Genomic DNA, 55,764 nt, shown 5'->3' on the forward strand with positions numbered 1-55,764 from the left:
GGTGTTGCCGCCCCTGAGCCGGTCCACCGGCACCAACGCGCCGTGTTCGTCGAGGTCGTGCTCGACGAAGCCGCCATCGGTCCCGGCGAGCAGGCGGACCAGTTCATACGGATACACGGTGTTGCGGCCACTCGCGCGCAGCACCTTCTGGCGGTAGTCGTCGACCGGCTCCACCGGCTCCACCGTGCGCTCGCCGACCGTGAGTTCGGTGCCGCCGGAGGCGTCGAAGGTGATCCGTACGACAATCTTGTTCAGTTCACCGGTCCTGCGGTCGCGCTGCCGCAGGATGAACAGGATCTCCTCCAGGCCGGCGCCCGCCGTGGTCGGCAGTACGCGTCCGGCGATCGTCTCCAGTTCCGCGCGGGTGATCTCGCTCGGCGGCCAGACGTAGATCACGATCCGGTTGGTGTTGGCGTGTTTCGTGGTCGACCGCCGCGACCGCGCGCGGCGGATCGAGTCGAGGCAGGTGGCGAAGACGTCCTCGGCCGTCGGCAGCGCGAGCAACCTGCCGTCGTGCCCGCGCAGTTCGGTCAGGTCTCGGACCTGGGCGCAGGCGACGAGCCGGTCGTCCGACGGGTTCTCCTTCGCCACGCACTGGTAGAGGTAGACCTCCTCGTCCGACGACGGCAGGCGGGTGAGGTCGAACCGGCTCAGCCGTTCCAACTGCATGCGCTGCGCGATGTAGGGATGCAGACCGCGAATCAGTCGCTCCTCCACCATCCCGGTGCCGGACGGGCGGAACGTGAAGTGGTGGTGCATCACCGCGCCCCGGCTGCCCGCGACGGTGACGGTGAGTCGACGGACCCGGTTCGGCAGCGCGTGCATGTCGAGGACCTCGTGCAGCGCCGCCGCCATCTCCTCGGAATCCGCCGGCTGCTTCTCCCAGGCGAGATAGATGTCGGCTTCGACGGCGTCCTCGCCCGCCAGTCTCGCCAACCCGCGCAGCGCACCGCCCAGCGCGTCGAACCGCACCGCCGCGGAGACCAGGTGTGAACTCGCGCGCTCGGCGACGACGAACTTGCAGCCCGCGACCTCGGTGGTGCGCACGCCGATCAGAGCCTTGTTGCCGTAGTACCGCCGAGTCAGCACTTCCAGCATGATCGTGTTGTCCCGGTCGTCGCGCACGAGCCGCCGGCCCAGCAGCCGCACCAGCGGCTCGGTGCTGCGCACCATCGCGGCGATGCGCTCGGCGCGGTCCGGTGTGTCCGGGTGCGCGTCCAGGTGACGCAGGTGCTTGCGGACGTCGGCGTACACGCGAGCGCGGTTGCGGCGCAGCAACGGCTGGGCGAACCAGGCGAACACCATGCCGCGCGCGAGATCGGCGACCGCCGGGAAGCGCACCTGCGTGGCGGCCACCAGCCGCTCCAGCACCAACCCGGCGGGCTCGCGCAGCGTCTCGTCCGGCGGCGGGTCGCGCAACCACGCGCGCAGCAACGTGGTCACGAGCGAAGCGTCGGCGGACGCGCGTTGTTGGGCGAGGAAGATCCGGAACACCGCGGCCTCGAGCGCGGCCGAGGGCTCGAACCCGGTGACGCCGTAGTGTCCCAGTGCCTTGGCGAGCTTGGCCCGGAACGCCTCGGGCAGTCCGGCTCGTTCGGCGTCGAGACTTTGCAGATAGGTATGGAAGTGTTCGCGGGCGCTGTGTACGTGGCCGTCGCCGGGGCCGTCCTCGCCGGCCGGGCGGTTGCGGCTGAGTTCGGCGAGGTCGGCGAACATGTCGACGAGTTCGAGTTCCGCGGCCAACGGTCGCCCGTGGCCCTCCTCGCCGGCCGCCCGGCGCGCGGCGAGGTAGTCGTCCAGGACCCGGCGTTCGTCGTGCGGATCGACGTCGAAGCCCAGAAGCAGGCCGCGCAGGTCCTCGCAGCCGCGGGTGACCCGCTCCTGCGTCGGGATCGTCGCGGGCGCGGCGGGCAGGTCCAGTTCGACGGATTCGGCGGACGAGGTGTCCTCGGCTCGGGCGCTGTCGTCGGCGAGCGGTTCCAGTCGCAGCAGCGGTGCTCCGGTGTCCACCTGGCTGCCCACGGACACGGCGCATTCCTTCAGCCGCGCCTTGAACGGCGCCCGCAGCACCGTCTCCATCTTCATGCTCTCCAGCACCAGGATCGGTGCACCCGACTCGACCTCGGCCCCGACCGCCAGCGGCGTGGCGACCACCAGTGCGGGCGCGGGCGAGCGGACCACGCCGCCCTCGTCGCGGCTGACCCGGTGGGTGACGCCGTCGACCTCGACCTGGTGGATCGGCCCGTGGGTGTCGGTGAGCAGGCGGTAGGAGGTGCCGTTGACGATGATCTGGCCGGTGTGCCGGTCGAAGCGGTCGAGCTCGAAGTCGGCGGTTCGGATGTCGTCGCCCGCTTGGATGGCGACGCGGAACCGGTGGGCGGCGACTCGAGCGACGCGTACCCGGTAGCCGACGCCGCGCAGCTTGAGGTCGAGCGGCCGGCCGCTCTCGTGCCGCACCTGCGGGCGTCCGCCGAACGCGGTCGACAACAGCCGTCGGCGCTCGACGCGTTCGTCCTCCTCGTACGCCTCGATCGCGGCGGCGGCCAGCGCGACGGCGGAGTGCCGGCGCGTGACGAGCCTGCCTTCGGCACGCACGCGGTCGATCCAGCCGGTGTCGGCGCTCGCGTCGATCACCTCGGGCTGGTCGAGCAGATCGAGTACGAAGCTCTTGTTGGTCGCGCCGCCCTCGATGATCACCGTGGTCTGCGCCATCGCCCGGCGCAGTCGGCCCAGGGCCTCGTCTCGGTCGCGGCCGTGGGCGATGATCTTGGCGATCATCGAGTCGAAGTCGGCCGGGATGGTGTCGCCCTCGCCGACGCCGGTGTCCACCCGGATGCCCGGTCCGGCGGGCAGGTCCAGTCGCGCGATGCGGCCCGGGGAGGGCGCGAAGTCGCGGTCGGGGTCCTCGGCGTTCAACCTGGCCTCGATGGCGTGCCCGCGCTCGGCGGGCGGCCCGCCGTCGAGCCTGGCCCCGGATGCCACCCGCAGTTGCGCCTTGACCAGGTCGAACCCGGTGGTGATCTCGGTGATCGGGTGCTCGACCTGGAGGCGGGTGTTGACCTCGAGGAAGGAAAAGCGTTTGTCGCCGGGGTGATACAGGAACTCGACGGTGGCCGCGCCGCGGTAGTCGACCGCGATGGCCAGTCGTTCGGCCGATGCCTTGAGTTCGGCCGTCTGTTCCGGGCCGAGGACCGGCGAGGCGGACTCCTCGATGACCTTCTGGTTGCGCCGTTGGATCGAGCAGTCGCGGACGCCGAGCGCCCACGCGGTGCCCTGCCCGTCGGCGATCACCTGGACCTCGACGTGCCGGGCCCCGGTGACCAGGCGCTCGAGGAAGACGATGCCACTGCCGAACGCGCGCGCGGCCTCGTGGCTGGTGCGCTCGTAGGCGTCGGTCAGCTCCGCCTCGCTCGTGACCACCCGGATGCCGCGCCCACCACCGCCCGCGGTGGCCTTGAGCATCAGCGGGTAGCCGATCTCGGCCGCCGCTGCCAGGGCGGCGTCCAGGGTCTCGACCGCGCCCCGACTCCACGGCGCGACCGGGACGCCGACCTCCTCGGCGATCAGCTTCGCGCCGATCTTGTCACCGAGCCGGCGCATCGCCTCCGCGCTCGGGCCGACGAAGGCGACGCCGATCCGCTCGCACAACTCGGCGAACGCCGGGTCCTCGGCCACGAAGCCCCAGCCGACCCAGGCGGCGTCCGCCCCGGTCTCCACCAGCGCCCGCTCCAGGACGGCATGGTCGAGGTACGGGCGGGCCGAGGCGGGGCCGAGATCGTAGGAGAGGTCGGCCTCGCGCACGAAGGTGGCCGCGTGGTCGACGTCGGTGTGCAGGGCGACGGTCTCGATCCGAGTCCCGGTTTCCGCGGCCAGTTCCCGGACGGCGTGGACAAGCCGCATCGCGGCCTCACCACGGTTGACGATGGCGACACGACTGAACACCCGAACGACCCTCCTGTGAACCGACGATGAGCGCGCCGCGACAGGGGGGCCCGGCGGTGACGACCTCCGTCCCGCGGCCGTGGCCATATCGCAGACGGGGCACGCTACAGGTGACGGGGTGTGCCGAACGACCACCGACCGTCACGCGCCGCGGCCCGACCGGGGCGGGCGTGAGGGTCCTCGTGGCAGGCTCCGCCGCACCCGAACCGCACCTCGTAGCGGGTCCTCGGCACCGCGCGCCCCGATCACCCACACGACGGGTGCCCTCGGATCCGGCTTGATGATTGCCTGATTGGCCGTCATCCGTTCGGAGCAGCGTCGCTCGTCCCGGTCTTCGGCCCCACCCTCGGCCCTCGCCTTCGGCCGAGCCGCGCAACCCCCGTACGAGTGGCCGCGTTGGGGGTCATGTGGCCCGTCGTCGACTCGTCGGTCCGGTCGGCCGCGGCCGTGGCGCGATGTCGCGCCGCGGCCGTGGCGCGATGTCGGGCACGTGGGCTCGGCGGCCCTCCCCCGCCGGGTCGCGCGCCGGCGCGGGCGGGTCGAGCGACGTTCCGCCGTGGTCTGGTCGCTTTCCGTGCTATCTTGATTCCAGTTGCAGTTGTGGTCCTCATGAACTTTATGTGCACCTGACGGGCGTGATCCGTGGGTGCACTTTTTGTTTGGCCGGTCATCTCCGGGTGGGCTCCTTGCGGCGAACACGGAATCGCACATCGCATTCCGGCACTGCCCCCGAAAGACGGAGAATGACATGGCGACCACCGGCACCGTGAAGTGGTTCAATGCGGAAAAGGGCTTCGGCTTCATCGAGCAGGACGGCGGCGGCCCGGACGTCTTCGCCCACTACTCGAACATCGCCGCCCAGGGTTTCCGCGAGCTCCAGGAAGGCCAGAAGGTCTCCTTCGACGTCACCCAGGGCCAGAAGGGCCCGCAGGCGGAGAACATCGTTCCCGCCTGACGCCCTTCGATATCCCTTGCGGGACCCGCGCCGTGAAGGCCGCGGGTCCCGCTTTCGCTTTCCCGCCCGAGCCGCCCGCGTGCCCGACCGCGGCGGCCACGACGACGGGGCAGCACATGCCACGTGTACGGGCGCGCGGTCACGCGAGGGTCGGGGTGCCCCCACCGGTGGCATACCTACCGAGATCTCCGTTCATCGGAGACGTTTCCGCAGGGAAACGGAGACCGCCGCCCGCTCGACTCGACGAGCAATCGCCGGACTCGGCCCGGGACTTCACGCCGGTCGGTCGGCGGTGTGGACACGCTCGTCGGCCGAGACCGACGTGTCGTTCCTCGGACCGGGCCGGGTGCGGGGCAGGAGCAACGCCGGCAGCAGACCCAGGGCGGCGAGTCCGGCCAGGGTCAGCAGAGCCGGACCCATCGTCGGGGCGGGCATCGCGCTCGCGGGCCCGACGCCGGACGACTTCGGCAGCATGACGCCGGCGGCGACCGCGATGCCCAGGGTCGGACCGACGTTCATCGCCGTCTGCTTGAGTCCGCCGACGACCCCGGCGTACCCGGGCGGCGCGTCGCCGACGACGGTCCCGGTGCCGGTGACCATCACGGCGGCGAACCCCGCGCCGAGCACGGCGAAGGCCGCCTCCGTGAGGATCCATGTGCTGCCGGGATCGATCCGGGACAACGCCGCGATGCCGAGGACGACCAGGCCGACGCCGGCGATCGCGGTGTGCCGCGCTCCGTATCGGCGCAGCGCGGCGGTGGCGACGGGTGCGCCCAGGACCATGAGCGCGGTCAGCGGAAGCACCCGCAGAGCGGTGTCGAGCGCGTCGAGCCCGAGCACGCCCTGAAAGAAGAACGTGCTCACGAACAGGGCCCCGAACATGCCGCCGCTGACGACCAGCAGCAGCACCATCGATGCCGTCACCGGTATGGAGCGGGCCACCGCCAAGGGCACGATGGGATGCGCGGCGCGACGCTCGTGCACGACGAACACCACCGCGACGCCCGCGGCCACCGCGAACCCGAGCCACGTCGGCGCGGCGGTCCATCCGCGCGTCGGAACCTCGGCCAGCGTGTGCACCAGGATCGCCGGCGCGCTCGCGAGCAGGGCCGCACCGACGAGGTCGAGCCGCTGCGACCCGGTACGCGCGGGTGTCGGCACTCGCAGGGCGAGGGTGAGCGCGGCGATCACGAGTGCGACGGGCACGTTGATCCAGAACACCGCGCGCCAGCCCAGTTGTTCGACGAGCACGCCGCCGAGCAGGGGCCCGGCCGCCGCGGCGATCCCGATCGCGCCGGTACGGATGGCGACCGGCGTACCCAGGCGATCCGGCGTGTATGTCAACCTCAGCAGGGCGAGGGTGGCGGGTTGCAGAAGTGCGCCGAACACCCCCTGGACCGCCCGCAGGACGATCACCCAGCCGACGTTCGGCGCGAGCGCGATGCCGGCCGAGGCGGCGCCGAAGCCGAGTACGCCGATGAACATCAGTCGGGGGTGTCCGTACCGGTCGCCCAGGCGTCCGGCGATGACGAGCAGTCCGGCCACCGCGAGCAGGTAGGCGGTACTGGTCCACTGGACCTGCGCCACACTCGCGCCGAGGCCGCGCTGGAGGCTGGGCTGCGCCACGAGCAGGACCGTGCCGTCCAGCGCGACGATCATCGCGCCGGCCACGCTGACGGCGAGCGCGAGGTGTCGCCTCGTGTTCTCGGTCATGCGGTCGCCGGGCCGAGGTGAGCGTCCAGGGCCGCCCTGACGAGCAGATCGAGAGGTCCGCGGTCGGGGCCGACTTCGGGGCCGACCGCGGATCCGCCCTCTGGTCCTCCTTCGGGTCCTCGTCCGGATCCGCCGCCCGCCGACGTGGTATCGAGCGCGAGTTGCAGGCTGTCCCAGGCCCACAACTGGGCGATGCCGTGCAGGTTCGACCAGAGCGCCGCGGCTGTCACCGCCGGCGACGGAACCGGCCCGGCGTTGCTCGGTGCGCCGCCGCGCCGCGCGTCCTTCTCCTGCTCCGTCCGGCACCGCGTGATGAGCCCGACGATGATCTCGAACAGCGGGAGGGTGGACTCCCGGAGCCGCGGTTGCTCCGATCCGTGCCGTTCGCTGTCCAACAGGTCGTGTCGGAACATCAGCTCGAACATGCCGCGTTGCTCCAGCGCGTACCCGACATACGCCCGCGCGAGCGCCGCCAACCGGTCGCGCGGCGACGCTCCGGCGGCGATCGCGGCCTCGAACCGGGTCCTCAGGTCCGCGAAGCCGCGCCGGGCGATCGCCGAGAGCAGCGCGTGATGTGTGGCGAAGTATCTGCGCGGGGCCCCGTGCGACACCCCTGCCCGGCGGGCGATCTCACGCAGACCCAGTGCGGAGATCCCATCGGTCGTCACGACCTCCACGCCGACGTCGATCAGCCGTTCCCGAAGCGATTCCTCGCGTGCCATGTCTGCCATAGACAGTGTCTACCACACCCGTAGACAGTGTCTACGAGTGCGGGTCCCCGAGGTGCGGGTCCCGGGTGCGGGTCCCCGGGCCTCATGCCTTCCGCAGGGCCATCGGCCCCGAGGCCGACGCGGCCGGTCGCAACTCGTCCAGGAGACCCTGGTCGCGCAGAGCGCCGACGTGGACTCGGCCTCGGGGGCGACCACGACCAGCCAGGCCTACGTGAAGTCGCTGACGGTGGCGGGGTGTTCGCGATCGACGCCGAGCACCGGGTGTTCCGCACACCGGGCCTCCCGCTCGCGGGGTGAGCGACCTTCGCGTCCGCGCGCGAGGGTGTCGGCTCGGCGTGGTGGAATCCCGGCCGAGACAATTGGTCCCTCCACCACGCACCCGGCGGGACGACGAATCGAGAAGCGGGAGTTCGCGGTGTCGATGCATGAGATCGAGGATCTGGTGACGGACTCGATCAGGGTCCTGGACGCCCACCACGGACCGGACGAGCCGCGCCTGCGCGATTGGTTCGCCGTGCTGTACGGCTTCCAGGAGGGGTTCGACTGCTCGTTCACCCATTTCCGGGTGATGGACATCCTGCTGCGCCGCCGGTTCAGCTACGCCTTTCCCCTCGATCGGCACCCGGACTACCCGCAACGGCAGGACTATTTCGACGCGCTGCGCGAGTTCACCGGGTTGCGCACCTACCCCGACGACGCGGAGGAGCACGACGACTTCGACGGCTACGCCTCCTGGCTCGAGGACGGCTACGTCGATCCGCCGTTGTTGTACTGCGACGCGGGCTCGCAGTTGTGGCGGCGCATGGTGGAGTCCGGCCTGCTGGACGGCCCGGACGCGGCGGCGCCGCGGCCCGTCCCGTTGATCGACGTGGTCCGCGAGGTCGCGGTCGCCGCCGAGAAGCACGGCGACCGGGAATTGATCGCCATGTGGTACTCGCTGGGCTGCCATATGCTCCTGGACGGCCCCGTCGGCTGCCCGTTCGACGTCGAGGAGTTGGCCGAGATGCCCGCTGTCCGCGAACTGCGCGCCATCGTACGCCGCACACACGCGCTCGCCGTCGACGTGCCGCCGGGGGACCGCCCACCGGCCGGGGTACTCGACGGCGACGAGCTGGAATCCTGGTGGTGGACCGGCGTGTCCGCACCGGGGATGCCATAGCGGCCCGCCGACACGTTCGCTGCCGATCGTCCGCACGACCTCGCCCGGCCGCGGCACGGGCGCCTCTCCCACGATCCGCCGGACGGGAATCGCCGTGGCGGGCCTGGTCGTGGTCGCGGCGACGGCCTGGTCGGTACCGCGTGCGCGACGTCGGCGTCGTGCGTGAAGCCGGTCACCCGATGACCGGGCTCGACGATCACGCTTGACCTCAACCCAACTTGAAGTTCCAGAATACCGATCGGGGGTCGCCACCCCACTCCACTCGAACAGCCGGTATCAGGAGCACTGACATGAGCACCGACCAGGGTTTCTACTCGATCATCGACTACACCGTCGACGGCCCCGCCACGCAGAGCGAACTCGTCGATGCCTTCGCCGAGATCCAGGAACAGTGGGTCAATTTCTACCCCGGCTACCGCTCGGCCCGCTTCCACGTGAGCACCGACGGGACGCGGGTGTACAACATCGTGCATTGGGCGAGCGAGGCCGACTACCGCCACTTCGTCGAGAACTCCGACACCGACGGCAGGATGGCCGCCATCGGGAAGGCGGTGGAAGCACTCGGCGGCCGGGCCGAACCGCGCATGACCGGGGCCCCCACCTACACCGTCGTGCGCGAAGTGGGCCCTCGGACCGGGGAATAGCCCGAAATCGGCCACCGTCCAGGAGAGAGGGCCGGCCATGAAGGTCGAGATCTACGGAGACGTCCTGTGCCCGTGGTGCTTCATCGGCAAGAGACGCGTCGAAGCGGCCGTGCGGGGCCTGCCGGAGGGCGGCCCGCTCGTCGGGATCATCTGGCGAAGCCGCGAACTCGCCCCCGATGCCGGCCGCGTGCCCGGCCCGACGGCGGCCGAGGCGATGGTGACGTGGTGGGGCGATCGAGCGGCCGAGCGGATCGAGCACATCCGCGCCGAAGGCAGGCTCGAAGGGTTGGAGTTGAACCTGCATCTCGCCCGGCCGGTGAGCACGTTCGACGCGCACCGCCTGGTGTACCTGGCCGCCGAGCACAACCTGGCCGACCCGGTCGTGGAAAGCCTGTTCCACGCCTACCACACCGAGGGTCGCAACATCGCCGACCCGGAGGTCCTGGCGTACCTGGGCACCACGGCCGGACTGCCCGGGTCCGATGTCCGCCGCCTGCTGCACGGTGACGCCTACACCCGGGAGGTACGAGCGGACGAGGCCCGTGCCACGGCTCTGGGCATCACCGGCGTCCCGTCGGTGGTCATCGACGGGCGATCCCCGACCTCGGGCATCCAACCTCCGGCTCGACTCCGTGCCCTGCTGGAGGAGGCCGTGCCGGCAGCACGCGTCGAGGCCGCCGACTGACGGGCCGGGCCGCCCGGGGGCCGACAGTGCGGCGGGGCGAGGCGTGCGGCAACCCTGTGCCGACACCCCTCGCCCCGCCGCGTCGGTTCGGCGCCAGACGCCCCCACGCCGCACGTACGCGCCGCCCGATCAGCGCTTCGGCAACCGTGGGGTGCCGGTGACGGCCGCGACCAGGGAGTACAGCGAGGTGTTGGCGGCCAGGAACATCCGATTGCGCTTGGGGCCGCCGAAGGTGATGTTGGCGACGGGCTCGGGGGTGCGGATACGGCCGATGAGGGTGCCGTCGGGGGCGTAGCAGTGCACGCCGTCGGCCATCGCGGCGACCCACAGACGGCCCTCGTCGTCGAAGCGAATGTTGTCGAACCGGCCGTCACCGGGGCGGCATTCGACGAAGACCTCGCCGTCCGAGAGCGTCCCGTCCGCACGAACGTCGAAGACGCGCACGTGGTTGGCCCGGGTGTCGGAGACGTACAGCCGCCGCTCGTCCTCGGACAGCACCAGCCCGTTGGGGCCGGCGAACCCGTCGGCGACCAGGCGTACTTCGGCGGTCAGCGGGTCGATCCGGTAGACGTTGGTCGCCCCGATCTCGCTCTCCGCACGATGGCCCTCGTAGTCGCTGGTGATGCCGAAGTCGGGGTCGGAGAAGTAGATCGAGCCGTCCGAGTGCACGACGGAGTCATTGGGGCTGTTCAGCCGCTTGCCCCCGAAGCGGTCGGCCAGCACGGTGATCGAGCCGTCGTGTTCGGTACGGGTGACGCGACGGTTGCCCTGTTCGCAGGTGACCAGTCGGCCCTCGCGGTCGAGGGTGTTGCCGTTGGGGTGTCCGGCCGGCGAACGGAAGACGCTGACGACGCCGCTGGTCTCGTCCCAGCGCAGCATGCGGTCGTTGGGGATGTCGCTCCAGATCAGGAAGCGCCCCGCGGGGAAGTACAGCGGGCCCTCCGACCAGCGGCCACCCGAATAGAGCGTCTCCAGCCGGTCGTCACCGTTCATGCATCGCCCGGTGCGGAAACGTTCGTCGATCATGTCGTAGATCGGGGTTTGTGCGTCGGACATCGTCTCGCAACTCCTCGCCGCCACTGAACATCATCCTATCGATCATCATGATTACAGAATATGCTTCAGTTGCGTCAAGACCTCGCCGAACCCGTTCCGCACCTGCGGGTTCGTACGGGCGAACCCGGGCACCCGGGCTCGGCGGCGTCCCGGTCGGCAACGATCGCGGCCGGCCACACGCGGTCACGGCGGCCCCGACACGGCTCGCTACCATCGAGCCCCCTCGATCGGCGCGACAACGGAGGAACCGCAATGGACGACATCGATCGGGGTCTGCTGGCGCTGCTTCAGGAGGACGCGACGCGCACGTACGCCGAACTCGGCAAGGAGGTCGGACTGTCCGCCGGCGCCGCACACGAGCGGGTACGCAAGCTGCGGGCGGCGGGCGTCATCCGCCGCACCACCGTCGACGTCGACCCGGTCGCGGTGGACCTGGACGTCCTGGCCTTCGTGACCGTCGACTCGGTCGCATGGATGGGCGACTCCGCACCGTCCTTCGCGGCCATCCCGGAGATCCAGGAGGCACACGTGATCGCCGGGACGGCCTCGATCCTCCTCAAGATCCGTACCGGCTCCACCGCGGCGATGCAGGACGTCCTGCGCCGCATCCACGCCATCACCGGCGTCAGCAGCACACAAGCCACGATGGTCCTCGAAACCTTCTTCGAACGCTCCATCCCCACGGGCGACACGAGCTCCTGAGCAGAAGGGAGATGCCATGAACGGAACGGCGCGAGGCGGCCCGGCCCTCGCCGACGGACCCATCTACCTGGACTACAACGCGACCACCCCGGTCGACCCGCGTGTCGTGCTCGCGATGGGGCCGTTCCTGACCCACTGGTTCGGCAATCCCTCCAGCGATCACCCCTACGCCGACGAACCCCGTGCGGCCCTGGCGGCGGCACGCGCCAGGGTCGCGGCCCTGCTCGGAGCGGATGGCGAGCGCATCGTGTTCATCGGTTCCGGCTCCGAGGCCGATCAACTCGCCGTCCGCGGCGCGGTCCTGGCCTCCGAGGCCGCGCGGCCGCACGTGATCACGCAGGTCACCGAGCACCCGGCGGTCCTGGAGACATGCCGCGCGCTCGAGCGTCTGCACGGCGTACGCGTGACGTATCTGCCGGTCGACGCAGCCGGACTGGTCGATCCCGGCCGACTGGCCGCGGCGCTGGACGCCGACACCGTCCTGGTGTCGGTGATGGCCGCCAACAACGAGACCGGAGCCCTCCAGCCCGTCTCCGAACTCGCCGCGGTGGCGCACGAATACGGCGCGCTGTTCCACTGCGATGCCGCCCGGGCGGCCGGCCGGATCCCCCTCGACGTGCGCGACCTCGACGTGGATCTGCTGACCGTGGTCGGGCACAAGATGTACGCGCCCAAGGGCACGGCCGCCCTGTACGTGCGCGCGGGGCTCGCCCTGGAACCGGTGGTCTACGGGGGCGGCCAGGAGCACGGCCTGCGCGCGGGCACCGAGAACGTCGCCCTGGCCGTCGCCCTGGGCACGGCCGCGGACATCGCGGCGACCGAACTCGCGGACGGCGCGGCGACCCGAATCGCGGCGCTGCGCGACGACCTGCACCGCAGCCTGGCCACCGCGCTGCCCGGTCGCGTACACCTCAACGGCCCCGCGAAGGAGCGCCTGCCGAACACGCTCAACATCAGCATCGACGGCACCCTGGGCCACGAACTCCTGGCCGCCGCCCCGGGCTTGGCCGCGTCCACCGGCTCGGCCTGCCACAGCGGCAGGCACACCCCCTCCCCGGTCCTGACCGCGATGGGCATCGCCCCGGAACGCGCACTGGGCGCGCTACGGCTGTCCCTCGGACGATGGACCACACCGGAGGACGTCAGCACCGCCGCGACCGCCCTGATCAACGCGGCGGGCACACCGTGATGTCGATCCGGCCGACCGTTGTCGGTGCTATGCCTGCCCCTGGGCGCGCCCGCTGTGCGCGAGGGCGCTGGGAGTGCGGCAGCCGACGATCGCCGGGGCCTCCCGGACGAGCGTGTCGTCGGTGAGCGCCTCCACCATGAACAGTGCGAAGTCCACCCGGCGGGTCAGGTCGCTGGCCAATACCGGGTCGCCCACGTGCCGGCTCCATACGGGCAGTCCCTGACTGTCGCCCTCCTTCAGGGTGCTGCCGCGCACCACGGTCCACCGGGTGTCGCTTTCGAACACCCGGCGGCACGCCTCCACTTGGTCGTCGATCTCGACGGCACGGACGAGCTTGCCCAACACGCCGGCGATCCGGACGCCCATCGTGAACATCCGCGAATACCGGTCCTTGCCGTCGCGGGTGATGTGCCAGCCGCAGGAGAACACCAGGCGAGCGCCCGGCCGCGCGTGATCGAGCACCGCCTGCGCCGTACCCGACGCGTACTGCTGCACGCCCCACGGCACCAGTACCGTCAGGACCCCATCGCAGCCGGCGACCGCCCGCCGGATCACCTCCGGGTCGTTCGTGGGCCCGGGGACGACGGTGATCCGGCCGTCGAACGCGGCCAGCTTCGGCACGCTGCGCTCGCGGCACACGCCGACCACCTCGTAGCCGCGGTCCAACGCCTGCCGGACCATGTACTGCCCGAGCTTCCCCGAGGCTCCGACGATGCAGACCTTCTTCATTCGATCCGTGCCCATGGCGCGGCCCCTTCGTCGAAATGACGACCTTATGTTGTAAGGTAAGTTAGCCTTATGTTGTAAGGTAGTCAACAGAAGCAAAAGGAGGAGCGGATGAGCGAGGAAGGCAAGCGCCGGCGCGGGGCCTCGGCGCGCACGCCGCTCAGTCGCGAGCGCGTGATCCGCACGGCGGTGGCGGTCGCGGACGCAAAGGGTTCGGCAGCGCTCACCATGCGCGCCATCGCGGAACCGCTGGGCGTCGAGGCAATGTCGCTCTACCACCACGTCGCGGGCCGGGACGACGTGCTCGACGGCATGGTGGACGCGGTGTTCGGAGAGATAGACCTGCCACCGCGCGACACGGACTGGAAGAGCGCCATGCGCCTGCGAGCGTCCTCCGCCCGTTCCGTACTCCGGCGCCATCCGTGGGCCGTCCCCCTGCTGGACTCTCGCACCCGACCCGGCCCCGCGACGCTGCGCCACCACGACGCCGTCATCGGGGCATTGCGCGCCGGAGGGTTCTCCGTCCGGATGACCGCGCACGCGGTGTCGCTGATCGACAGCTACGTGTACGGCTTCGTGATCCAGGAATCGAGCCTGCCGTTCGGCGACTCCGCGGAGTTCGACGAGGTCGCGGGCGCCATCCTGCGGGAGATGCCCGCCGACACCTACCCCCACCTCACCGAACTCGTCACCGAACAGGCCCTCGAACCCGGATACGACTACGCCGAGGAGTTCACCTTCGGCCTCACCCTCATCCTCGACGCCCTGCGCCCCGACGAAGTCATGGGCGAATAGCGCCTGTCCCCCGCAGCGCCGTGAAAAACCGGCTCAGCACCGCGCTTTCTGGTGCTCGGCGCGCCGGCTCGGAACGGGGACCGGGGAAGGCAATCGGCGGGGTGCGACGATGCCGTCGTGCCCACCGATGCCGGGTTGCCCCAAGCCCTCCACGACGCGGGTTCGCCCCGCGTCGTGGGCGGCGGCGGAATCTGGTTCTACGCCCCGAACACCGGCCACTGGGGCGACCTGTTGTCCGAGCGCGAGGAAGGCTCTGCGGGCAAGTACCCGTTGTGGGTAGGGGAATCATCCGCTCCCACGGTGACCGTCCGGGGTGTCTCGGAAACCCGGGGCGTCGGTCGGGCCGAACTCGCCCCGACCGCTCAGGGACTGCCCGGCGCCCTGCCGATGGGCGTCGAAGTGCCCGGGCCGGAATGTTGGTTGGTGACCGCGCACAGTGCCACGGGCACCGCGAGCATCACGGTGCGGGCGAAGACGTAGCCGAGCCCGGGTTCGGGTCGGTATCCGGGTTCGGGTCGTTCTCCGGATCCGAGTCCGGCTCGGGTGCGAGCGTCGCGCCGGCCGCCAGTAGTCGCTCCGCGAGCACGCGACAACGACTCGCCAGCTCCGCCGGGTCGAGTATCTCGAAGTCGTGCCCGAGCAGGAGTACGTGCATCAACACGACGTCGAGGTTGCCGGCGCCGCTGAGCACCTCGCAGCGCCGGCTTCCGCGTGGTCGCACCACAGCCGCCGACGCCGAGATCTGCGCGCGCACCGTGTCGGCCGAAGCGTGCACGAGAAAGCGGGCCCGGTGCGGGTAGACCCGACTCGCGACACCCTCCTGCACGTACGCCGCCGCGTCCGGCGCCGCGCGCGGCCGAAACCGCCAGGTGCGGGCGGACACGGCGGTCATGCGATCGACCCGGAAGCTGCGCCAGTCGTCGCGATCGAGGTCGTAGCCGAGGAGGTACCAGCGCCGGTCGGAGGCGACCAGGCGGTAGGGCTCGACCCGCCGCCGGCGCAGCCCACTCCCGGAGTTTCGAGAACTCCCCGTGTCCCCGGCACCCCCGGATCCCCCCGAACTCCCGGTCGGATAGTCGAAGCCGGCCTCGACCTCGTCACGGCAGGCCCTGGCCAGCGTCATGAGCACCTCGGGGTCGACCGATGCGCGGCCTGCGCCGAACGACTCCACCGAACCGGAAAGCGCACGCACCTCGTGCCGAAGCCGGGTGGGCAACACCCGGTCGAGCTTGGTCAGCGCCCGCAGCGCGGCCTCACCGGACCCGACGACCGCACCACCGGCACGACCCGCGCCGCCCGCACCCGCGATCAGCGAGACCACGGTGGCGATCGCCTCCTCGTCGTCGAGCAGCAGCGGTGGCAAGTCCTTGCCCGTGCCGAGTTGGTAACCGCCGCCGACCCCCTGGCCGGCATGTACGGGATAGCCGAGCGACCGCAGCCGCTCGACATCGCGCCGCACCGTACGCGCGGTGACCCCCAGGCGGTCGGCGAGCTCGGGACCGGACCAGGCCCGGCGCTGCTGAAGCAGCCCGAGCAGCGTGAGCACCCGCTCCGTCGTACCCCGCTCGTCACCGCGCGCCACGTCCATATCGAACACCCTGCCGGCCATGGCGGACAGATCCTGTCCGCCTATGGTGTCAGGGTGGGTCCATGGACGCAGACGAGATCGACTGGAACCGGACGCCGCGCGAGCAGTGGGAGGCCCACTGGAACCGCCGGCTCCGAACCCGGTTCGACGGCCTCGCCGAGGCGAATATGGCCGATCCGGTCCCGCACATGCACCGCGAGCCGATCCACCGCCCGTCCGAGGTCCGCCTGCCGCGCGACCTCCATTCGCACATCCGACCCGCCACGAACGGAGCAACCCGATGAGCCGCCACATCCAGGTGACCTTCGACGCCCACGACCCGGCGGCGCTGTCGTCCTTCTGGGGCGAGGCGCTGGGCTATGTCATCCCCCGCCCGCCCGGAGTCGACCTGCCCGAGGGGGCCGACCCGCTGGCCGCGTGGGACGAGTTCCTCGCGCGGATCGGCGTGCCCGAGGACCAGCGCAACACCCGGTCGGCGCTCGAGGACCCGGACGGAAACGGTCCGCGAGTGTTCTTCCAGCAGGTACCCGAGGGCAAGGTCGCCAAGAATCGAGTGCACCTCGACGTGCGGGTGTCTCCCGGACTACAGGGTGAGGAGCGCATGGCGGCGTTGGAGGCCGAGTGCGCCCGGCTCGTCGCGTTGGGGGCCGCCCGGGTGCAGCGCCACGAGCCCGCTCCGCCGCTGGGCAGCGGCCACATCGTGATGACCGACCCCGAGGGCAACGAGTTCTGCCTGGACTGACCCGCCCCGACCGCGGTCGGGGGGCCGGCTCGGCCGCCCTTGCGGTCGGGCCGGCCGGCGGTGGCACGAGGCGCTCCCGTGGTTACCCGGGCGCGGCTTCGGGCCCGTCGACCCGCACCACGGTCCGGCGATCGTCCGGCAGGCGGCGGATCCGGCCCGCGCGCTCCAGGTGTTCCAGGACGGGTATCGCCACCCGGCGGGTGGTGTGCAGCGCGGCCCGTGCCCGCGCGACGGTGAACGGCTGCTCCAGTACGGCCGGCCGACGCATCGCCTCCCGCGGCGCGTCGGGCAGCAGGAGTACCGCGTCGGCGGCCCGGAACAGCGCGCCGGCGCGCACCGAGGCCGCCAGCGCACCAGCGTGGACTTCCCGTGATCGACATGCCCCGCCGTGGCAACCACCCGCATCTCACAGCCTCCCGCGCGGGCGCGGGACCGCGCCCGGGCGTCGCGGGCCGCGAACGACCCGCGACGGCCCCGTGGACCCGCGCACGAGCGGGATCGCCCGGCCCCGGACTCGCACCCGCACCTCACGCCTCCTTGTGCGCGCGTACGACCGCCGCGATCACATCCGGATCCCGGTCCGCCGGAACACAGCGCAGATCGAGCAGCAGGCGGCCCTTCTCGACCCGTCCCACGACCGCGGGTTCGCCGATGCGCAAGGGCCCGGCGAGTTCGTGCGGCAGCGCGACGGCGAAGGATGCCAGTGCCACGCCCGGCGCTCCCCCGCCGCCGACCCGGCCCTGGGCCTGGACCACGTGCGCGGGCACCCCGGCCGCCTCCAGTGCGCCGGCCAAGTCCCATGACCGCATGGCGAGTTCCCGGGCCCGGGTGTGCAAGGCTGCGGTCACCGGTGGGCGTGGCCCGCGCAGGGTCGCCTCCAGGGCCGCCAAGGTGAGTTTGTCCACGCGCAGGGCGCGGGCGAGCGGGTGCGCGCGCAGCGCGGCGATCACGTCGGCGTGCCCGAACAGCAGCCCTGCCTGCGGGCCGCCGAGGAGTTTGTCACCGCTCGCGGTCACCAGCGTCGCTCCCGCGCGCACCATGGACGCCGCGTCGGGTTCGTCGGGCAACAGCGGTTCGGGCGAGAGCAATCCGGAGCCGATGTCGACCACCACCGGACAGCCGAGCGTGGCCAGCGACAAAATCCCCGGCCACCCCGTGATCGGCGAACTCGTGCCCGCGCGCCCGGGAGTCACGATCGCGCTGCGCTGATCGGGACTCGCGACCCCGGAGCCGGGCTACCACCGACCCCGGAAGCGAGGATCGGGCCCGGGGCCAACGCCCGGGAACCACCGCTCCGGGGTCGCTGCCCGAAGCAACGCTCCGGGTCGCTGTCCGAAGCGGACAGACCACGTCATGGCACCACCGCCCCTGGGCTATGTCCCGAGCAACGGCACTACCGAAAACGTGTGGTCGTTCCGGATCCAGCGGGAGGTCTCGGCGAACGGGATGCCGCGGAAGACCGCCACACCCGCCTCCCGGCTGCCGTGCAGCACGCCGGCCCCGATACGGACCTCGGGTCGGGGTCCGGGCGACACCGACGCCTTGGACGCCCTGGACGCCCTGGATACCCTCGGACGGCTCGGACGGCTCGGATGCGTCACCGGTCGTCGCAGGTCCCTCCATGAGCAAACGGCGCGAGCACAGCCAGGTTCGCGTCGGCCCCGACACTGCACAACCTCCTGCCGCGTCCGGACCCGCGCCGGCCATTTACCGATGCCCCGGACTCGGCCGACGGCGTACCGTCGAATCCCTCGGGGTCCCTCGCCTTCGGGCAAGGGTCCCTCGGGATCGGGATGCGATCTTTCGTCGGTCCGCGAGCGGCGGAAGACTCGTGCTCTCGATCGACCCATGGGGGAACTCGGCACATGCGCAGCGCACGATTTCGTCTCGCGACCCTTGCCGTCGCCGCGTCGGTGCCGTTGTTGTTCGCGTCCGCGTGCGACTCCGACTCCGGAACGGACGACAAGGGTGCCAAGGGGGTCGTCACGACGGGCGCCGCGGCCGATGGGCCAGGTCCGTCCCAGGCGCCCGGCCCCGCCGACTCGAACGGCTCCGGCACAGCGAACGCCACGTCGCCCTCGGCCAAGCCGAATCCGTCGAGCGGCGGCGGGTCGACCGGATCGGCGGGCCGGGTGCTGACGCAGGATCAACTCTCCTCCGTGGTGGTGACGCAGCCGGAGATGAACACCGGAGCGGACTACACCAAGGACGTTCCCAACCCCCGTGTCCTCGGCGGGAAGGAGACCGCCGAGCGGCCCGAATGCCAGCCGTTCGTCGACCTCATGCTGCCCGGCAACGGCACGCCCGCGCCCCTGGCCGCCATCAAGGCCGCGACGTCCGCGGACTCGACCCCGGCCGACCCGATGCCGAGCCGCGTCGACATCGTCGAGTTGTACGCCTTCAGCCCGGGCCAGGCGGAAAATCTACTGGCCAAGGGCCGCGCCGCTCTCGCCGCGTGCTCGACGATCACGACCAGGGACGAGCAGGGCACGCGCACCACGATGGCCTACACCCGGGCGAACGGGCCCGCCCTGGGCGACGAGTCCCTCGCGGTGACGGCGCAGGACCCCGAGGCGGGAGCGAGCGGCCTGTTGCTGGTGCGGGTCGGATCGCACCTCGTGCTCGTATCGACCGTCGACCTGGAGAGCACCAAGGCGGTCCAGCCCAACCAGACCCTGGCCCGCACCCAGGTGGGCAAACTCCAGGCGGCCGTGCGCTCCTGACCGAAGCGGCGTCCCGGGATCCACCTCCGGGCACGCCGCGACGTCGCCCCCAGGCAACGTCATTTCGCGAGGCCGTGCGTCCGGCTACGGCGTCGAGGGACGCGCGGGTACGACGGGCCGGTCCCGGCCCGGGTTACAGGCCGATTGCTCCGTCGATGCGTTCGCGGAGCAGGTCGGCGTGGCCGTTGTGGCGCGCGTACTCCTCGACCATGTGCACGAGTACCCAACGCAGGGACACCGTTCCGCGCCACTCGTCATCGCCCTCGACGTCGAGGTCGGGCGCCTCGGTGGTGAAGCGTTCGGCGAAGGCGACCTCCGTACGCCAGGCCTGCCATGCCTCCTCGACGATCGCGGAGTCGGGCGCCGCGCCGTCGAAGTCGCCGTCGGGATCCGCTCGCGAGGAGAACCGGGCCGGTGCGTCCTGGCCGGCCAGCACCCGGCGGAACCAGCGCCGCTCCACGTCGGCGAGGTGGCGCACGATGCCGAGCAGGGAGAGGGTGGAGGGTTCCACGGATCGCCGGGCCAATTCCGGGCCCAGACCGGAGCACTTCAGTTCCAGGGTCGCGCGCTGGGCGGCCAGGATGTCGGTCAGGATGCCGAACTCGCCCCCCGTGGTGGGGCCGTCGAAACGCCGGTTGGCGGCGACGCCCACGAATAGGTCGCCTCGTCTGCTCGGATCGGTCGTGTCCGTCATGGTCGGCCATCACGATCTGCCCGGTCGGGCATAGGAGTTGTCGGGGACTCGGAGACCAAGGAACGCGGGGGCTCGGCACCGCGCCTTGTCGGCGAAGTCGCAGGGCCGAGGCCGAGGTCAGGTCTTGACGGCGTGCAGGATGCGCATGCCTCGCGGGCCCGTCGTGTCGTCGCGTATTTCCAGCCCTGCCCGCCGGCACTGCTCGTTCAGCCAGTCCGAGGCGATGCGCAGCTTGGGATAGCTGCCGGCCCGCAGGCTCCAGGTGTCCCCGCTCCGGGTGTGCAGGAGGTCGTGGACCATGACGGTGTCCTCGTCGACGTACTCCAGGAAGCACGTGAACACGCGATCCCGGTCGCCGCGTACGGGGATGAACCGGTCCGTCCCGTGCAGGGGTCGGGACTGGTCGCGATAGGTGACCACGAACCGGCCTCCCGGGGCCAGGGCACGCGCGGTGTCGGCGAGCAACGCCGTCACGTCGGCCCTGCTCGGCAGGTGGGGAAGCGTGTCGCCCATGCACACGACGAGGTCCACGGTCCCGGGTCTGGCGACCTGCGGAAGCACGCCGCGGATGTCGGCGTGGACCGGGACGATCCCGGCGATGTCCCCTGTGTGCCGGGCGAGTTCGGCCAGCAGGAGTTTGCTGCTGTCGACTGCGACGACCGACGCGAAGCCGGCGCGGGCCAAGGCGAGCGTCTGTTGGCCCGGGCCGCATCCCAGGTCTACGGCCACGCCCGGAGCAGGCCCGGGCAGCACGCCCAGGCCGCGGAGCAGCGCGGCTTGTCCGGCGGCGAGTGCTTCGATGTCGTCGCCGAGCATCCAGGTGTACTGCTCGGCCAGGAGTCGGTCGTAGTGAACGGTTGCGTCGGTCAAGGCTCTCGATCCTTCGTTCCGAGTCGACCGGGTGAACGGTCGAAGGGGGCGGCACGCGGCACGCGTCGATCGGTCGGCTCCGGCCTCGACCCCGGCGCCGACCTCGGCCCAACTCACGTATGGCGAACCCAGCCCGCCAGTTCGGCCAAGTGGACGTTCTCGCGAGCGGCGTCCAATTCGGCACCGAGCGCCGCGCGGTAGGTGGCCGTCGCCTGCTGGTAGCGAAGGTGTCCGGCCGTGCTGATCGTCGCGCGCACGCCCCGGCCGTCCTCGCCACCCACGGAGGTTCGTTCGGCCATGCCCTGGGCCTCCAGTCGCCCCACGAGTCGGGTGACCGAGCTGACCTTCAGGCCGATGCGCTCCGCCAACTCCCCCATTCGCAGGCTTCCTCCGCTGTCCTCCCTGCTCAGTGCGCACAGCGCCCGATACTCCGAGAGCTGCAGGCCGTGGGACTGCCGCAGGGCCTGGTCCAACCGTTGTTCGATCCGACCCAACAGACGCACCGCCATGCACCAGCGGTCGTCCTCGTCGTCACCGGCGGGCGCCGCCTCGGGCCCGCCGGTCGGCATGAAGTCCGACATGGCGACAACCTACATACTGCTTGTACAAGCAAGCAAATCCTCCGGGCCGAGCGAACGGCGCGCACCCGGGAACCCGGGCATCCGGCTCCCGACACCCGGCACCCGGCACCCGGCACCGGACATCCAGCCTTCCGACGCGCCGCCGCTCCGTGCCCTGCCTCTACTCCACAGCGCAGAGTCCGTCGATCGTCGTCGCCAGCAGCGCTGTTCGCATCGGCATGCTCGTGATGTCGACGAACTCGTCGCGGGCGTGCGGGTGCCCTCCGACGGCGCCCATGCCGTCCAGGGTCGGTATGCCAATCGCGGCGGTGAGGTTCCCGTCCGACCCGCCGCCCGAACGCACCGTCTCCGGCTCCGGGACGCCCATCTCGCGGGCCGCCGCGCGCACGCGCGCGAGCAGGTCGAGGGACATGGCTTCTTCGAGCGGATAACGATTGACACCGCCGCTGACCGAGATCTCGGCCCGGGGCAGAACCGCGCGCAGACCTTCCATGTACCTTGCGACACGGTCGAGTTCGGCCCGGCTCCAGGCGCGGACGTCGACCGCCAACGTCGCCGCCTCGGGCACGGTGTTGACCGTGGACCCGGACGCCGCGACGGTGGGTGTGACCGTCGTGCCCAGCTCCGCGCGCGCCACCGGGACCAGCGCGAGTACCTGGTGGGCGAGTTCCACCGTCGCGTTCACGCCGAGCTCCGGTTCCAGGCCCGCGTGGGCCGCCCGGCCCCCGACCTCCACCCGAAATCGGGCGACCCCCTTGCGTGCGACTTTGACCGCGCCCCCGTCCGCGCTCGGCTCCCCCACCAACACCGCGCCCGATTCGGCGGCCACCTCCTCGACCAGGGCACGTGAGATCAGCGATCCGGTCTCCTCGTCGCCCGTCAGAAGCATCCCCACCCGATCCCGCGCCGTGGACGCCCGAGCCGCGTACAACATCTGCACGATCCCGGCCTTCATGTCGAAGACACCGGGACCGCGCGCCACCCCCTCCCGCACCGAGAACGGCAGTTCCGCGAGGGTTCCCATCGGCCACACGGTGTCGTAGTGCCCGAGCAGGAGCGGCCCGCGGCCGCCACACCAGATTCGTGATGCCGTCCAGCAGCACACGCTCGGGTTCACGACCGAGGAACCGCGTGCCCACCGCGGCCAGCAACTCCGCGCACCGGTTCAGGGCCGCACGGTCCTCGGACGGAGATTCACAGGTCACCAGATCGCGTAACAGAACCACCATCGCGTCGAGCTCGGCCGACATGTCCTCGAGACAGCGCTTGGGGGAAGCCATACCCGAATACCTCTCCAGTCGACCGGCTCGATCCACCTCGACATCACCGTCGGGCGGCGGCATCGGCGTCGGCGAGTCGCACAGCATCGCGGATCGATCTTCGTGCACGACGACGATTCGAGACGTACGGACGCTGCCTAGCGTGATCGACGTGTGCGGCGAGCGCCACATCCCCAGGAGGAATCCCGTGACGAGACGATCCGAACTGCCGGGCCCGCCGCCCGGCCACCGTCGACGAGCGGTGGCCGAGGAGTCGGACGCGGCGAACGGCACCGGTCACGCCGCCGCCGGCCGCCGCACCGGAAGTGTGCGGATGCGACGCGTGTCCCGAGGGGCCGGGGCGGCCGTCGCACTGGGGCTGCTTGCCGCCGGGTGCGGGGGAACCGACAGCGGCGGCACCTCCACCGGCGGCAACACGATCACCATCGGGGTGCCCGGCGACCCCGGTGGCATGAACCCGCTGACCACGCTGGCCTCCAGCGCGGTGATGATGAACCGCTTCGCGTACGACTCGCTGGTCAACATCCGACCCGACGGGCGCATCGCCTCCGGCATCGCCGAGACGTGGACCGCCGACACGACCACGGCGAACTTCACCCTCCGGCGCGGCGTGATGTGCGACGACGGCACATCGCTGACCCCGTCCGCGATCGCGGCGCAGTACAACTACATCGGCGACCCGGCGAACAAGTCGCCGATGGCGGGCCTGTTGGTGCCCGTCGGCGCCACCGCCACCGCGGACGACGCCGCGGGCACCCTGACGCTGAAAGCCCCGGAGTCCGCCCCGTTCCTGCTGCGCAGTGCCGGGACCGTGCAACTGGTGTGCCCCTCCGGCATGCGGTCGCAGGAGAAGCTGGACCAGGCGTCCGACGGCACCGGGCCCTATCGGCTGACCGAAGTGGTGGCGGGCGACCACTTCACCTTCACCAAACGCCCCGGATATACGTGGGGCCCGGACGGTGCCGACAACGCCGCCACACCGGACCGGGTGGTCTTCAAGTTCGTCGGCAACGAGTCCACCAGGACCAATCTGCTCCTGGGTGGACAACTCGACGTGGCGCGGGTCATCGGTGCCGATCGTGCCCGGCTCGCGGCGGCCGGCCTCGGGTTCGAGATCCAGCGGGACCCGTTCGGCATGCTGCTGTTCAACGAGGCCCCGAATCGCGTCACCGCCGACGCCCGGGTGCGCTGGGCCATGATCGCCGCGCTCGACCTCAAGCAGATCGGTGCCGTGGCCACCGGCGGCAAGGGTGCGCCGGCGACCCGACTCGGCACCACGATGGCACCGCCCTGCCCCACCGACTCGGTCACCGCCAACCTCCCGCCGCACGACGTGGCCCGCGCCGCGGAGGCACTGCGCGCCGCGGGATGGAAGAAGTCCGGTGGGCGCTGGAGCAAGGACGGCCGACAGTTGTCCCTCTCGATGCCCTACCCCGGCTACCAGGGCACCCAGGTGATCGCCGCCGTCGAGTTGGCGGTCCGGCAGTGGAAGGCCTTCGGCGTGAAGGTCGACACCAGCCAGACCTCCCAGTCGACCAACGTCTCCACCTTGATGGCCGGCCAGTGGGACATCGCCTGGGCGCCGATCTCGGTGCCCACCCCCGATCAGAACCTGGTGTTCTTCTCCGGTCCCAAGCCGGCCGAGGGCCTCAACCTCGGCGCCACCGACAACCCCGAGTACCAGCGCCTCACGGCCGAGGCGATGACCAAGCCGGACACCGCCGGCTGCCCGGAATGGACCGCGGCCGAGGCCGAGTTGATCAAACGCGTCGACGTGGTGACCTTCATGGACTCCAACTCCCCCTGGTTCACCCGTCGTTACGCCTTCGAGGTGGACGGCGGCGGCATCCTGCCGACCACGCTGCGCAGGGCCGGCAAGCGATGACTCCTGCCTCCGGGCGCACTCGCCCCGGAGGTAGACGGCTTCCGAGGCGCACGCGCCCGGGAGGTACACGGCTTCCGAGGCGAACTCGCCCCGGAAGTGCACGGCTTCCGAGGCGTCGGCTCCTCCCTGACGGGAGCCGACGCCTCGCGGCCGTCGCCGGCCATCGACCGTGGATGCGGCGCCGGGCGATCTGCCGTCGGCCCGCACGCGACCCCCGGCCTCACCTGGCCCCTCCCTGCTCGGCGTCCGGCTCGAACGTGCGGCCGTACGCCGACCGCGCCCACGAAACCGACGACGGGCCGGCACGGCGGGCGGCGCCTCGGCCGACGAGGCGACCCACCCGTAACCGTTGCATGCCGACGGGCGTTGACCCGCTGTCGCCGGGCGACGCCAATCCGCGCCCGGGCGCTCCCCGCCAGGGGGCGACGGAGATCCGCCCCGCCGGGGCGTGACCCGCGACCCATGACCCGTGGTACGGAAGGGACTTGCACATGACTCTTCGAGGACGGCTCGGCGGGATCGCCGTGCTGACGGCATTGGCGGCGGTCGGAACGGCCGCGACGGCGGGCAGCGCCCACGCCGATCCCGCTCCGCAACCCCCGACCACCGCGGGGGAGGTTCCCGGAGCGGCGGCCGGCATGTTCGCGGACGCGGTGACGACGGGCGGCCTGCCGATCGGCGGGGTGCAGACCGGTCAACTCCCCCTCGACGAGTTGCCCACGCTCGGCTGAGCCCCGCCCGAGGTCCCGATCGGGAGGTCGAGAGGTCGGGAGGGTCGAGAGGTCGGGAGGGTCGGGGAGTCGGGAATGCGGGCGGCCGTCAACCCACCGTCGCCGAAGGCGACATCGGCCCGAATGGGCCGAACCGGATGTCCGCCCCCGACAACCCGAAGGGTGTGGTCCGCATCGGCACCCCAAGTCGGCCCACCATCCCCGCCTCCCCGCAATCGGCACACCTTCGTCCCCGCAAGCATGCCCGGCGACGCGTCACGCGAAGCGCAAATGCTCCTCCCGGAGCCATTCCTCCTCGCGGATGGCCGGGTCGAGCGGGCTCTTGCCATCGCATCCGCGTTTCTTAGGCCGTGGCGCGCGCCGGTCGGTGGCGTGCGCTCGAACGGCGGCAGGGGCGCTCAGTCGGCGGCGGGCGCACCCTCGCCGGCGCTCGGTTCGTTCAGCCAGGTGCGGATGCCGGCGAGCGCGGCGGGGCCGTAGTCCTCGTCGACGCTCCTGGCCAGATCAGCGATGGTGATCGCGTGCAGCGCCGCGCGCCACGCGGCGTCGGCGGCGGCCATCGCACGGGAGATCGCGCAGGGTCGGATGCACGCCTCCGGCGCCGCCGCCAGCGGACCCCTCTGGCGGATCTCGGTGCACACGAACGCGGGTTCCGCGCCGTCCACAGCCGTCACGACGTCCAGGACGGTGATCCGTTCGGCCGCCCTGGTCAGCACGTACCCGCCCGACTTGCCCTGGATCGAGCCCACCAGATCCGCGCGGGAGAGCGCCTGGAGTTGTTTGGCCAGATAGCTGCCGGAGACGCCGTGGAGTTCCGCGAGCCGCGCAGCGGGTACCGGCTCCGTCGCCGTGGTCAGCACCACACAGCAGTGCAGCGCCGACTCCACTCCGCCCGACAGCTTCATCCGCTCGACCGTCCCTCCGGTTGACTCGGATGAACTCTATCCGAGTATTATCACGGACAAGATGTATCCGAGTTTGGATGCGTTCCCGCGCGATCTCGCGCACTCGACGAGAGGCAGGACAGCCATGAAGATCACGGTCGTCGGCGGAACCGGGCTGATCGGCTCGCAGGTGGTCCGGAAACTGACCGCGAGCGGCCACGAAGCCCTCCCGGCGGCGTTGTCCACCGGTGTCGACCTGATCACCGGGAAGGGCCTGCGGGAGGCGCTGGAGGGCGCCGAGGTGGTGGTCAACCTGGCGAACTCGCCGACCTTCGACGAGAAGTCCCCGGACTTCTTCCGCACCTCCATGGGCAACCTGCTCGACGCGGGAGCGGAAGCCGGGGTCGGACACCAGGTGATCCTGTCGATCGTCGGCGTGGACCGGGTGCCCCGGTTGGACTACTACCGCGCCAAGGCCCTACAGGAGGACCTGCTCCGCCAGGGGCCCACGCCGTACTCCATCGTGCGCGCCACCCAGTTCTTCGAGTTCATGGATGCCGTGCTGTCCTGGACCTCCGACGACGACACCGTCCGTCTGCCCGCCACCCCGGTCCAGCCGATCGCCGCCGCGGACGTCGTCGACGCGGTCGTCGAGGTCGGTGTCGGCACCCCGCTCCAGGGCATCCGCAACGTCGCCGGCCCAGACGTCTTCACCCTCGACGAACTCGGCAGGATCACCCTGGCCGCGCGCGCCGACGCCCGCACCGTGGTCGTCGACGACACGGCCGGCATGTTCGCGGCCGTCCCCGGCGACGTGCTCACCGCGGGGCCGGACGCGCACCTGGCACCGACGCACTACCGGGACTGGATCCGAACGGACCGGTAGCGGCGGCGCGTCGACGGAATCCGAGGGATCCGGGAGTAGGGTTTCGGTGCGGTCGGGTGCGGCGACATCGTCGCGGGGGAATCCACCGCGGCCGGACACCGACGAGGAGGACCCATGTCGAAGCCGCCACTGCCCGAGCAGGCGATCGAGATGCTGCGGCAGCCCAATCCCGCGGTCGTGACAACGCTCCGGGCCGACGGCCAACCCGTCTCCACGGCGACCTGGTACCTGTGGGACGAGGGCAGGGTGCTCGTCAACATGGACGAGGGACGCAAACGGCTCGAGCACATCCGCAACGATCCGCGCGTCTCGCTGACCGTGCTCGACACCGGGAACTGGTACACGCATCTCAGCCTGATCGGCCGGGTCACCGAGATCCGCGACGACAAGGACCTGATCGACATCGACCGCCTGTCGCGTCACTACGGCGGCCAGGACTACCCGCAGCGCGACCGGGGCCGCGTCAGTGCCTGGGTCGAGATCGACCGCTGGCACGGCTGGGGCACGCTCAAGGACAGCGACCAGGCGGGCGGCAGCCGTACCGCTGCGGAGTAGCCGAGCCGGTCCCGGGCGATCGCGGCGGCGGCGCACCCACCCCGGCCCCGGCACCCGGGCCGATGTCGACCGCGTGGCGGGCGCGTTGCCGTCGAATCGGCGAGTGCGACATCGGCAGGGGTGCCGTGCCGCCGCACTCGCCGACCGATCAGGACACGCCCGTACGCGTCGGCAGGTCCCCACGTAATCGTCGAAAAAGTCGGTCACGGCAAGGCGGACCGCCGGAGCCGCGTGTTCCGGAAGTGCCGCGTGGCCGGCCTCGTGGACCACCGCCGCGCGCACCGTGCGGCGGGCGCGTGGTACGGCCGTACGACCGCGGCCGGCGCCGGACCCGAAGAACATTCCGCGGCGCCCGGGCCACAGGAGAACGGCTCGCGGGCGCCGTTGACGGTCGGTACCGGGATCGCGACGCGCGTCGAGGCGGCGTCCACGACCTGGGCAGGTCCGCTGAACATCTCGGGCCACGTTCCGGTCTCCTCGGCACGTTCCTCGAACGCCAGGACGGCGGGATCGGTCGCGGGCGCGTGATGGAAGACGCCGCGCGAGCCGGACCGGCCGGTGACGTAGTCGGCGTCGCGGCCGAGGCCGGCGAACTTCGGGTCGCCGGCGGCCCCGTCGGCGGTCAGGGGGTGGACGGCCCGAGCGTCCGTGCGGCCGGGGCCGGGACGAGTCGGCGGACCACTTCGGCGACCACCGCGTCGCGTTGCGGTGTCAGGTAGAAGTGGTCGCCCGGCAGCACCCGCAGGTCGAACGGCGCGCCGGTGGCCTCCTCCCGGCGTCGGGCCTCGGTCCCGGTCACCTCCGGGTCGACATTGCCGATCATCGCGGTGACCGGGCAGCGCAGCCGGATGCCTTGCGTCGGGCGATAGCGCTCGGCGAGCCGATAGTCGTTGCGCAGGATGGGCAGCACGATCTCGCGCAACGCGGGGCCGGCGAGCAACGCCGTTCCGGTGCCGCCCAGTCGGCCGAGTTCGGCCGGCAGCCCGTCGTCGTCACACAGGTACACGTCGTCGCGGACCTCGTGCGGCGCGTGCCGCCCGGACACGAACAGGTGGGTCGCACCGGGTCCGTGCGCCTGTAGCCGCAGCGCGACCTCGTACGCGACGGCCGCACCCACGCTGTGCCCGAACAGCGCGTACGACGACCTGATCCGAGTCGCGATCGCGGCCGCATGCGCGCGCGGGCGTTCGTCAACGACCCCTCCTCGGTTCCCACGAGTCGAGTTCGTTCCCGGGGCGGGAACCCAAACCCGGCCTGGCACGTTCAAGTTAGGTAAGGCTAACCTAAATAATCGCCATACAGGGGTCGTCGAAGCGCATCGAGCGCGCTTCGCCGACGAGGGGGCGCTCGCGCGACCGTGCCCATGATCGAAGCCAAACCCCCTGCGGGAAAAGAAGGTTCGATCCGCGCGGCCGGGCTCGCACGACTCCGGGACGTCGTCGGTCCACCCGGATCCGACGTCCGTCGCCGGATCCGCGCCTGCCGCTCCGGCCCCCCTGCCCCACCCATGCGCAGCTTCCGAGGACGGTGCAACCAGTGACCATCGACTCCCCCACGACCGCGCCCACCCGCCGCTACCTGCACGTTCGTCGAGAAGGGAGGTACGATCCGCCGGCCGTCGCGGTGCGGTTGGCCGAGTCCGGACTCTTCGACGAATCGCTCGTCTACGCAAGCGAAGCGCGCTGGTGGTTCGCCGGCGGCGCGGCCGTGGTGCTCACCATCCACCACGACACGGTGGTCGGGGTGGGCGAAGGTCGTACGAGCGTGCCGTGGGCGGGCTCGCCTGCGCGGGCGATCGAGACCCTCCTGGCCGACGCACCGATCCGGGACTGGCGGGTCTACGGCCGCTTGGACTACGAACTGGGCTGCGTATCAGCGAAGTTGCCGCCCTCCGACCAGGGCCCGGAGCTGGGCCGGCTGACCGTTCCCCGCGTCGAGGTCGAGGTCGACGAGACGTCGCTGACCGTGCGCGCCCTGGCGGACGAGGACCTCGACCGGGTGTTGCTCACCGCGACGGCCGCGGACCGGTCGAGCACCACGACGACGCGGCCTGTGGAGGTCGAGACCGACGAATTCGCGTTGTTCGCCACCACCGTGGCAGCCGCGATCGACCGCATCCGGGCGGGCGAACTCGACAAGGTGCTCCTGTCCCGCCGTGTCGAGGTCCCCTACCCGGTGGACTTCCCCGCTACCTACCTGCGCGGGCTTCGCGCGAACACACCCGCGCGGTCGTTCCTGCTCGACCTGCCCGGGCTCCGGGCCGCCGGGTTCAGTCCGGAGACCCTCGTGGAGGTCGACGCCGACCTGCGGATCGCCACCCGACCGCTCACCGGCACCTGTCCGCGCGACGGCGACCCGGTGTTCGACGCACGGCGGCGGGCCGCGCTGATCCAGGACGCCAAGGAGGTGTACGACCACGCGATCTCGGTACGCCTGGCGCAAGACGAACTGGCCCCGCTGTGCGACCCGGACGGTGTCGGCGTCGACGAGTTCATGACCGCCAGGGAACGCGGCAGCGTCCAACACATCGGCTCCCGGGTGTTCGGGCGCCTCGACGCGCGACACGGGCCGTGGGACGCGCTGTTCGCGCTGTTCCCCGCGGTGACCGTGTCCGGCGTGCCGAAGACGGCCGCGTGCTCGATGATCGCCGAGTTCGAGGAGGCGCCTCGCGGCCTGTACGCGGGCGCGGTCGTACGGGGCACCCACGCCGGGGAGTTGGACGCCGCGCTCGCGCTGCGCATGGTCTACACGCGGAACGGCCGCACCTGGTTGCGCGCTGGTGCGGGCGTCGTTGCCGACTCACGGCCGGTGCACGAATACCGCGGAACGTGCCACACCCTCGCCACCGTCGCTCCGTACGTTGTGCCGGCGACACCGGAGGACGAACCACCCAAACCCTACGCGGCGTTCACCGACGGCTGAGCAAGCACCGGCGCCGAAGCCCGGCCGCGCCGAGCCCGCGCCGCCCCGGAGCCGCCCCGGCTCGACAACCGTCGGACGCTCGCGCGCGTCCTTCGCAGAACGCGGTATCCGGCCGCGTTCGCGTGCGCCACGGCGTACGGAAGGAGAGCGTCCATGTCGCAGATCCAGGATTCTTCGAGCGCGGACCACGACCGTTGGCTGAGCGACTTCCGGGCGGCGGCGCAACGACGCGCGGACGACGGCGACCCGGCGTGGGCGGCCGGCGCACGGCTGCACCCGGCCGTGGTCCGCAGCATCCAGCGCTTCCAGGTCGGCGAGGGAAGCGACGGCCGCGTCCTGATCGCCAAGGCAGCCGCCGACGGCGACGACGTCTACACCGCGACGATCCGGCTGTTCGTGGCCGAGGAGCAGAACCACGCCCGACTCCTGGCGCACCTGCTCGCCGCGGCCGGCGCGGACACGATCCCGGGCCACTGGTCCGACGCGGTCTTTCGCCGGCTGCGGCGTTCGCTCGGCCTGCGCCTGGAGTTGATGGTCCTCATGGTCGCCGAGGTGATCGCGCTCCCGTACTACCGCGCGCTCCACGACGGCGTCGGCGACCCGCTCGCCGCCGAGGTCGCCGCCCGCATCCTCGCCGACGAGGAACGTCACGTCCCCTTCCACTGCGACGTCCTGCGCACGTCGTTGGCGGACCTGGCACCGCCGACCCGAGCGATCGCGGTCGCCGGTTGGTGGATGATCACCGCGGGCGCGACCGCCGTGGTCGTCTACGACCACGGCAAGGCACTCGCGTCGCTCGGCACGACCCGCCGTCGCTTCACCGGTCACGTGGCCCGCGACTTCCGCGCCGTCACCCGACGGATTCACTCCCGCCCGCACCGGAATTCGGCGGTTGCCGTCGGTGGTTCGTGAGGTCTGAGGGGGCGAAGGGGCTCCAGCGATATGGCTATAGTAATCACATGATTACACTTAGTCGCCTCTCTCGCCCACACCCGCACTTACCCTTACGCCCCGCGTCGAGCGGAAACGTGCCTTCACCACGACGCGACCATGCTCCGATCGGGCGGGAGGCGGGTCGGTGACGATACGTCCCGACACGAGCACCGCACACATCGACCTCGTCTCCGCGTCCTTTCGGAACGATCCCTACCCGGCACTGCGGGCCCTGCGCGAGCACGATCCCGTGCATTACGACCCCCGGTGGAATGCCTGGCTGATCACCCGGTACGACGACGTGGTCCGCGGAACCGCCCATCCCGACATCTCCGCGGACCGGATCACCCCACGCCTGCGACAGTTCCCGCCCGCCCACCGCGATCGGTTTCGTCCGTTGGCCGAAGTGCTCTCGCGCTGGCCGCTGATGGCCGATCCGCCCGAACACCGGCCGCTGCGCGCTCCGGTGACACGTTCGATGAACCAACGCGTCATCCGGTCCTTCCAGCCCCTGGTCCGGCGCACGGTCACCGAGATCCTCGACCGTGCCCTGGCACGCGGTGAGTTGGACGCGGTCGCGGACCTGGCCGTGCCGCTGCCGCTCTACGTCGTCTCGGAGATCATCGGCGCACCACGCGAATCCCACGAGTTGCTCAAACGCTGCGCCATCGGCATCGTCGACTTCTTCGGCGCCCCGCCCGCGACCTACCTGTCCACCGCCGCCGAGGCGTTCGACAGTGTCCGCGAAGCCTCGGCCCACCTCGGCGAGTTGGTCGCCCAACGCCGCCGCGCGCCGGGCCACGACCTGATCAGCGTGCTGCTCCGGAACGGTTCCTCGTCGGACGAACAGGTGGTCTCCACCTGCCTGATGATGATCTTCGCGGGTTTCGAGACGACCACCAACCTGCTCGGCAACGGCCTGTTGCTGCTGCTGCGCCATCCCGGGCAACTCGCGCGCCTGCGCGAGAGTCCCGACCTGCTGCCCTCGGCGATCGAGGAGATGTTGCGCCTGGAGAGCCCCGTGCAACGGCTGTCCCGGATGGCACGCCGGGACCTGGTGCTGGGCGGTCGGGAGATCCGCGCGGGCGACCTGGTGTTCTTCATGCTCGGCGCCGCGAACCGCGATCCGAGCGTCTTCGTCGACCCGGATCGCTTCGACATCGCCCGCGAAGGGCGCCGGCACCAGGCCTTCGGGCCGGGAGTCCACGCCTGCCCCGGCGCCGCGCTCGCCCGCATGGAGGCACACATCGCCTTCGGCGAACTCCTGCGCCGAGCACCGGTGATGTCACTCGCCGACGATGACATCCGGTGGCACGACAACCTCTCCGTACGCGCGCTGCGCGAACTGCGCGTACGACTGGGCTGACACCGCCCCGACCCCGCCGGTGATCGACACGCGGGGTCGGGGCACGGAGCGCGTCGACGGGCGCGGCCCGCACGATCCACGCGGCCGGCCCGGATCCTCGCCGCCTATGCCGCACCCCCGACGTCTCGTCACCCGTTCGGCCCTGACGGATCACCCTTGCGAGGCATCTTCGGCCCATACGCGTGACATGGCGGGCCGGAAACCGGTTGTCTCCCCCTATGCCCGGATCATCCGCCAACACCGGGTCGTGACAAGGGCGTTGCCACGATCGTGCGAGATCCGCGCGGTTTCGACCCGCCGGGGCGCGCCTGGTACGGATCCGCCCGTCCCGTACGGATGTGCCCGCCGCGACGCGCACGCCGTCCCGCCCGGCCGAGGAGCCCCATGCGCCGTTCCCGTTCCGTCTACCGCGCGGCAGCGATCGACGAACCGCGTCTCGTCGAAGGCTACGAGGCATGCCGCAGGGCGATCCGCCGGGCGGGGGGCACGGAGTACCCGACCGCCCGGCTGATGCCGCCGGCGTTACGCCCGGCGCTGTGGGCGATCTACGCGGCCGGCCGGGTGATCGACGACGTCGCCGACACCGGTGATCCCACCGGCAGAGAGGCGCTGTTCGACGCCTGGACCGCCGCGTTCGACGAGGACCTGCGGCGCGGCGACAGCGAGGATCCGGTACGCCGGGCCCTGGTGCACACGATGCTGACCTGGGACCTGCCGACCGACGGCCTCTCGGCGGCGTTCGCCGCCACCCGAGCGGACATCGCCGGCCGTATCCATCCCACCTGGAAGGCGTGGAGCGCCTATTCCCAGGCGGTCAACACCTCCTTCTTCGCCCAGGGCGCGGCGCTCCTGGCCGCTGCGGGCCTGTACCTGCCACTGCGGTTGCGCTACCTGGACGCCGCCCGGCAGTGGGTGGACGCGCTGAGCATCATCGACAATCTCGAGGACCTCGCGGAGGACCTCGCCCAGGGCCGGATCACCGTGCCCGTGGAGGTGCTCACCGACCACGGCCTCACGGCGGCGGACCTGGCCGGCGGCACGCACGACGCGCCCGTCGAGGCGATGATCGCGCACCTGGCGGCACAGGCCCGCCTCTGGCTGGCCCAACCCGACCTGTTCCGCGAACTGCCCCCCGCACTCGCCGTGGTGGCGCGTGCGGTGACCGACATCGGGCGGCTGCGGCTGGAACGCGTGGAGCGGGCCGGGGCACAGCTACTACGCGGAAAGCCCCGGTTGCCCCGGCTGGCGAGCCGGCGCATCCTGCTCCCCGCTCGGCTCAAGGCGCACGTGGCGTGGCGCTTCCTCACGCCGATCGGTCCCGCGCGGTCCCGACGGGACACCGCGACCCCTCGCCCGCCCGCCCTGTCGGCCCTGTTGCCGGCGCCCCGCACCGAGACCCCCACGCCTCCCCGGCCGCATCCCTCGGGCGCGCGCCCGCCGAGCTGTCCCCCGCGCCGGCTCCCCCGGCATGTGGCCGTCGTGATGGACGGCAACGGCCGCTGGGCCACCGACCGGGGCCTGCCCCGTACCGAAGGCCATCGCGCGGGCGGCGAGTCGATGCGCGACGTCGTACACGGCGCCTTGGAGATCGGCCTGCGGCACCTGACGCTCTACGCCTTCTCCACGGAGAACTGGCGTCGGCGACCCGAGGAGATCGACGGCCTGCTCGCACTCGTGCGAGAGGACATGGTCGACGCGGCCGTGCTCGATCACGACGTGCGCTTCCGCTGGGCCGGCTCCGCCGAAGGACTGCCGCAGGACGTGCTGGAACGGCTCGTGCGCCTGGAACACGCCACCCGGGATCGCACCGGGCTGACCCTGACCCTGTGCGTGAACTATGGCGGCCGGATCGAACTCACCCAGGCCGCCGCCTCGTTGGCCCGAGCCGCCGTCGCCGGCCGGATCGACCCGGCGCACATCTGCGAGCGCGTGTTCGCCGCCCACCTGGCCCTGCCCGACCTGCCGGACGTCGACCTGCTGTGGCGCACGGGCGGCGAACAGCGCACCTCGAACCTGCTGCCCTGGCACGCCGCCTACGCGGAACTGCACTTCAGCGACACCCGCTGGCCCGACGTCGACCGCCGCGACCTGTGGCGGGCGATCACCGCGTACGCGGACCGCGGCCGCAACTTCGGCGCCGTACCGGATTCCGCGGCGCCGGCGGGGCAACCCGCCCACGACGCGGGCACACCGGGCCACTGACGCGGTGCTCCCTGCCGAGAGCGTCGTGGGGAACGGCTTCAGCGATGTGCCTCGCGGAACCGACGGTGCAGGGCGCGTACCTCCTCCGCCAAGTCGGGAACGGGGCCCTCCACCACGAGCGCGGGAACGACCTCCCGAATCGGGAGGTTGCGTACGGGCGCCGCCGAAACGCCGAGTTCGGCAAGCCAGGTGCTCGTCTGTTCGGCGGAGCTCACATAGACGATGCGACCGAGTCCCACCCAGCCGTGCGCCGCCGCGCACATCGCGCAGTGTTCGCCGGACGTGAAGACGGTGGCCGCCGCCCGCTCCGGCGGCGTCATGTTCGTGGCGGCCCAGCGGGCCAGTTCGAACTCCGGATGGCGGGTGGCATCGCCGGTGGTTCGCTCGCGGTTGCGGTCCTCGGCCAGGACGCTACCGTCGGCGGCCACCAGGACCGACCCGAACGGCTCGTCGCCGGCCTCCACCGCCTCGGCGGCGAGTTCCACGCAGCGGCGCAGGTGGGTGAGGTCGTCCGGGGTCACTGCCATGGTGTCTCCGTAAGGTGATGGGTGAGCGGGCCCACCCGCTCGGCCACGGTGGCGAGCATCCGCCATGCGGCCTGCGGGTGCGCCGTCTCGCCGGGGTCGCCGTTGAACGGGTCCAGGACCACGGTGTCGGCGCCCAGGGCCCGCAGGTGATCCAGGTCGGCGGCGATCTGGTCGATGCTTCCCTCGCCGGCGAGGCGCTCGGCATCGGGCAGTGGTTCCCGGGTGACCCGCAGCGCGATGCGCGGAACCAGCGCCGGCACCGGGCGCTGCCGCTCGACGGCGACGGCCCGCAGCCGGTCCGTCGCCGCCCGCATCCAGGGCAGGGTGCGTCGTAGGGGGTGCCACGCGTCGCCGAGGCGCACCGCCCGATCGATGCCCGCGTCACTGTTGCCGCCGACCCAGATCGGGATGCGGCCGACGCCGTAGTCCCCCTCGTCGTCCCAGGCCGTGCGGATGGCCGCGAGATGGTCGTCGGTCAGCTTCCCGCGCTGCCGGAACGGGACGCCGAGCGCCTCGAACTCCTGCCGCGCCCAGCCGACGCCCACACCCAGGACCAGGCGCCGCCCGCTGAGCTGATGGAGGTTGGCGGCCATCCGGGCCACGAGTAGGGGATGCCGATAGGGGACGATGAGCACCGTGGTCCCCAGACGCACCCGCCGGGTGACACCGGCCAGCCAGGCGAGCGTGGTGAAGGGTTCGTAGAACGGGGCGGGGTACTGCTCCGCGACATCGGGCGTGACCGCGACGTGGTCGGAGACCATCAGCAGATCGAATCCGAGCCCCTCCACGGTCTGCGCCCAGTCGCGCAGAACGCCCGGATCCGTGCCGGGGCCGAAATTGGGAACATTGACGCCGAGTTGCATGCCCCGAGGCTATCCGGCGACAACCACATATCTGAAGACATCATTCACTGCCTTCGCCCGCGTCCACCGTGGATCTGCCGGTATTCTGGCCGGATGACCGAGGATCTCGACGACACCGATTGGGCCATCCTGGCGGAGCTGCAACAAGACGGGCGCATCGCGCTGACCGAACTGGGACGACGCGTCAGCCTCAGCGCCTCCGCGACGACCGAGCGGGTCAGACGCCTGGAGACCATCGGCGTCATCACCGGATACCGAGCCGAGGTCGACCTCTCGAAGGCGGGCTTCGCCGTACTGGCCGTGGTGCGCCTCAAGTACCCCGGCAGCAGGCACGCGCCCCTGCACCGACTCCTCGAAGAGCGCCCGGAGATCCTGGAGTGCCTGCGCACCACGGGAGAGGACTGCTACACCCTCAAGGTCGCCGCCACCTCGATGACCCACCTGGAAAGCACCATCGACCGACTCGCACACTTCGGCAGCACCACCACCAACATCGTCTACAGCCAAACCCTCCCCTACCGAGGCCCCCACCGCCCCACCCCACCCACCGACGACCGGGACGCGTAGCGCCCGCCGGGCACGCCCGGGCGGCGCAGGGCCCAGGCGTCCGAGCCGGGCTCGACAAGCGGTGTGTTCGTCGCGTTCGTGTCGCGGCGCGATCCGAGGTCGAGTCGACCGCGCGCGTTCCGGCGCCGCGGACCGTGCCGCTCACGATCCATTCCGTGGAGGCGGCTGCGCGCGGGCGGAAAAGGCGTCGACATCGGCGCTTGCCGCGGGAATCGTGGGGGGCATGGGACTGGATGAGATTTGGGGCGTGGAGGCTGCCCGAACGTACGACACGCCGGGTACCGGGATGTTTGCGCCGGAGGTTTTGCAGCCGGCTCTGGACCGGCTCGCGGAATTGGCGGGCGGGGGACGGGCGCTCGAGTTCGCCATCGGTACCGGACGCGTTGCCGTACCGCTCGCGGGGCGAGGAGTGCGGGTCACCGGTATCGAGCTGTCGCAGCCGATGATCGACCGGCTGCGTACGAAGGTGGACGAGACGACGATTCCGGTGGTCGTCGGCGACATGGCGAACACCCGCGCCCCGGGCACGTTCCGACTCGTGTATCTGGTCTACAACACCATCTCCAACCTGCTCACCCAGGCCGAACAGGTCGCGTGCTTCCGCAACGCCGCTCGCCACCTCACACCGGACGGAAGGTTCGTCGTCGAGCTGGGGGTTCCCGAGCTGCGCAAACTGCCGCCCGGTCAGCACGCCGTGGTCTGGCATTCCGAGACCGGATACGTCGGCCTGGACACCTACGACGTGCTGCGCCAGCACCTCGTCTCGCATCACTTCCGATTCGACGACGGCACCCGGGCCCGACTGTTTCGCAGCCCGCACCGCTACATCTGGCCGGCCGAACTGGATCTCATGGCCCAACTGGCCGGCTTCGAGCTCGAATCGAGGCACGCCGACTGGCAGGGAACCGAATTCACCGCCGAGTCGAGCTCACACGTGTCCGTCTACCGACTCCCACCGCCTCCCGACGCGAATCGTGCCGGCGCCGGCACGGAATCGCCGACCGAGGACGGCGGCTGACCCCACCCGGGGGCAGGCGCCGACGGGGTGCGGTCAGCGGTCGGGCACGCTCCGGTCACCCGTCCGGTTCCTTCCTCAAGGAACTGCGCGCGTTCTTCCGCCCGTTCCGAGCGGCGGCCGCGGGCTGAGACGACCGCCGCGCGCGGGCGGGACCGCCGGGTCCCGCTTTCCCGGCCCCGAGCCCCGACCGTCGCCACCGCCCCCGATGGATCCCGAAAACGTCGATCCGGGTGGTGTCAGCGGGAGCCGTGCGAGGTGAGCCCGTGTGCGTCCAGCCACCGGGCGATCGCCGTGCCGATGGCGTCGGGCCGGTCCTCGGGGGCGTGGTGTCCGGCCGGGCCGCAGTGCTCGATGTCCAGGGCGGCGATGTGCTCGCGGCTCCAGGCGATCATCTCGTCACCGATGAGCAGCGTCGGCGAGGAGTCGAAGGTCAGGAGCAGCTTGGGAACGTCCGTACTGGCCCCGAGCCAGGCGTCGTAGTCGGTGATGCGGGCGACGACGTCGGCCGGCTCTCCGTCGATGGGCATCATCCGCGGCCAGGCCAGCAGTGGACGCCGGCTCTCCGGCGTAGGGTACGGGTCGCGGTAGGGCTGCACGTCCGTCTCGCTCAGCGGATTCAGCACGCCGCCCTTGAACGCGGTCTCGATGAAGACGTTCTGTTCGAGCACCAGTTCCTCGCCGACTCCGGGCGTACGGAACGCCTCGAAGCGGGAACGCGCGGGCGGCGGGAGTTCCTCGGCGGTCAGCGGCTTGAGCATCGTCTCCAGCATGACCACTCCGCGCACCCGCGTGGGGTGTCGGGCCGCCCGGTCCAGGGCGAGCGCGCCGCCCCAGTCGTGGCCGACCAGGACAACCTCGCCCAGGTCCAGGGCATCGAACCAGGCATCGAGGTAGCGGGCCTGGTCGGCGAAGTCGTAGTCGATGTCGGGCTTGCCCGAGGCGCCCATGCCGATCAGGTCCGGGGCCAAGGCGCGGGCTCCGCCGGCGACGTGCGGGGTGACGTTGCGCCACAGGTGCGACGAGGTCGGGTTGCCGTGCAGGAACACCACGGGCAGCCCGTCGCCGGTCTCCGTGTAGGCGATGTGGGAGTCGAGGACGTCGACGGTACGCATGGTGAGTGTTTCCTCTCGTGGTGCCCGGCTGTCCGGACCCGGCTCCTGACCCTGACCCTGACCCGCGTGGGGATCGAAATCGGGATCGGGATCGGATGTGGCAACATCCCGGATCATTCGTTCGGGCAATGAACGTTCGTGTTTCTAACGTTTGATCTCCTGGACCATATATCGTTAGTCTCACTAATGCAACGGGGTAATATCGATGCCATGAGCAGCCGAGCGGCCAACGACACCGCCGCGAACACCAGCACCCCTGGGACTTGCGGCGACGGCCCGGACGCGGGGGAAATGCCCGCCCGGGTACGCGGCTTGCCGAGCAGGCTGCTGACCCGGAACGCGATGCACGCCGATCGTCTGGTGACCGACGGCCTCGCCACCGAAGGTGCCCGCAAGTGGCATTTCGTGGTCTTGGTCGCGCTCACTCGGAGCGGCCCCGCAAGTCAGTCGGCGCTGAGCCGTCGCACCGGCGTGTACCGCAGCGACATGGTCGCCGTCATCAACGACCTCGCCGAACGCGGCTTCGTGGACCGCACGCCCGACCCGGACGACCGCCGTCGCAACGTCATCACCGTGACCCCCGAAGGCCGCGACCACCTGCGCCGCCTCGACGCGATCATCAGCCGGGCCCAGGACGACCTGCTCGCGCCCCTGACTCAGGCCGAACGCCGCACACTGACCGGTCTGCTGACCCGGCTCCTGGACCATCACACGAAGACCGCACCACGCACCGCCGGCGATTGATCACGGACTCACCACACCCGACCCCGACCCCGATCCCGCCCTCGACCGCGTCACGCGGAAACCACCGCCGCCGGCCCACGGACCATCCATCCCTCGCCAAACGGTCGATACCCGGCCTGACGCAATCGCGTCCGAGCGGCCTGCGCGCACCGCCTCCCCACACCACAGCGGAGCGGAGCGGACAACCATTGGTTGACGTCGGGGGGATCGTGAGACCCTGGCCTACGTGAGCCGTGCGTGGCCGTACCGGTCGCCGGCGCGGCTTCGGAGGCCGGGCGGGACGGCCGGCCGCGATCCTGGGAGTACGAGTTGAGCACGACCGAGAAAGCCGTCATCGCCGCCGCATGCAACCTGGCCTGGGTGAACGTGGACGACATCACCGGGACGACGAACCTGGAGAGCGACCTGGGATTCGACTCGATCCAAAAGGCGGAACTGCTTCTCAACCTGGAACGCGAACACGGCATCACCTTGACCGCGAGGGAGCGCCTGGTCACCGTCAACGACGTGGCGGCGGCCATCGACGCCGCCAAGCGGGCCGGGTAGCCGAATCCCCTCACGCCCGGCGCCCACGCGGCGCCGGCTCGGCGGCGGAATCGAGGCGGGTCGATACCGACATGCGCGGGTCACCCAGGAGTGAGGTCGGCGAGGTCGAGGGTGAGTCGGTTCCTCCAGTCCTTCGCGAAGACGGCGGTCCCTCCTTCGTCCATCGCTCGACCACTCCCACGACCCGAACCCCGCCGCTCCGCCCGGCTCTCCCGTACGCGGGAGGGGACGCGGCACCGCCGCGTCTGGACTCCGCCTCCGCCTCCGTGGATCGCCGACTCGGTGCAGCGAGGCGATCGTGTGTCAATCGGGTGAACCGTTGCGTTAGTGGTTTCCCGAGACGAACAGCCTCGTTGAGAGGAGTGCGCGTCGTCATCGGGCGGCGCGGATACGCTACAGGGGAGATTGTCGTGAACTCGTTCAAGAAGGCCGGTGTCCTGGCTGCCGGTACCGCCGCCCTCGTGATGGGAGGCACGGGTGCCGCGAGTGCGAGCTCCGAGGCCGACGCCGCCGCGGTGCACTCCTCGGGTGTCTTTTCCGGGAACATCGGCCAGTCCCCGTTCCATACCCCGGCAATGGGATGCGGCGACACCGCCAACGGGGCCGCTGCGCTCAACCCGGCGTTCGGCAACGAATGCATCGTCGCCGAGGTCGAGAACGAGGTCTACTACGACGGCGACCACGAGCACGAGGGCCACCGTCCGCAGGGCCACCCCCACGGTGGTGGCTACCAGCACGACAACGGCCACCGCTCGCTCCTCGAGCGTGTGGGCGTCTGACGCCTCGTTCAGTGATTCCGGTTCGGCCGCCTCCTCCGCGTCCGATACCCGGGGCCTCTGCGGGTTCTCCGCGGGGGCCCCGTCGTGTTGCCCCACACGCGACGAGGCGGACACACGCCCCGAAGCGGCAAACCGGGCCGAACACGAGAGCCGAACTCGTCGAAACCGTGCCGCCCACCCACAACGCACAGCACCAGACCACCGGTTCGCCCCCCAAAAACCGAATCCGCCGATGAGGGCGGTGAGGCCCGTCGCGATGGGCTGCTCGGGCGGCTCTGGGCCGAGCATCGGCGAGCGTCGTTCCCCGCGAGCTTCCGCGGCGTGGACATCGCGGGTGTGGAGTTGATCCTCCTGGACGCCGACGTCGCCGGTCTCGTGTCGAGAGAGTTGAGCGGCGGACTCGACGGCGATGGCATCGCTGTCCTCTGGGCGTGCATCGCCGACCTCGACAAGATCGTGCCCCTGCTCAACGAGGAATACTGCGCCTCCTACTTCTCGAAGCTCCGCACGATCGCCAACCTCGCGGTAGCGCGATACCTGCCCACCGCGACCTGACCGTCGGGTGGGGGAGGCGCGGGGTGCGCGTGGTGCAAGTGGCCGAAGCAACCCCGCGATCCTTCCGGCGTCGACGCCTCCCCCGCCGCGCTCCCCGACTGATGCGCACGCCTCGAGAGCGCCGCCGGTGCGCCTCTGCCGATCAAGCCGGGCCGCTGCCAGGCTCTCTGCATGGCTGCTTGGGACGGGACCCACATCGTGCGCGGCGAGGCGATCCACCGCCCGCTCGAATAGGCGGCCGTACCGGCCACACCTCGCACGCAGAGTGAGTCCTCGACCGGTCGAGAACGGCCGAGGCCCACGCACGGAGCAGCTCCGCGCGGTCATCCCCGACGCAACAGGCCGGGACTGTACGCGCGTTCACCCGACGTGAGAAGGGTCACGACCGCCACTACCCGCACACGCGTCCGCCCGGGCGCGGCTTGCCCGCCGGGCCCGTCCGCGCAGGTCGTCGCGATCCCGCAACCTGCGGCCCAGCGCACGCGGGCGCACTCGCTCCCGGGGCCGAGACCCGGCCACCGACCGTCGAGCGGTCGCGCGGCCGGCCACCCGGTGAAGAAAAACGACGCGGGGTGGCAACCGGGCGGATCCGGTATTCGAGTAGTTCAGTAAGCGCCGAAACAACAACCGGCGCCGACCACTCCGACAGCAGTACGCCGCAACCGACGCCCGACGACGATCGCCTCGTTCGCGGCGCGCCGACAGGATCACACTCGTCGCCGGTATGGGTCTCGCCCATCCCCGTGTTGTCCCGGACCGGGCACCGGCGGCGGAAGGTCCAACGCCGACGCCCGGCCGCGTTCACGGCATCCGCCGCCGACCGCTCACCAGCCGTCCCACGACACCCTCACCGAAGGCATCCCACCAGGAGATCCAATGAACCCCAACGACAAGCCCGTCGACCAGGTCCTCGGTGCCCAGGCCGCAGGCGCCCTCGTCAACGCATGGATCGACACCTTCATGACCGAGGACCTCCTCAGCCGCGAGGCCGCCACCCGCGCGGCGTGCGAGCGCCTCGCCGACCGCTCGCCGTGGCTGATCGTCGAACCCGGGCAAACCTGGCGCCTACGCGAGGAGTTCGCTCCCACCTCCGACTTCTCCCCGGGCCGGGTCCGTATCCTCGCCGTCCGCCGCGCCGGCGGCATCCATCCCCATGAGGGCACGGCGGCCGTCCGGATCGGCGACGCCGAACACGACCCCGACCACGCCATCGGCTGGATGGACCTGGAGGACTTCGACATCCTCTACGCCCTCGACGCCTGGCCCCGAACGAGCCCGGTCACCCGCGACTCCACCACCACCGTGCCCGAAGACTCCTCCACCGAACCGCTGATCGAGCGCCTCCAGGAATCCGAATGCGGACGGCGGGACCAAGGAATCGAATAGACGCACCGCATGCGGGCTCACCCGGCGAACAACCAAACCCCGGGCCCGACTCCGACAGATCGAGCAGAGGGATCGACGAGAAGGATCCACAAGAGGAGTCGACCGGAGGGATCGACCGGAGGGATCGACAACCGGCCACGTGCGGCCGGATCACCTGGGGAAGCCCGGAGCTTGGCGTAAAACCTACCTGCGAGGTGTTCGCGGATAGTGATTGGGTGACTTCCGTCGGTTATCGCGCTGAGGTGGGGAGTCACGCGTGATCATTCAGTTGTACGGCGAGTGGACCGGGCGTTCGGATACGGTCACCGGCTACGAACAGGCGGTGGCCGGCTGCCCGGAACTGGCCGATCGGCACAAGGAATACGTCACCTCCGGTCGGCGGCGGTTCGAGCGGACGATGCTCGACAAGGGACTCGCCCTCTACATCGATGTCCCGCACCACCTGCTCGGCTTCGACGACTCCGGCGCCCGTGGCATCGCCGAGATCAAGCCGAACAGCTGGGAGGGCGGCTTCCTGAGCTTCGAGGTGGGCAGCGGCCGGCACTGGACCGACGGCCTCGTCACCGCACCCGAATCGGTGTTGTGGCAGGCGATTCACGCCTATTGGAGCGTGAAGGTGCCGGCATACGAAGGCGCGTCCGCACAGGAGCGGCAGGCGTACCGGCGAGGGCGTCTGCCGTCGGAGGCAAAGGGCGTGCCCACCATCGAGGACCTTTCCGGCCTGATCGACTACACCCGATGCGAGCAGTCCGGGCCGGTCCTGGTGGTGAAGGGCTGGAACATGGAGTTCGAGCAACCCGACAGCCGGGACGAAGAGTTGCCCTTCCTCGTCGCGCTGTCCGACCCGCTCCGCCATCCCGTCCCGCTCACCGGCCCCTACGGCTCCGGAGGCGACCGCGACGAGACGGCACGGCTGGAGCGCATCAGAAACCAGGATTCCCCGATGCGCATGGGCCGCCGCCGGCCCCGCCGCACACGACGCCCCCGCCCACCGGGAGGACGCACACCCACCCCCGAACGAATCTCCCCGAACCCCTCACTGGCTCGATGACCGAACCCGGGCGAGGACGAGGGCCCGGCCCGGGCCCAGGCCCGGCCAGGCCCGGGGTGGGCACCAGGCACGCGTGGTCGTCGATTGTCGGCAGCCACCCATAGGTAGTTTCGGTTGAGAACAACGCCGTTGGAACAACTACTGCGTGCAGACTCGGACGACCCTCGCCGCCTGGCGTGCCTACAGCGATGTGCTGTTGGAGCGGGGCGACGCCCGGGGCAGCCTGATCGCGTTGGAACTGCGCCTGACACGCGAGGTGCGGAAGGACCGACGCGAGGCACTGCGAACAGAGATCGGCCGACTGACGAAGGAGCACGAAGGAAGCTGGGACGCCGAGCTTCCCGAGGGTGTCCGGGCCGTCGCGCGCTTGTACGGCTTTGCCACCAAGGTGGCGGTGACCGGCCGCCGGAGACACCCGCGCGCATAGCCGACATCGCAGAGGAGTACGAGGAGGAGGTCGAGAGCGGTCCCTGACGTTCCAGCGCAGTAGGTGGTCGAAGTCCTTCGCCGGCCTCTGCCGATCGGGTCAGACACCCCGCATGTCGTCCCACGCGGTCTCCCGATCGGCGGATGTCCAACACCCCACCCACCGACGAAGGTTGAGGCACCGCAGGAACGACTCCCGAAAAGGACGCAGACATGACCGCCGCCACGATCGCCCGACCCACCGAGTCGCCCGCCGGCGGCGTCGCCCTTGAGTCGCCCGCCCGCCCGGTCGTCTCCCGCCGGGCCCGTTGGGCCGCGAAGGGAGCCGCGCTCACTCTCCTGCCGACCGGCCTGTGGCGCACCGCGATCGCCTTCGGCATGCCGAGCGGGTTCGCCGCGGGCGATCCGCTCCACCAGTCCAACTACCCCGGCAAGTACTCGTTCTACTTGATCGGCCTGAGCATCTTCGCCGAACTCGTAGGTCTGCTCGCCCTCGGCCTGGTCCAGCGCTGGGGCGAGGTGATGCCGCGCTGGGTCCCGTGGCTGGGCGGCCGCCGTATTCCGCGCCCGGCCGCGGTGATCCCCGCCGCGACAGGCGCCGTCCTGGTCACCCTGATCACCGTCTTCGGCGCCATCGGTTGGAACGACCCCGACAACATGGGCCACCCCGACTCCCCCGACGGCGGCTACTACTGGTTGATGACCGCCGCCTACGCCCCTCTTCTCCTGTGGGGTCCGCTGTTGGCCATCGCCACCATCGCCTACCACCGCCGCCGCAAGATCACCGGGTGACGACGGCAGGCTCAACGGATCAACGCGTGACCCGCGTGATCCGCGTGATCCGCGTGATCCGCGTGACCCGCGTGATCCGGATGAGCCTGCCGCCGTTTCGCCGACTGTGGACCGTGCCCTGGCGCTCTACCACGGCACGGTCTCGCCGTGCCGATCCAGGAACCGCAGGCCGGGGGCGCCGATTTGCGCCTCCAGCACATCGACGACGGCCGGGATGCTCTCCTCGGCGGCGAGGGGCGCGTCGGGTCCGCCGAGCCGGGTCCGGTTGTGGCCGGGGTCGATGAGCAGTTTGGTCCGGCCGTCGTCGGCATAGCGGGTGGCGTAGCTGCGCATGAGCTGGTTGAGCGCGGCCTTGCCGGCCTTGTACAGGTCGTAGCCGTCCTCGGTGTTCCGCGTGATGCTGCCCTGCTCGGAGGACATGACCGCGACGGTGCCGCCGGGCACCACGAGGTCGCGGAGGGCCTCCAGGGTGCGCAGCGGGCTCAACGCGTTGGTGACCATCACCTCGGTGAACATGTCGGTCGGGACCTCGCCGATCGGCAGGTTGCCTCGGTCGATCGCGGCGTTGACGAAGAGCAGATCGAGTCGCCGGCCGGCCAGGCGCTCGCGCAGCGCGGCCAACTCCTCGGAGCTGGTCATCTCCAGTGATTCGACCTCGAGAAGTCCGTTCGAGGCATCGGCGTTCGCTTGCAGTTCCCCGCCGCTGCGGCGCGCGGTGGCGGTGACCCGCCAGTCGCGTCGAGCGAGCTCGTTGGCGAGGACGAGTCCCAACCCTCGGGAGGCTCCGATGACGAGAGCTTGGCGATTGGACGTGACGGACATATCGACTCCTTCTCGGTGAGCGGATTCCAACATAGACGCGACGTTGCGTCTAGGCAAGATTTTTGCCGCCGCCGGACGGGTACCGTGTCCCGCATGCCCGCCGCCGGCCCCCAGCCCCGCAGGACGCACTCCGGCAACCGGCGCGACGAGGTCGCGCGCCTTGCCGTGCTCCATGCCGCGGACGATCTGCTCGTCGAACACGGCTTCGGCGCGCTGACCGTCGAGGCGATCGCGCGCCGCGCCGGCGTCGCCAAGCAGACGATCTACCGCTGGTGGCCCTCGAAGGTCGAGATCCTCCTCGACACACTCATCGAGGACAGCGAAAAGCGTCTTCCCGTCCCGACGGAAACGCCCACGGCGGACAACATCCGCCGCTACGTGGGCGACTTCGCGCGATTCGTCACCGACGACCCCGCCGGCAAAGTCCTGCTCGCACTCATCGCCGAGGCACAGCACAACCCCGACGCGGCCAAAAGCCTGCACCGCCGCTACCTCGACCCCCGCCGCGAGCGGGAACGCGCCATGCTCACACACGCCATCGACGCAGGCGAGATCTCCCCCGCCCTCAACCCCGACGACACCATCGACGCCCTCATCGGCCCGATCGTCTACCGCGCCCTGACCCGGTCGCCCCTCTCCCGTGCACTGCTGAACACCCTCACCGAGGAACTCCTCAAACCTCGCTCACATTGAGCATCACCAGGGCGACGCCGGCGGGGCGTGAACGCGGGCTCCCTCTGCTCCCGTGCGCTCGGCGAGGCCGCGAACGGCCCCTGGTGGCACCGGAGTAGGAGGATGCCGGGTGGGTCGCGACACGAAGCCCGGTGCCCTCGTGGGGGTTTTCCCGAGTCGGGGCGGGGCAGCCGCGAAGGCGACCCGATCGGAGGACGGCGATCATGACCAGTGCGACAACCCCGGGCAGCGCGTCGGACGAGCGCAGAACCCTCACCACCGATGTTCCCGCCCGCCTGGACCGGTTGCCGTGGTCATGGTGGCACTGGCGCATCCTGATCGGCCTCGGCACGGTGTGGATCCTCGACGGCCTCGAGGTCACCGTGGTCGGCAACGTCGCCGGCCGGTTGTCCGAGTCGGACAGTGGGCTCGACATCACGGCGGCTCAGGTCACCGGGCCGGCCGCCGCGATGTACGTCGCGGGGGCGTGTGTCGGTGCGCTGTTCTTCGCGTGGCTGACGGATCGATTCGGCCGCAAGAAACTCTTCATGGTCACGCTCGCCGTCTACCTCGTGGGCACCGCGCTGACCGCCCTGTCCGTCCAGGCCTGGATGTTCTTCCTCTTTCGGTTCATCACCGGCCTGGGCATCGGCGGCGAGTACGCGGCCATCAACTCCGCCATCGACGAACTCATGCCGGCCCGCTACCGAGGCCGGGTCGATCTCGCCGTCAACGGCACCTATTGGGCCGGAGCCGCCGGCGGCGCGCTGCTGTCGGTGGTGATGCTCGACACCTCGATCTTCCCCGCCGACATCGGCTGGCGTCTGACCTTCGCGCTGGGCGTCGTGCTCGGCCTGGTCATCCTGTTGGTCCGCCGACACGTCCCCGAATCACCGCGCTGGCTCTACCTGCACGGCCGTGGCGACCAGGCCGAACGCCTGGTCGCCGAGGCCGAGGAGGAGGTGGTGGCCGAGAGCGCGCGAAGCACCGGCGAGAAGCGCGCATTGCCGGATCCCGAGGGCGAGTTGACCATCGACACCGGCAAGGCGGCGGGTCTGGGCGCGATCGCGCGCAGCGTGGTCCGGGACCATCCGCGTCGTTCGGTCCTGGGCCTGTCGTTGTTCATCGGCCAGGCATTCCTCTACAACGCCATCACCTTCGGCTTCGCGTCGATCCTGGAAATCTTCTACGACGTGCCGAGCAACCGTGCCGGCTACTACTTCGCCGTGATCGCCGTCGGCAACCTGCTCGGTCCGCTGCTGCTGGGGCCGTTGTTCGACACGGTCGGACGACGCGTGATGATCACCTCGACCTATGTCGGCAGCGCGCTCGCGCTCTTCGTCACCGCCTGGCTGTTCGGAGCGGGACACCTGAACGCGACCACGCTCACCGCGTGTTGGTGCGTCGTGTTGTTCCTCGCCTCCACCGGCGCGAGCAGTGCCTACCTGACCGTCTCGGAGATCTTCCCGATGGAGGCCCGGGCATCGGCCATCGCGCTGTTCTACGCGGTGGGTACCGCGGCGGGCGGAATCGCCGGGCCCCTGGTCTTCTCGGACCTGACCAAGTCCGGCGATGTCGCGGACACCGTCCTCGCGTTCTGCATCGGCGCGGGTCTGATGCTGGCCGCCGGCATCGTCGCCGGATTCCTCGCGATCAACGCCGAAGGGCGCTCCCTCGAGGACATCGCCCCGCCGATCTCCTCGGTCGACCGCGGCTCGGCGGCCGATTGAGGCCGGTCCTGTTCACCCCCGGCCTCCCCCATCGACGGACGCACGCTCGGAAGCCGAAGCAGGAGCGGAAGCGGGTACGGAGACGGCAACGAAGACGGGGGCCGGGAGCGCTGCCGAAGCCCCACCCGGGCCCCGACCCATCCACTCGTCACGTCGAGTTGCCGGCGCGCCGGTGGGTAGCGCCGATGTGGTGCAGGTGGATGAGGATGTCGTAGCTCGCGCGCAGCCGAGTGTTCTCGTACTCGTCGCAGGGCCAGACGACGCCGAGGCTGCGGATGGGGTGCGCGGCCTCGATCCAGTCGTGCGCGACGCCCGGGGCCGCGGCGCGGGTGTCGAGGTACCAGTCACGTCGGGAGACTCTCTCCAGGACGTCCTCGCCGGCGCGGGTGGCGGGCGGGCCGATCGTAAAGCGACGCCACGGTGCGCCGGGGGCGTTCTGGTCGATCGCGTTGAATGATCCCTGGCCGAAGGTGAATCCGGCGTTGACGTAGCGGGCCCCGAGACGTTCGCGCAGGATGCGCCCCTGGGTCCCGGTCCCGGCCCGGCCCTCGCCGGCGATCTGCGCGTTGTGGGCGGAGAGGAAGACCCGCGTGCCGGTGTGGCGCTGCCACCACAGGGTGTAGTCGGCGGCGACCCGGTCGCGGTACCGCCGCGCCGCTTCGTCGGCGATGTCGAACGCGCAGTCAAGGCCGTTCCCGGCCACCCGGACCGGACTGTCGGGCCGGCGTACGTTCCACACCCGCATCCACCGCAACAGGTCCCGCGTCTCGGTGGTGTTCCACGCACTGTCACCGGCCCGGAACTCTTCGTCCATGATCGTCCTCAGATGGCCCGTGCCGTGCAACACCCACGCGTCCAGGCGGACCCCCGCATCCCGGTGGACCGCGAGGACGAGGCTCCGGAAACCGCGGCGTTCGACCAGGTGCCGGAACAGGCGATGCTTGACGGTGCAGAACTCGCTCGAACCGTGCGTGGCCTCGCCCACGCCGACCACGTCCGCGCCGCCGATCATCGTGTCGAACGCCCGCAGATCCGCCTCGGAGCCGCCCGGCAGGGTACTGCCCAGCGCATGCGCGGAGTGAGCCAGGGCCGCCGCCGGGTCACCGCGCGCCGCAGCGGAGTCTTTGGGCGGCGCGGCACCGGTGGTGACCCACCCCGGCGCCCCGGTGACGGTGACGGTGCCGCGCGCCGGCGGCGGGTCCGGAACCAGGCCGAGGGCCACAGTCGCACCCGGCCCGTGTCGGGGCGAGATCGCCGGGGCCTCGATCTCACAGGATGGGTACACATCGTCTGATTTCATGACTCCGACGCTAGACAACGGTTAGCGGCCGGCGCCTCGTCCGCCAGACCCAGGACTCGGGTACTCCTTCGGTCGAATTCGACAAGTACCCGACACCCGGAGATACCCGGGACCGAGGCGCCGGCACGGCTCCCCACTCCGCAAGCCGTCCCGCCACCGGCGCCGGCCGCGCCCCGGCCCCGACCATCAGTCCACCGTCGCCTCCCCACCCTCGTAGTACCCGTCTCCCGCGAACCGCACGAGCAGCGGTTTCCCGGCGAGGTCGGACGGCACGCGCAGGACGGCCTCGCCTTCTCGGCCGGTCCAGGCCCGGACGGCCTCCCCGCCCGCGTTCACGAGCACCACCTCGACCTCGAACAAAGGTGCCGCGCACGCGTCCCGGAACGAGACGGCGATCGTGTCGGGTGCCCGCTTCGTGGCAACCAGTCGGGGCGCACGGTGGCCGCACACGCTGCCGGTGAAATCGCCGACTTCGAAGAGTTCCGCGCCGCCGAGTCCGCCGGCGGACCAGCCGACCCCACCTCCCGCGCGCACCACCGGACGGTAGTGGGCGCGGTCGCGCAGGACGGCGAGCAGCAGGTCGCGGTCCCGCCCGGCGACCGTCAGCAGCACGTACCGGGCGCCGGAGGCACGCAGTCGGCGGGTGAAGTCCGGGACGTCACGCGGCTCGCCCAGGTTGGCGACCCGTCGTTGCCCGCGTTCGCCCAGCATCAGGTTGACGAAGCGCTGGTGGGTGTACTCGGTGAAGGCCACGGTCCGGCCGTCGGGGACACGATTCATCCCGGCGTAGGACGCCGTGGGCAGGATGCGTTCGTCCCGGTCCGGGTCGCGCATCAGGTCGATCGTCTCGCGGACGTCCGCGCGCCGCGCCGACGCGCGGTCGCCGACCCAGGTGTTGGTCGGCTGCGTCGCCCACCACATCGAGACCGCCGTCGTCGCGACGAACGCGCCCGCGACCAGCCCGGCCACACACCTTCGCCACAGCGGCGGCACCGACGGCAGCACCGCACGACGGACGCGCGGATCGGGTGGGCCGCCGGGGTCCCGCCCGCCACGCGGCCCTTCCGCCACCGCGGTCAGCACCGCCGCCAGGCACACACAGCCCACCGCCGGCACGATCAACTGGTAGCGGGCCCACCACGGCGCCGGGGACGCCAACCCGTGCACGACCACCGGGAGCAGCAGTCCCCACAACAGGTCGAAGCGGCGCCCGCGCACGAACAGGGCGATGGCGACGAGCACGACCGGGAGCAGGATGTAGATCCATTGCAGCCCGAATCCGCCGGGTTGCTGATCGTACGTGTAGGCCACGCGTTCACGGTCGAAGGTCCACGAGTGCCACGTGGCGCGGAGCTTGCTCTCGCCGCGCACGACCCATGCCGTGTTGTGGACGATGATCAGTTCGTCGACGGTGCCCTTCCCGTGGAAGCCGAGCATCGTGAAGGGGTGGAAGGGGTTGCCGTATCTGAGCCAGGTGCGGATGTACCGGTAGCCGCCCAGCGCCAGTGTGGGCACACCCCAGCACGGCCGCGTTCGGCAGCGCCACGCGGGCGGCGGCGGCGTGACCGCGCAGCCGGGCGGCGCGGGTGACCGGCGCGGACCCGGGGCCGGGCGGCAACGAGCGCCGCAGCGCACCGACCACACGCCAGGTCTGCACCACGACCAGAACGCCGACCATGGCGGCGGTCAACAGGTTCGAGGACTTGACGCCGATCGCCGTCCCCAGCGCGATCCCGACCATCGGCACCCGGTAACGCAGACAGCGCGTCGCGTCCTCGCCGCGCCGCATCGCGTCCACGACGGCCGGGTGCAGGTCGAGCGTCAGGTGCAGCGCGGTCAGTGTGGTCGCGGCCGTGGCGAAGTCCACGTAGGTGGTGGAGGCTTCCAGGAACACCGCGGGGATCGCCAGGATGCCGAGACCGGCGAGTACGGCGTGCGCGCGGCGGGCGCCGGCCGTACGGGCGAGCCCGGCCGTGGCGAGCGCGCCCAGGGCGAGGAAGGGCAGTCCGGACGCCCAACCGAGTCGGGTGTCGCCCAGGAACGCGCCGCTGAAGCCGGTGAGCAGTTCCTGCCCTTGCGGGTACACGTCGGCCCACAACACCTGCGGGGTGTGTCCCACATGGCCCTGTTGGAGCCACAGCGCGGGTCCGGGCAGGTGGCTACCACAGTCCGTCGAAGTCCAACGGGCCCAGGAACACGGCCAGTGCGGCGCGCCAGCAGTACTGCGCGGCGACCAGCAGCGCCGCCACGACGACCAGCGGATGCCGCCGGCAACGCCGTACGCGCGGCCACAACCCGGCGACGGCGGCGACACCGCGGCGTCGGGCCGCGTCGGTGCCGGGCCGTCGGGTGAGCACGACCTCCACCGCGGCGACCGCGATCGCGGCGGGGAACAGCGCGGCGTAGTCCTCCCAGTAGCGCAACACCAGTACCGCGCGGTCGTCCGGGGACAGTCGCGCCAGACCTTCCAGAAGAGTCAGGCGCAGCTCGATGTCCTGGCCGTCGGGCGCGTGCGCGTCCGGGAGTTCCTCGGCGGGATATTCCGACCAGCGTTTGAGTCGCCGGACGGACAGGAACGTTCTGACCAGCGTCCGGTGCGCGTACGCCATGGGCGCGTCCATCTCGCTCACCCGGTTCCAGCGCGGGAACAACTTCCCGAAGGTCTCCTGGACCAGGTCCTCGGCCATGTGCCAGTCGCCGGTGAGCAGGCAGGCGGTGCGCAGCAATTGCCCGCTGCGCGCGTGCGCGAACTCCTCGAAGTCCGCAGCCGCGGCCTTGCTTCCCGACATGGACCCTCCACACGTTGACGTCACACGAGAAACGCCACGAGCCCCGGGTTTTGATAACACCTTCGTCGGAAATCTCTTCGGGCCGGAATCCCCGCGGGGAGGACGCCCGTGCGGGATCAGGCGTCCGCGTCCTGGGGCTCGTTCAGCCACTCCTCCACCGTCTTGCCTCGGCGCCAGTAGCCGGCCGCGTGCAGGGTGTCCCGGTTCAGACCGCGTTCGTTGCGCAGGTAGCGACGGATGGTGCGCACGGTGAGCGCCTCGCCGGCGACCCAGGCGTGCACGGTGCCGTCCGGCCAGGGGAATTCACAAACCGCGTCGGCCAATTGATCGTCGTCGGGGTCGGCCGAGGTGTCCCGGTGCAACCATCGGATCCGCACGTCGGTGCCCGGTGCCGCGCTCAGGGGCTGCTCCTCGAAGCGGTCGGCGACCTCGACGAAGACGTGCGCGCGCGTGCCGGGGGTGAGGCGTTCGAGGATCGAGGCCACGGCGGGCAGCGCCGTTTCGTCCCCGGCGATCAACAACTGGTCGGCGTCGGCGGGCGGGAGCGTACCGACCGCCGGGCCGGCTATCCCGAGCACGTCGCCGGGTCGGGCCTCGCGGGCCCATTCCACGGCTCGGCCGTGGCCGTGGATCACGAAGTCGATGTCGAGTTCGGGCCCGGCCGGGTCGAAGCGCCGCACGGTGTAGTTGCGCGCGTGCGGCGGCGTCGCGCCGGCGGGATGGACCAGACCCTCGGGGCCGAATTCGGGTAGCACCGGTATGCGTTCGCCCCGAGGCGGGAAGAAGAGTTTGACCCGTTCGTCGGCCTGCCTTCCGCCCTCGAACGTACGCAACTCGTCTCCGCCGAGCGTCAACCGCAACATTCTCGGCGTCACCTCGGCCGACCGCACGACCGTGGCCAGACAGGTGCGAATCGGCGATCGCCCGGCACGGTCACGGGTGTCGCCGGCCTGGTCGTCTCGCGCCATGGGATGCCCCCTCGTCGTTCGGTCCCGATTGCTCGGCGCCTCGGGTCGGAATCGGTATGCGTGCGCGACGCCCGGCGGCACGGCGTCGCAACCGGGCGTACTGGGCAAGTCTTTCAGGTATGCCTTACCTTACTGGGGTGTCTCTCCGGGTCGATTCCCCCGATGCCCCGTCCGCCGTCGCCGCGTCCGACGCCCGGGCCGCGCCCGGTCGTTCCTCGCGTGTCGGGCTGCTCGCGATGCTGGCCGTGCTGCTGCTCGGCGCGCTGTTCGCGTCCCTGGCGATCGGCACGCGCAACGTCGCGCCGAGCGAGGTGCTCGCCATGCTGGGCGGCGAACGCACCGGTGACGCCGGGCTGATTCGCGATCTGCGGGTGCCGCGCACGCTCCTGGGACTCCTGGTGGGCGTCGCGCTGGGGGTGGCCGGCGCCGTCGCCCAGAACGTGACCCGCAACCCGTTGGCCGACCCCGGTCTGATCGGGGTCAGCGCGGGTGCGGCGTTCGCGGTCGCGGCGAGTGTGGGACTGCTCGGACTGACCGGATCGCACAGCCACCTGTGGTTCGCCTTCCTCGGCGCGGCGATCGCGGGCGCGATCGCCTACCTGGTGGGCGGCGCGGGCGTGGGTGGCGCGACACCCGCCAAGCTCGCGCTCGCGGGGGCCGCGGTCAGCGCGCTGTTGGAGGCCGGGACCGGCGCGCTCGTGCTGACCGACCCCGACTCGCTGAACCGCTACCGCTCCTGGGCGGTCGGTTCGCTCGCCGGCCGGGACAGCGAAACCACCTTGTTTCTAATGCCGTTCGTCGTGGTCGGGATCTGCCTCGCGCTGAGTCTGACCGGTCGGCTCAACGCGCTGGCGCTCGGCGACGAGTTGGCCACCACACTCGGCACGCGGGCGGGCAGCACCCGGGCGCTGGGCGCGCTCGTGGTCGTCCTGCTGACCGGGACCGCGGTCGCCGCCGCCGGGCCGATCGTCTTCGTCGGTCTGGTGGTGCCGCATGTGCTGCGGGCCTTCACCGGGCCCGACGCCCGCTGGCTGGTGCCGTGTTCGGGGCTGGCCGGTGCGGTGTTGTTGCTGGTCGCCGACGTGGTCGGGAGGGTGATCGCACGGCCCACGGAGGTGGAAGTCGGCGTGGTCACCGCCTTCCTCGGGGCGCCCTTCCTCATATATCTGGTCAGGCGCGGAAGGATCGGGGAACACACCGGATGAAGACTGCCGATCCCGCACCGCGCGTCCTGCGTTGGGAGCGAGGGCCGCTGGGGTTCGCCGTGCGCCCGCGTACGCTTGCCGCCGCCGTCGGCCTGACGGTGCTCGTCTTCGTCGGCCTGATCGCGTCGCTGGCACTGGGCGACTATCACCTGCCGTGGCGCGACGTGGTCACCGGGCTGTTCGGCGCGGGTCCCGCCGACGCCGAGTTGGTCGTGCACGAACTCCGGCTCCCACGGGCCCTGGTGGGAGTGCTGGTCGGATTCGCGCTCGGGATGGCCGGGGCGGTCTTCCAGGCCGTGACCCGCAATCCGCTCGCCGGGCCGGACCTGATCGGGATCACGGCCGGCGCCGGGGCCGGCGCGGTGCTGGCGATCCTGCTGGGCGGTGTGAGCACCACGCAGTCCACGACCTACGGCGCGGTGCCCTTCGGCGCCCTGGTCGGCGCGCTCGCGACGGCCGCCGCCATCTATCTGTTGGCGTTTCGCGGCGGCACCATCTCCGGGTACGGCTTCGTGCTCGTGGGCATCGCGGTCAACGGCATGCTCGCGGCGCTCACCCGCTGGATGCTCGCGCGCGTCGACGTGAACACCGCGACCCGGGCCACCTCGTGGTTGACCGGCAGCCTGGACGGGCGCGAGTACACCCACGTGCGCTGGTTGGGCTATGCGCTCGTGGTGCTGGTGCCGGCGACGATCGCGCTCGCACGGCCGTACCGCATGCTCCAGTTCGACGACGACACCGCCGCGAGCCTGGGCATGCCGGTCACCCGCTCG

54 protein-coding genes and 1 pseudogene (1 of these 55 only partly in view) are annotated in these 55,764 nt (G+C 71.1%); 33 read left to right on the forward strand and 22 right to left on the reverse strand.

The features are described from left to right. Positions 1-4,029, reverse strand: a 4,029-nt coding sequence (locus tag ACIRL2_RS48280; protein ID WP_402241658.1) for a biotin carboxylase N-terminal domain-containing protein, incomplete at its 3' end; no start/stop codon positions are given. A gap of 661 nt (positions 4,030-4,690) precedes the next feature. Here ACIRL2_RS48280 and ACIRL2_RS48285 point away from each other — a divergent pair. Continuing rightward, a complete protein-coding gene (locus ACIRL2_RS48285; protein WP_020554951.1) occupies positions 4,691-4,897 on the forward strand; it encodes a cold-shock protein in 207 nt (68 codons plus the stop codon). 273 nt (positions 4,898-5,170) lie between these two features. On the opposite strand, the gene ACIRL2_RS48290 is transcribed toward ACIRL2_RS48285, so the two are convergent. Both ACIRL2_RS48290 and ACIRL2_RS48295 read right to left on the reverse strand, forming a co-directional pair. Continuing rightward, entirely contained in the window at positions 5,171-6,610 is a 1,440-nt protein-coding gene (locus ACIRL2_RS48290) for an MFS transporter (protein WP_402241660.1), read from the reverse strand. Next, positions 6,607-7,332 carry a TetR/AcrR family transcriptional regulator gene (locus tag ACIRL2_RS48295; protein ID WP_402241764.1) on the reverse strand — a complete coding sequence of 242 codons (726 nt, stop codon included), beginning with the start codon at positions 7,330-7,332 and terminating at the stop codon, positions 6,607-6,609. Before ACIRL2_RS48295 ends, ACIRL2_RS48290 begins: the two co-directional genes overlap by 4 nt. 430 nt (positions 7,333-7,762) lie before the next feature. Here ACIRL2_RS48295 and ACIRL2_RS48300 point away from each other — a divergent pair, with 430 nt between their 5' ends. The 3 genes from ACIRL2_RS48300 (at position 7,763) to ACIRL2_RS48310 (ending at position 9,829) form a co-directional block, all read left to right on the forward strand. Continuing rightward, positions 7,763-8,500: a hypothetical protein gene (locus ACIRL2_RS48300; RefSeq protein ID WP_402241663.1), complete on the forward strand. Its 738-nt coding sequence runs from the start codon at positions 7,763-7,765 to the stop codon at positions 8,498-8,500. 290 nt (positions 8,501-8,790) lie between these two features. Further along, positions 8,791-9,144: an antibiotic biosynthesis monooxygenase family protein gene (locus ACIRL2_RS48305; RefSeq protein WP_402241664.1), complete on the forward strand. Its 354-nt coding sequence runs from the start codon at positions 8,791-8,793 to the stop codon at positions 9,142-9,144. Positions 9,145-9,181: 37 nt separating this feature from the next. Beyond that, positions 9,182-9,829 (forward strand): DsbA family protein, encoded by a 648-nt coding sequence (locus ACIRL2_RS48310; protein WP_402241667.1) that lies wholly within the window; start codon positions 9,182-9,184, stop codon positions 9,827-9,829. Positions 9,830-9,958: 129 nt separating this feature from the next. Here the strand turns inward: ACIRL2_RS48310 and ACIRL2_RS48315 are convergent, their stop codons facing one another. Then, the gene (locus tag ACIRL2_RS48315) at positions 9,959-10,885 is read right to left on the reverse strand and encodes an SMP-30/gluconolactonase/LRE family protein (RefSeq protein ID WP_402241670.1); all 927 of its coding nucleotides are present in this window, start codon (positions 10,883-10,885) and stop codon (positions 9,959-9,961) included. Between the two features lie 252 nt (positions 10,886-11,137). Between ACIRL2_RS48315 and ACIRL2_RS48320 the strand changes: the two genes are divergently transcribed. Both ACIRL2_RS48320 and ACIRL2_RS48325 read left to right on the forward strand, forming a co-directional pair. Then, positions 11,138-11,587 (forward strand): Lrp/AsnC family transcriptional regulator, encoded by a 450-nt coding sequence (locus tag ACIRL2_RS48320; RefSeq protein ID WP_395864892.1) that lies wholly within the window; start codon positions 11,138-11,140, stop codon positions 11,585-11,587. A gap of 16 nt (positions 11,588-11,603) precedes the next feature. After that, positions 11,604-12,776, forward strand: coding sequence for a cysteine desulfurase family protein (locus ACIRL2_RS48325; RefSeq protein ID WP_402241673.1), 1,173 nt, complete (start codon positions 11,604-11,606; stop codon positions 12,774-12,776). A gap of 27 nt (positions 12,777-12,803) precedes the next feature. Here ACIRL2_RS48325 and ACIRL2_RS48330 read toward each other — a convergent pair whose 3' ends face one another. Beyond that, complete coding sequence (locus ACIRL2_RS48330; RefSeq protein WP_402241675.1) at positions 12,804-13,520, reverse strand: NAD(P)-dependent oxidoreductase; 717 nt, start codon at positions 13,518-13,520, stop codon at positions 12,804-12,806. A gap of 93 nt (positions 13,521-13,613) precedes the next feature. On the opposite strand from ACIRL2_RS48330, the gene ACIRL2_RS48335 reads away from it, so the two are divergent. After that, complete coding sequence (locus ACIRL2_RS48335; RefSeq protein WP_402241678.1) at positions 13,614-14,297, forward strand: TetR/AcrR family transcriptional regulator; 684 nt, start codon at positions 13,614-13,616, stop codon at positions 14,295-14,297. Positions 14,298-14,414: 117 nt separating this feature from the next. Beyond that, positions 14,415-14,777 (forward strand): hypothetical protein, encoded by a 363-nt coding sequence (locus ACIRL2_RS48340; RefSeq protein ID WP_402241681.1) that lies wholly within the window; start codon positions 14,415-14,417, stop codon positions 14,775-14,777. Here the strand turns inward: ACIRL2_RS48340 and ACIRL2_RS48345 are convergent. Then, positions 14,755-15,885 carry a WYL domain-containing protein gene (locus tag ACIRL2_RS48345; RefSeq protein ID WP_402241766.1) on the reverse strand — a complete coding sequence of 377 codons (1,131 nt, stop codon included), beginning with the start codon at positions 15,883-15,885 and terminating at the stop codon, positions 14,755-14,757. The genes ACIRL2_RS48340 and ACIRL2_RS48345 overlap by 23 nt on opposite strands. Positions 15,886-15,947: 62 nt before the next feature. On the opposite strand from ACIRL2_RS48345, the gene ACIRL2_RS48350 reads away from it, so the two are divergent. Further along, positions 15,948-16,169: a hypothetical protein gene (locus ACIRL2_RS48350; protein ID WP_395864901.1), complete on the forward strand. Its 222-nt coding sequence runs from the start codon at positions 15,948-15,950 to the stop codon at positions 16,167-16,169. Continuing rightward, positions 16,166-16,627, forward strand: a complete 462-nt coding sequence (locus ACIRL2_RS48355) for a VOC family protein (RefSeq protein WP_402241684.1) — start codon at positions 16,166-16,168, stop codon at positions 16,625-16,627. The genes ACIRL2_RS48350 and ACIRL2_RS48355 overlap by 4 nt, the downstream gene beginning before the upstream one ends. An 82-nt stretch (positions 16,628-16,709) precedes the next feature. On the opposite strand, the gene ACIRL2_RS48360 is transcribed toward ACIRL2_RS48355, so the two are convergent. Both ACIRL2_RS48360 and ACIRL2_RS48365 read right to left on the reverse strand, forming a co-directional pair. Beyond that, complete coding sequence (locus tag ACIRL2_RS48360) at positions 16,710-16,964, reverse strand: SelB C-terminal domain-containing protein (protein ID WP_402241686.1); 255 nt, start codon at positions 16,962-16,964, stop codon at positions 16,710-16,712. A gap of 190 nt (positions 16,965-17,154) precedes the next feature. Continuing rightward, complete coding sequence (locus ACIRL2_RS48365; protein WP_402241689.1) at positions 17,155-17,766, reverse strand: aminotransferase class V-fold PLP-dependent enzyme; 612 nt, start codon at positions 17,764-17,766, stop codon at positions 17,155-17,157. A gap of 726 nt (positions 17,767-18,492) precedes the next feature. On the opposite strand from ACIRL2_RS48365, the gene ACIRL2_RS48370 reads away from it, so the two are divergent. Further along, the gene (locus ACIRL2_RS48370; protein WP_402241690.1) at positions 18,493-19,350 is read left to right on the forward strand and encodes a hypothetical protein; all 858 of its coding nucleotides are present in this window, start codon (positions 18,493-18,495) and stop codon (positions 19,348-19,350) included. A gap of 133 nt (positions 19,351-19,483) precedes the next feature. On the opposite strand, the gene ACIRL2_RS48375 is transcribed toward ACIRL2_RS48370, so the two are convergent. From ACIRL2_RS48375 to ACIRL2_RS48390, 4 genes are all read right to left on the reverse strand, one after another. Beyond that, complete coding sequence (locus tag ACIRL2_RS48375) at positions 19,484-20,044, reverse strand: DinB family protein (RefSeq protein ID WP_402241692.1); 561 nt, start codon at positions 20,042-20,044, stop codon at positions 19,484-19,486. Positions 20,045-20,161: 117 nt separating this feature from the next. After that, the gene (locus ACIRL2_RS48380) at positions 20,162-20,914 is read right to left on the reverse strand and encodes a class I SAM-dependent methyltransferase (protein ID WP_402241695.1); all 753 of its coding nucleotides are present in this window, start codon (positions 20,912-20,914) and stop codon (positions 20,162-20,164) included. A gap of 113 nt (positions 20,915-21,027) precedes the next feature. Further along, the gene (locus tag ACIRL2_RS48385) at positions 21,028-21,495 is read right to left on the reverse strand and encodes a MarR family winged helix-turn-helix transcriptional regulator (RefSeq protein WP_402241698.1); all 468 of its coding nucleotides are present in this window, start codon (positions 21,493-21,495) and stop codon (positions 21,028-21,030) included. 160 nt (positions 21,496-21,655) lie between these two features. Beyond that, positions 21,656-22,519 carry a M20/M25/M40 family metallo-hydrolase gene (locus ACIRL2_RS48390; RefSeq protein ID WP_402241700.1) on the reverse strand — a complete coding sequence of 288 codons (864 nt, stop codon included), beginning with the start codon at positions 22,517-22,519 and terminating at the stop codon, positions 21,656-21,658. A 443-nt stretch (positions 22,520-22,962) separates the two neighbouring features. Between ACIRL2_RS48390 and ACIRL2_RS48395 the strand changes: the two genes are divergently transcribed. Next, positions 22,963-24,660 carry an ABC transporter substrate-binding protein gene (locus ACIRL2_RS48395; RefSeq protein ID WP_395864917.1) on the forward strand — a complete coding sequence of 566 codons (1,698 nt, stop codon included), beginning with the start codon at positions 22,963-22,965 and terminating at the stop codon, positions 24,658-24,660. Positions 24,661-25,151: 491 nt separating this feature from the next. Then, on the forward strand, positions 25,152-25,391 hold the full coding sequence (locus ACIRL2_RS48400) for a hypothetical protein (RefSeq protein ID WP_395864919.1): 240 nt from the start codon (positions 25,152-25,154) through the stop codon (positions 25,389-25,391). Between the two features lie 398 nt (positions 25,392-25,789). Here the strand turns inward: ACIRL2_RS48400 and ACIRL2_RS48405 are convergent, their stop codons facing one another. Beyond that, entirely contained in the window at positions 25,790-26,296 is a 507-nt protein-coding gene (locus ACIRL2_RS48405; protein WP_395864921.1) for an RrF2 family transcriptional regulator, read from the reverse strand. Positions 26,297-26,420: 124 nt separating this feature from the next. Here ACIRL2_RS48405 and ACIRL2_RS48410 point away from each other — a divergent pair, with 124 nt between their 5' ends. Both ACIRL2_RS48410 and ACIRL2_RS48415 read left to right on the forward strand, forming a co-directional pair. Beyond that, positions 26,421-27,161 (forward strand): SDR family oxidoreductase, encoded by a 741-nt coding sequence (locus ACIRL2_RS48410; protein ID WP_402241704.1) that lies wholly within the window; start codon positions 26,421-26,423, stop codon positions 27,159-27,161. 114 nt (positions 27,162-27,275) lie between these two features. Next, the gene (locus ACIRL2_RS48415; protein WP_402241707.1) at positions 27,276-27,716 is read left to right on the forward strand and encodes a PPOX class F420-dependent oxidoreductase; all 441 of its coding nucleotides are present in this window, start codon (positions 27,276-27,278) and stop codon (positions 27,714-27,716) included. Between the two features lie 622 nt (positions 27,717-28,338). Here ACIRL2_RS48415 and ACIRL2_RS48420 read toward each other — a convergent pair. Beyond that, positions 28,339-28,977: a thioesterase II family protein gene (locus tag ACIRL2_RS48420; RefSeq protein ID WP_402241769.1), complete on the reverse strand. Its 639-nt coding sequence runs from the start codon at positions 28,975-28,977 to the stop codon at positions 28,339-28,341. Positions 28,978-29,252: 275 nt separating this feature from the next. Here ACIRL2_RS48420 and ACIRL2_RS48425 point away from each other — a divergent pair, with 275 nt between their 5' ends. From ACIRL2_RS48425 to uppS, 4 genes are all read left to right on the forward strand, one after another. Continuing rightward, positions 29,253-30,638 carry a salicylate synthase gene (locus ACIRL2_RS48425; RefSeq protein WP_402241709.1) on the forward strand — a complete coding sequence of 462 codons (1,386 nt, stop codon included), beginning with the start codon at positions 29,253-29,255 and terminating at the stop codon, positions 30,636-30,638. A gap of 153 nt (positions 30,639-30,791) precedes the next feature. Further along, positions 30,792-31,550 (forward strand): ferritin-like domain-containing protein, encoded by a 759-nt coding sequence (locus ACIRL2_RS48430; protein ID WP_402241711.1) that lies wholly within the window; start codon positions 30,792-30,794, stop codon positions 31,548-31,550. 166 nt (positions 31,551-31,716) lie between these two features. Continuing rightward, positions 31,717-32,937 (forward strand): cytochrome P450, encoded by a 1,221-nt coding sequence (locus tag ACIRL2_RS48435; RefSeq protein ID WP_402241714.1) that lies wholly within the window; start codon positions 31,717-31,719, stop codon positions 32,935-32,937. A 384-nt stretch (positions 32,938-33,321) separates the two neighbouring features. Then, positions 33,322-35,139: a polyprenyl diphosphate synthase gene (gene uppS, locus ACIRL2_RS48440; RefSeq protein WP_402241717.1), complete on the forward strand. Its 1,818-nt coding sequence runs from the start codon at positions 33,322-33,324 to the stop codon at positions 35,137-35,139. Between the two features lie 38 nt (positions 35,140-35,177). Here uppS and ACIRL2_RS48445 read toward each other — a convergent pair whose 3' ends face one another. Both ACIRL2_RS48445 and ACIRL2_RS48450 read right to left on the reverse strand, forming a co-directional pair. Further along, the gene (locus tag ACIRL2_RS48445; RefSeq protein ID WP_395864937.1) at positions 35,178-35,666 is read right to left on the reverse strand and encodes a nucleoside deaminase; all 489 of its coding nucleotides are present in this window, start codon (positions 35,664-35,666) and stop codon (positions 35,178-35,180) included. Next, positions 35,657-36,529 (reverse strand): LLM class flavin-dependent oxidoreductase, encoded by an 873-nt coding sequence (locus tag ACIRL2_RS48450; RefSeq protein WP_395864939.1) that lies wholly within the window; start codon positions 36,527-36,529, stop codon positions 35,657-35,659. Before ACIRL2_RS48450 ends, ACIRL2_RS48445 begins: the two co-directional genes overlap by 10 nt. A gap of 93 nt (positions 36,530-36,622) precedes the next feature. Here ACIRL2_RS48450 and ACIRL2_RS48455 point away from each other — a divergent pair, with 93 nt between their 5' ends. Further along, positions 36,623-37,096 carry an Lrp/AsnC family transcriptional regulator gene (locus ACIRL2_RS48455; RefSeq protein ID WP_402241721.1) on the forward strand — a complete coding sequence of 158 codons (474 nt, stop codon included), beginning with the start codon at positions 36,623-36,625 and terminating at the stop codon, positions 37,094-37,096. Positions 37,097-37,319: 223 nt separating this feature from the next. Beyond that, the gene (locus ACIRL2_RS48460) at positions 37,320-38,114 is read left to right on the forward strand and encodes a class I SAM-dependent methyltransferase (RefSeq protein ID WP_402241724.1); all 795 of its coding nucleotides are present in this window, start codon (positions 37,320-37,322) and stop codon (positions 38,112-38,114) included. Between the two features lie 236 nt (positions 38,115-38,350). Here the strand turns inward: ACIRL2_RS48460 and ACIRL2_RS48465 are convergent. Then, positions 38,351-39,229, reverse strand: a pseudogene (locus tag ACIRL2_RS48465) (haloalkane dehalogenase); the annotation flags it as partial. Positions 39,230-39,436: 207 nt separating this feature from the next. Here ACIRL2_RS48465 and ACIRL2_RS48470 point away from each other — a divergent pair. The 8 genes from ACIRL2_RS48470 (at position 39,437) to ACIRL2_RS48505 (ending at position 45,505) form a co-directional block, all read left to right on the forward strand. Further along, on the forward strand, positions 39,437-39,970 hold the full coding sequence (locus tag ACIRL2_RS48470; protein WP_402241726.1) for a MarR family winged helix-turn-helix transcriptional regulator: 534 nt from the start codon (positions 39,437-39,439) through the stop codon (positions 39,968-39,970). 309 nt (positions 39,971-40,279) lie between these two features. Continuing rightward, the gene (locus tag ACIRL2_RS48475) at positions 40,280-40,516 is read left to right on the forward strand and encodes an acyl carrier protein (RefSeq protein ID WP_402241729.1); all 237 of its coding nucleotides are present in this window, start codon (positions 40,280-40,282) and stop codon (positions 40,514-40,516) included. A 410-nt stretch (positions 40,517-40,926) separates the two neighbouring features. Then, positions 40,927-41,295 (forward strand): chaplin, encoded by a 369-nt coding sequence (locus ACIRL2_RS48480; protein ID WP_402241732.1) that lies wholly within the window; start codon positions 40,927-40,929, stop codon positions 41,293-41,295. A 321-nt stretch (positions 41,296-41,616) separates the two neighbouring features. Further along, positions 41,617-41,850, forward strand: coding sequence for a hypothetical protein (locus tag ACIRL2_RS48485; protein WP_402241733.1), 234 nt, complete (start codon positions 41,617-41,619; stop codon positions 41,848-41,850). An 876-nt stretch (positions 41,851-42,726) separates the two neighbouring features. Continuing rightward, entirely contained in the window at positions 42,727-43,236 is a 510-nt protein-coding gene (locus ACIRL2_RS48490; RefSeq protein ID WP_402241735.1) for a hypothetical protein, read from the forward strand. Positions 43,237-43,492: 256 nt separating this feature from the next. Beyond that, on the forward strand, positions 43,493-44,287 hold the full coding sequence (locus ACIRL2_RS48495) for a hypothetical protein (RefSeq protein WP_395864954.1): 795 nt from the start codon (positions 43,493-43,495) through the stop codon (positions 44,285-44,287). 145 nt (positions 44,288-44,432) lie between these two features. Continuing rightward, entirely contained in the window at positions 44,433-44,714 is a 282-nt protein-coding gene (locus tag ACIRL2_RS48500; RefSeq protein ID WP_402241737.1) for a hypothetical protein, read from the forward strand. A 212-nt stretch (positions 44,715-44,926) separates the two neighbouring features. Beyond that, positions 44,927-45,505 carry a hypothetical protein gene (locus ACIRL2_RS48505; protein WP_395864958.1) on the forward strand — a complete coding sequence of 193 codons (579 nt, stop codon included), beginning with the start codon at positions 44,927-44,929 and terminating at the stop codon, positions 45,503-45,505. A 126-nt stretch (positions 45,506-45,631) separates the two neighbouring features. Here the strand turns inward: ACIRL2_RS48505 and ACIRL2_RS48510 are convergent, their stop codons facing one another. Further along, entirely contained in the window at positions 45,632-46,327 is a 696-nt protein-coding gene (locus ACIRL2_RS48510) for an SDR family NAD(P)-dependent oxidoreductase (protein ID WP_395864960.1), read from the reverse strand. Positions 46,328-46,420: 93 nt separating this feature from the next. Here ACIRL2_RS48510 and ACIRL2_RS48515 point away from each other — a divergent pair, with 93 nt between their 5' ends. Next, positions 46,421-47,020, forward strand: a complete 600-nt coding sequence (locus ACIRL2_RS48515) for a TetR/AcrR family transcriptional regulator (RefSeq protein WP_402241741.1) — start codon at positions 46,421-46,423, stop codon at positions 47,018-47,020. A gap of 203 nt (positions 47,021-47,223) precedes the next feature. After that, positions 47,224-48,729 carry an MFS transporter gene (locus ACIRL2_RS48520; RefSeq protein ID WP_395864964.1) on the forward strand — a complete coding sequence of 502 codons (1,506 nt, stop codon included), beginning with the start codon at positions 47,224-47,226 and terminating at the stop codon, positions 48,727-48,729. A gap of 148 nt (positions 48,730-48,877) precedes the next feature. Here the strand turns inward: ACIRL2_RS48520 and ACIRL2_RS48525 are convergent, their stop codons facing one another. The 4 genes from ACIRL2_RS48525 to ACIRL2_RS48540 form a co-directional block, all read right to left on the reverse strand. After that, complete coding sequence (locus ACIRL2_RS48525; protein WP_402241744.1) at positions 48,878-50,029, reverse strand: erythromycin esterase family protein; 1,152 nt, start codon at positions 50,027-50,029, stop codon at positions 48,878-48,880. Positions 50,030-50,215: 186 nt separating this feature from the next. Beyond that, the gene (locus ACIRL2_RS48530) at positions 50,216-51,544 is read right to left on the reverse strand and encodes a hypothetical protein (protein ID WP_402241746.1); all 1,329 of its coding nucleotides are present in this window, start codon (positions 51,542-51,544) and stop codon (positions 50,216-50,218) included. Positions 51,545-52,188: 644 nt separating this feature from the next. Next, on the reverse strand, positions 52,189-52,818 hold the full coding sequence (locus ACIRL2_RS48535; RefSeq protein WP_402241748.1) for a SigE family RNA polymerase sigma factor: 630 nt from the start codon (positions 52,816-52,818) through the stop codon (positions 52,189-52,191). A 116-nt stretch (positions 52,819-52,934) separates the two neighbouring features. Then, positions 52,935-53,786, reverse strand: coding sequence for a siderophore-interacting protein (locus ACIRL2_RS48540; protein ID WP_395864971.1), 852 nt, complete (start codon positions 53,784-53,786; stop codon positions 52,935-52,937). Between the two features lie 236 nt (positions 53,787-54,022). Between ACIRL2_RS48540 and ACIRL2_RS48545 the strand changes: the two genes are divergently transcribed. Then, positions 54,023-54,991: a FecCD family ABC transporter permease gene (locus ACIRL2_RS48545; RefSeq protein ID WP_402241771.1), complete on the forward strand. Its 969-nt coding sequence runs from the start codon at positions 54,023-54,025 to the stop codon at positions 54,989-54,991. Beyond that, on the forward strand, positions 54,988-55,764 hold the 5' portion of the coding sequence (locus tag ACIRL2_RS48550; RefSeq protein WP_395864973.1) for a FecCD family ABC transporter permease. Its footprint extends 297 nt past the window's final position; 777 of the gene's 1,074 nt are visible here — the first part of the coding sequence; it begins with the start codon at positions 54,988-54,990; the stop codon falls past the right edge of the window. The genes ACIRL2_RS48545 and ACIRL2_RS48550 overlap by 4 nt, the downstream gene beginning before the upstream one ends.

Origin of the sequence: Embleya sp. NPDC127516 (assembly GCF_044765325.1) — a bacterium.
Classification (GTDB): Bacteria; Actinomycetota; Actinomycetes; order Streptomycetales; family Streptomycetaceae; genus Embleya.

Excerpts from the sequence above, each read along its gene's own strand:
- ACIRL2_RS48285 (WP_020554951.1), top strand. The coding sequence starts at position 4,691 with ATGGCGACCACCGGCACCGTGAAGTGGTTCAATGCGGAAAAGGGCTTC.
- ACIRL2_RS48290 (WP_402241660.1), bottom strand. The coding sequence starts at position 6,610 with ATGACCGAGAACACGAGGCGACACCTCGCGCTCGCCGTCAGCGTGGCC.
- ACIRL2_RS48295 (WP_402241764.1), bottom strand. The coding sequence starts at position 7,332 with ATGGCACGCGAGGAATCGCTTCGGGAACGGCTGATCGACGTCGGCGTG.
- ACIRL2_RS48300 (WP_402241663.1), top strand. The coding sequence starts at position 7,763 with ATGCATGAGATCGAGGATCTGGTGACGGACTCGATCAGGGTCCTGGAC.
- ACIRL2_RS48305 (WP_402241664.1), top strand. The coding sequence starts at position 8,791 with ATGAGCACCGACCAGGGTTTCTACTCGATCATCGACTACACCGTCGAC.
- ACIRL2_RS48310 (WP_402241667.1), top strand. The coding sequence starts at position 9,182 with ATGAAGGTCGAGATCTACGGAGACGTCCTGTGCCCGTGGTGCTTCATC.
- ACIRL2_RS48315 (WP_402241670.1), bottom strand. The coding sequence starts at position 10,885 with ATGTCCGACGCACAAACCCCGATCTACGACATGATCGACGAACGTTTC.
- ACIRL2_RS48320 (WP_395864892.1), top strand. The coding sequence starts at position 11,138 with ATGGACGACATCGATCGGGGTCTGCTGGCGCTGCTTCAGGAGGACGCG.
- ACIRL2_RS48325 (WP_402241673.1), top strand. The coding sequence starts at position 11,604 with ATGAACGGAACGGCGCGAGGCGGCCCGGCCCTCGCCGACGGACCCATC.
- ACIRL2_RS48330 (WP_402241675.1), bottom strand. The coding sequence starts at position 13,520 with ATGGGCACGGATCGAATGAAGAAGGTCTGCATCGTCGGAGCCTCGGGG.
- ACIRL2_RS48335 (WP_402241678.1), top strand. The coding sequence starts at position 13,614 with ATGAGCGAGGAAGGCAAGCGCCGGCGCGGGGCCTCGGCGCGCACGCCG.
- ACIRL2_RS48345 (WP_402241766.1), bottom strand. The coding sequence starts at position 15,885 with ATGGACGTGGCGCGCGGTGACGAGCGGGGTACGACGGAGCGGGTGCTC.
- ACIRL2_RS48350 (WP_395864901.1), top strand. The coding sequence starts at position 15,948 with ATGGACGCAGACGAGATCGACTGGAACCGGACGCCGCGCGAGCAGTGG.
- ACIRL2_RS48355 (WP_402241684.1), top strand. The coding sequence starts at position 16,166 with ATGAGCCGCCACATCCAGGTGACCTTCGACGCCCACGACCCGGCGGCG.
- ACIRL2_RS48370 (WP_402241690.1), top strand. The coding sequence starts at position 18,493 with ATGCGCAGCGCACGATTTCGTCTCGCGACCCTTGCCGTCGCCGCGTCG.
- ACIRL2_RS48375 (WP_402241692.1), bottom strand. The coding sequence starts at position 20,044 with ATGACGGACACGACCGATCCGAGCAGACGAGGCGACCTATTCGTGGGC.
- ACIRL2_RS48385 (WP_402241698.1), bottom strand. The coding sequence starts at position 21,495 with ATGTCGGACTTCATGCCGACCGGCGGGCCCGAGGCGGCGCCCGCCGGT.
- ACIRL2_RS48390 (WP_402241700.1), bottom strand. The coding sequence starts at position 22,519 with ATGGGAACCCTCGCGGAACTGCCGTTCTCGGTGCGGGAGGGGGTGGCG.
- ACIRL2_RS48400 (WP_395864919.1), top strand. The coding sequence starts at position 25,152 with ATGACTCTTCGAGGACGGCTCGGCGGGATCGCCGTGCTGACGGCATTG.
- ACIRL2_RS48405 (WP_395864921.1), bottom strand. The coding sequence starts at position 26,296 with ATGAAGCTGTCGGGCGGAGTGGAGTCGGCGCTGCACTGCTGTGTGGTG.
- ACIRL2_RS48410 (WP_402241704.1), top strand. The coding sequence starts at position 26,421 with ATGAAGATCACGGTCGTCGGCGGAACCGGGCTGATCGGCTCGCAGGTG.
- ACIRL2_RS48415 (WP_402241707.1), top strand. The coding sequence starts at position 27,276 with ATGTCGAAGCCGCCACTGCCCGAGCAGGCGATCGAGATGCTGCGGCAG.
- ACIRL2_RS48430 (WP_402241711.1), top strand. The coding sequence starts at position 30,792 with ATGTCGCAGATCCAGGATTCTTCGAGCGCGGACCACGACCGTTGGCTG.
- uppS (WP_402241717.1), top strand. The coding sequence starts at position 33,322 with ATGCGCCGTTCCCGTTCCGTCTACCGCGCGGCAGCGATCGACGAACCG.
- ACIRL2_RS48445 (WP_395864937.1), bottom strand. The coding sequence starts at position 35,666 with ATGGCAGTGACCCCGGACGACCTCACCCACCTGCGCCGCTGCGTGGAA.
- ACIRL2_RS48450 (WP_395864939.1), bottom strand. The coding sequence starts at position 36,529 with ATGCAACTCGGCGTCAATGTTCCCAATTTCGGCCCCGGCACGGATCCG.
- ACIRL2_RS48455 (WP_402241721.1), top strand. The coding sequence starts at position 36,623 with ATGACCGAGGATCTCGACGACACCGATTGGGCCATCCTGGCGGAGCTG.
- ACIRL2_RS48460 (WP_402241724.1), top strand. The coding sequence starts at position 37,320 with ATGGGACTGGATGAGATTTGGGGCGTGGAGGCTGCCCGAACGTACGAC.
- ACIRL2_RS48470 (WP_402241726.1), top strand. The coding sequence starts at position 39,437 with ATGAGCAGCCGAGCGGCCAACGACACCGCCGCGAACACCAGCACCCCT.
- ACIRL2_RS48490 (WP_402241735.1), top strand. The coding sequence starts at position 42,727 with ATGAACCCCAACGACAAGCCCGTCGACCAGGTCCTCGGTGCCCAGGCC.
- ACIRL2_RS48505 (WP_395864958.1), top strand. The coding sequence starts at position 44,927 with ATGACCGCCGCCACGATCGCCCGACCCACCGAGTCGCCCGCCGGCGGC.
- ACIRL2_RS48510 (WP_395864960.1), bottom strand. The coding sequence starts at position 46,327 with ATGTCCGTCACGTCCAATCGCCAAGCTCTCGTCATCGGAGCCTCCCGA.
- ACIRL2_RS48515 (WP_402241741.1), top strand. The coding sequence starts at position 46,421 with ATGCCCGCCGCCGGCCCCCAGCCCCGCAGGACGCACTCCGGCAACCGG.
- ACIRL2_RS48520 (WP_395864964.1), top strand. The coding sequence starts at position 47,224 with ATGACCAGTGCGACAACCCCGGGCAGCGCGTCGGACGAGCGCAGAACC.
- ACIRL2_RS48525 (WP_402241744.1), bottom strand. The coding sequence starts at position 50,029 with ATGAAATCAGACGATGTGTACCCATCCTGTGAGATCGAGGCCCCGGCG.
- ACIRL2_RS48535 (WP_402241748.1), bottom strand. The coding sequence starts at position 52,818 with ATGTCGGGAAGCAAGGCCGCGGCTGCGGACTTCGAGGAGTTCGCGCAC.
- ACIRL2_RS48540 (WP_395864971.1), bottom strand. The coding sequence starts at position 53,786 with ATGGCGCGAGACGACCAGGCCGGCGACACCCGTGACCGTGCCGGGCGA.
- ACIRL2_RS48545 (WP_402241771.1), top strand. The coding sequence starts at position 54,023 with ATGCTGGCCGTGCTGCTGCTCGGCGCGCTGTTCGCGTCCCTGGCGATC.